Raw genomic sequence first — 57,671 nt, forward strand, 5'->3', positions numbered from 1 at the left:
CGCCGCTGCTGGCGATGCGCTCGCGCTTTGGCCCGACGCCGCGCGCCAAGCGGTCGCCGCCGCTTTGCCACGCGCACGGCTGGGTAATCCTTTGCAACTCGGAGACACCGCTGCGGCCGCTGACTTCGGCGCGGCGCTCGAAGCGCTCGCGCCGCACCGCGAGACCGGGACAGCGTTCGTGGTCCACGCACCAACGCACACCGCGCCCGTCGCCGAAGTCGCGCGCATGCTGATCGCACAGCAAAGCCACGCGTATCGTGGCTTGATGGCCTGTTTTTTCGGCTGCGTGGATCACGCCACGCGCGATGCGTTGCACGCCCATGGCATTCCCGTGCACACCACGCCTCAACGCCTGGCGCGGGGTTTCGCGCGGCTCGTGGATTATCGCCAGGGCCGAGAGTTGTTGATGCAGACGCCCGACGGGCCACGTCCTCAGACGGTGGTCGCGCTGGACAGCGCGCAGGCTCAGATCATGGCTGCATTGGCGGCGGGTGTTGCGGAACTGGACGGCGAGCGGGCATCGCGGGTCCTGGCGCAATTCGGCGTGATCGTGAAGCCAGGGTCGGCGGGGCCCCGCGGCGATGACACCATCGAAATCGATGTCCGCTTGCTGAATCATCGTGTGTTCGGGCCAGTGTTCGAGTTCAAGGCTGTTGGTGCGCTCGGATTGCCGGACGCGTTGCACGAATTCGCGTTGCCGCCGCTCAACCCGGTGTTGGCGCGCGACCTTGTGATGCATTCACCAAGGGCGCGCGAACTTCCGGCGGAGAGCTTGCTTGTTGCATTGACCGCCTTGTCGCAGGCGGTCTGCGAGATCGAGCAGATTGTCGCGTTGCGGTTGACGGTGTTGGTGACCCGGCAGGCCGTCGTGGTCTATGAGCCGCATCTGACGCTAGCCGCGCATCGCACGCCGCTCGCTATCCAGCCGTATCCGCGCCAACTGGAGGAGACGCTCGACTGGAACGGCTTGCGCATCACTGTGCGGCCAATACGTCCCGACGACGAAGCCGCCCACAGTGCCTTCGTCTCCGCGATGACGCCCGACGATTTACGCTTGCGATTCTTCAGTTCTGTGCGCAGTTTCGATCACTCGCAACTCGCGCGGATGACGCAGATCGACTACGACCGCGAGATGGCGTTCATCGCCGTCACCGGCGAAAACGACGCGATGAAGACCTTGGGCGTGGTGCGCGCTGTCGCCGATCCGGATAACGAGACAGCCGAGTTCGCGGTTGCGGTCCGCTCTGACCAGAAGGGCAAGCGGCTGGGGATGTTACTGGTGACGCGGATCATCGCGTACTGCCGGGCACGCCGGACGCGCTGGCTGGTCGGCGAGGCGTTGCGTGAGAACACCGGGATGATCGCACTCGCGCGCCGTTGCGGATTCCAGATCGCAGCGACGGAAGACCCCGGCGTGATCGGTTTCCGGATGCGGCTGGCGGAAGCCGACGCGGTGTTGCCGTGAAGACCGGGGAAGGGCGCTTACACCGGGCCGCCACGCCGGGCGGCCAGAGTGCGGATTGCGAAGTTGTCGTTCGCAACCCCTTCGAATCAAGCGGGCAGCTTTGCGAGCGCGTCGTCAACTTGCGCGCGCGATACGGCCAGTTCTTCCAGCCAGGCATCGGCATAAGTGCTGCCGGTTTCCCGCTCCAGACGCGCGATAGTCGCCGCGCAACGCGTGGCGTCCTTAGGCGTAGCAATAAACGCTTTCACCGACGCACCCGATGTGAACGCCTCGAACAGCGGAACGCGAATGTCGTCCGGCAGCGCGCGAGCGGTCCATTGATACGGCTTGCCGTTGAACGACAACTGCGGCGGCAGGACGCGTTCCTTCTTCGCCGCGGGAATCAGGCCGAAATTGCGTGCGGCATCGGCTATCTGGTCGGACGTGAAGAGTTCGTCCGCGCCAATATCGAATTGCTTGATAAACGTCTCGATGGACTGCATCGCGGCCGCGCGGTCGTCGCGCTTTTGCTGTGCGCGCGCGACGATATCGCGCAGCTCATCAGCTTCCTCGCTCGTGATCGTGAAACTGGACTGCTTTTGCTGAAGTTCGGAGAAGCGCTGGAATTCGGGATCGGAGAGGAGTTTCGCCATTGCCTTGCGTAGAAAAAGACGCGAAACAGCGCACGGGGCGACGTTCCGCTTTTTGAGAGGGTCGCCATTCTAACGCGTCGCGCGCGTCTGCAACTTGCCGAGTTTGCCAGCCGCGCCAGCCACTACGCTGCGCTCGAATCCCGCGACTCATCGAACCCCACATCCGGCTCACGGAACATCGACAGCGCCGCGGCCGCTTCGCCAAGCAGCGCACTCACCTCGCTAATGGAAGGCGCCACGTATTCGTCGATACGCCTGAGATACGGACACGTCAGCGTCGCAATCGCCTGGCCCGAAGGCCCAAGCAGCGGAAAACTCACGTCCATCACACCGAACGTCTGCTGACTTTCCTTATGCAGAAAACCGTCCGCTCGAATCGCCCGATACGCATTTTCCAACGCGAGCGGATCCAACGCGGACTCACCCTTGACACGTGTGTGTTCGGCGAGCATATGCGCACGCTGCTCCGCGCTCTGAAACGCGAGGATCACGCGGCCCGAACCGGTATCGATCAATCCAACCCGTGCGCCGAGCCGCACCGAAATCCCCCACGTTCCCGGTCCGTCGACCTGAGCGATCACGAGCAAGTTGCCGCGGTCATAGGCGGCGAGATGACACGACTGCTCCGCGCGATCGGCGAAACGCTGCATGACTGGCAAGGCTTCCGCGATCAGCCGGTTCATCGGCGGATGGCGGTGCGCGAGCGCGTATAGCTTCAGGCTCAGCGAATAGCGATCGCCCGCAGGTGAGCGCACCACGTACTGCCGCGCGACCAGCCGTTCGAGCATCCGGTACATCTCGCTTGCGTTGCGCCCGAGCGATTTCGTGATCTCGGCGCGTGTCAGTCCGTCCTTTTGCTCGGCGAGCAATTCGAGGATATCGAGACCTTTATCCAGCGCGGGCGCGCGGTAGCGGTCGGCGTCGGTGGGATCGTCTGCCTGCATGATGACCTTCGGTTAAGTCGCTTAAAAACAAGATGCTAAGGGAAAACACGGACCGCTCAGCGGCGCACTTAGCTTGACTTCAACTTGTGCGCATATGAATAATACGTTCACTGATAAATGATTGTACTGATGCAAACCCGCGGCATTGCTCGAACTACCGCCCGAATGACGCCCGATTTCAAGGAAGTTTCCGTGCAGCAAGCCCCTCACAAGCCCACCGACGCACGGCTCATTCTTCAAAGCCCGCAGGACAATTGCCTGATAGCGGGCGCGCGTCTGGAAGCGGGGGAGTGCGTGGAGATCGAGGGGGAGATGGTCACGCTTGCGAAGACTATCGACCTGGGGCACAAAGTCGCGCGACGCGCGCTGTGTACCGACGAAAAAGTGCTGCGTTATGGCGCGATCATTGGCCATGTGACGTCGGACGTTCAGCCCGGTGAACATCTGCATACGCACAATCTCGAGAGCGACTACCTCCCGACCTACACTCACGACGCCGGCCATGCGTTCGTGGATCACCGCGAACGTTAAGCCGATGACCGCAACCACCACTTCGCAACTTCAAGGTTTCCTGCGTGCCGATGGCCGCAAGGGCATCCGCAATGTGATCGCGGTCGCTTATCTCGTCGAGTGCGCGCATCACGTCGCGCGGGAAATCGTCGGGCAGTTTCGCCCGGCGTTCGACGCTTTCGACGATCCTGCTGTAGACCACGGACCGCCCGTGCACCTGATCGGCTTTCCGGGTTGCTACCCGAACGGCTATGCCGAAAAGATGATGGAGCGGCTGACCACGCACCCGAACGTGGGCGCGGTGTTGTTCGTGTCGCTCGGCTGCGAAAGCATGAACAAGCACTATCTCGTTGACGCCGTGCGTGCGAGCGGCCGTCCCGCCGAGGTGCTGACGATCCAGGAAAAAGGCGGCACGCGCAGCACGATCCAGAACGGCATTGACTGGATTCGCGACACACGTGCAATGCTCGCGCAGCAACGGAAGGTGCCGATGGCGCTTGATGAATTAATCGTCGGCACGATTTGCGGCGGCTCGGACGGCACGAGCGGCATCACCGCGAATCCCGCTGTGGGCCGCGCCTTCGATGCACTCATCGATGCCGGCGCCGCCTGCATCTTCGAGGAAACCGGCGAACTGGTCGGCTGCGAATTCCATATGCAAAGCCGGGCGGCGCGTCCCGAGTTGGGCCGTGAAATTGTCGCGTGCGTGGACAAGGCGGCGCGTTATTACTCCATCCTTGGACACGGCTCGTTCGCGGTCGGCAACGCGGACGGCGGCCTCACCACGCAGGAAGAAAAGTCACTCGGCGCGTATGCGAAAAGCGGCGCGTCGCCCATTGTGGGGATTGTGAAACCAGGCGACATTCCGCCCGTCGGCGGTCTGTATCTGCTCGATGTTGTGCCCGACGGCGAACCGCGTTTCGGTTTTCCGAACATCAGCGACAACGCGGAAATCGGCGAACTGATCGCATGCGGGGCGCACGTGATCCTGTTCACGACCGGCCGCGGTTCGGTGGTCGGCTCGGCCATTTCGCCCGTCATCAAGATTTGCGCGAATCCGGCGACGTATCGGAATCTTTCCGGCGATATGGACGTTGATGCGGGCCGCATTCTGGAAGGCCGCGCGACGCTCGATGAAGTCGGTCGCGAAGTATTCGATGCCACCGTGAGCGTTGCGGCAGGTGCAGCGTCGAAGTCGGAATCGCTCGGCCATCAGGAGTTTATCCTGACGTACAAAACCTTTGATCCCGTCGGTCCGGCGTGCCTGCCGGCGAGTGCGACGCCGCGGCATGCGGTATCGATTCCTTCGATTTGAATGTGACTCATTGGATCCAACACAATGAACCCAATCACTGGAAATCCCGTCGTGAAAAAGCGCAAGGTGGGCAAAACGTCGCTGGAAGTCACGGCGCTGTCGCTGGGCAGTGCGCCGCTGGGCGGCCTGTATCACGATCTTTCCGAGGCAGACGCGCAAGCGACGGTGGATGCGGCATGGCAAAGCGGCATCCGTTTTTTCGATACCGCGCCGCATTACGGCCACACGAAAGCCGAACACCGGATAGGCAATGCGTTGCGCCGATACCCGCGCGAAGACTATGTGCTGTCGACCAAAGTCGGCCGCCGTTTTGTCCCGCGCACCACGCCTTATGACGGCAGCGAAGGCTGGTCGGATCCGCTGCCGTTCCAGGCGATCTACGACTACACCTACGACGGCATTCTTCGATCGTTCGAGGACAGCCAGCAACGCATGGGTATCGTCGATATCGATATTGTGCTGATCCACGATATCGGCCGCGTCACACATGGCGAAAACAACGCGCGTTACTGGCGGCAACTGTCGAACGAGGGCGGCTTTCGGGCGCTCGATGAACTGCGCGCATCGCGCGGCGTAAAAGCTGTTGGACTCGGCGTGAACGAAGGTGCGGCCATTCAGGAAGTAATGGCGGAATACAACATCGATTGCGCGTTGCTGGCAGGACGCTACACCTTGCTGGAGCAAGCGGTACTCGACGACTTGCTGCCCGAATGCGAGAACCGCGGCGTCAGCATTGTGCTCGGTGGCGCGTTCAATTCAGGCATTCTCGCGCGGGGACTGAAGCCCGAGACAGCGCTAAAGGCGGACAACCAGAAGTTCAATTATGGCGATGCGCCGCCGTTGATTGTCGAACGCGTTGAAGCGCTTGAACGGGTGTGTCGCGACCATGGTGTTGCCTTGTCCAGCGCGGCTCTGCAGTTTCCTTATGCGCATAAAGTTGTGGCCACGGTGCTGATGGGCGCACGGAACCCCGAGGAAGTACGTCTGAACGCAGCTTCATTCGCGGATTCATTGCCGGATGAGTTGTGGGACGCGTTGCGAGCGGCGGGTTTGTTGCATCACTCCGCACCTGTACCGCAGCGTATCGATCACGCGGATTCAGGAAGACCATGAGCGCTGAACGTATTGACGCACATCAGCATTTCTGGGATCCATCCCGTGGCGACTACGGTTGGCTGACGCCGGAGTTGCCGACGTTGTACCGCGTGTTTGGTCCCGGTGACCTGAAGCCCCTTCGCGAAGCGGCCAACATCGCGCGGACGGTAGTGGTTCAGGCTGCGCCTACCGTCGATGAAACGCGTTATCTACTGGATCTCGCCCGCGACGATGCGTCTATCGCCGGTATTGTTGGCTGGGTTCCGCTTGACGCGCTGAACGCCGTCGAACGGATCGATGAACTCGCGCGGGAACCGAAATTCAAGGGTGTGCGTCCGATGCTGCAGGACCTGCCGGATGACCGCTGGATCGAGAATCCTCAACTGACTCCGGCAGTCCACGCGCTGATCAAACACGACCTCGCTTTCGATGCATTGATATTTTCGCGCCACGTGCCTTCTCTGAAGGTGTTTGCCGCGCGTTTTCCTGAGTTGCGAATCGTCGTCGATCATGGCGCGAAGCCGCAAATCAAGGAAGGCAAGGAAGGCGATATGGCCTGGCAAAGCTGGGCTGACGGCATAGCGGAATTGGCCGGGTTGCCACAACGACTGCACTGCAAACTTTCTGGCCTAGCGACTGAGGCTGCGCCCGGTTGGACTGTGTCAGCGCTCAAGCCCTACGTCGATCATCTTCTCGAACACTTTGGGCCTGAGCGCCTGATGTGGGGCAGCGACTGGCCGGTGTTGAACCTGAACGGCGATTACGCGCACTGGTTTGATGCAGCGCGACAATTGACGTCACGCCTTGACGCGCCTGCACAGGAAGCGATCTTCGGCGATACCGCGCGCGCGTTCTACCGGTTGTAAAAGCATGAAGAATGAGCGCGGTATACCCGGAATTGCTCAACAGCAATTGCAATGAAAGCGCACGATGGTAAAAAGATTGGCGACGAAGCCAGTCAATCCGAACATCTCGAAACCGAATCAAAACCTGAAAACTGAAGGATCACTCACAATGAAACTGCTGCGCTATGGGCCGAAGGGTCAGGAAAAACCGGGTTTGCTGGATCAGAACGGCAAGATTCGCGATTTGTCGAAGGTAGTCGACGATATCGCTGGCGAGGCGCTATCCGACGCCACCCTGGCCAAACTGCGCGCGCTCGATCCGGTCTCATTGCCTGAAGTGCCGGGCGAACCGCGCATTGGACCGTGCGTAGGAAGCGTGGGCAAGTTTGTCTGTATCGGGCTGAATTACGCCGATCACGCGGCCGAATCGAATCTGCCCGTGCCGACGGAGCCCGTGCTTTTCGGCAAATGGACGAGCGCCATTTGCGGTCCGAATGACGACGTCGAGATTCCGCGCAATTCGAAGAAAACAGATTGGGAAGTCGAACTCGGCGTGGTGATCGGCAAAGAGGCGAAGTACGTCAGCGAGGCGGACGCGCTGGATTACGTCGCGGGCTATTGCGTGATCAACGACGTCTCCGAGCGTGAATGGCAACTCGAGCACGGTACGCAATGGGACAAGGGCAAGGGTTTCGATACGTTTGGCCCGATCGGTCCATGGCTTGTCACGAAAGACGAGATCGCCGATCCGCAGCAACTCAGCATGTGGCTCGAAGTAGACGGACACCGCTACCAGAACGGCAGCACGAAGACGATGGTATTCGGTGTGGCAGAGCTGGTGTCGTATTTGTCGAAGGTGATGAGCCTGCAACCGGGCGATGTCATTTCCACCGGCACGCCACCGGGCGTAGGCATGGGCGTAAAGCCGGCGCCGGTCTACCTGAAGGTGGGGCAGACGATGCGGCTCGGAATCCAGGGTTTGGGCGAGCAGCAGCAACGCACGGTCGACGCGAAGTAAGCGGTTTATTGCGACGCAACTAAGCGAGCGAAGCTGGCGAGCGAATTGACGCCGCGTCGGCACGTTTAAGAAGAAGGCCGTTCCAACGCCAGTTGGAACGGCCTTATTTTTTACAGCAAGTTCAACGCGACGGACCAGCGGTCTTGACCAGGGGGAGCGCGTTGTGGCTTCCACCCAAAAATCGAATGTTTTAGCCGGCGTTAACCTTTAAGCGCATAAAGCCACGCCCAACCCCATCTCACTCGTTAAATACCGGCTCAAGCTCCGCAGCCATTTCGCTGATCCGATGAATGGTTCCCTGCGCCACTGCTACGAGCCGTTCGGCACCGCCATCGGTGACATACACGTCGCATTGGCAGGTCGCCTGCGTCATGCCGGCGTAGACCACGCGCGCGCGCGCCATCAACGTGCCGGAGACAGCGGGCCGCAAATAATTGATCTTGTATTCGCCCGTGACCACTTTCGGGCCTAGGCGCAGCGCGCCGGCGAAGGTCAGGGCGTTATCGACGAGATAACTCACTACACCGCCGTGCACGAAACCGTGTTGTTGCCGGAGTTCGTCGCGGATGGTAAGGCACAACGTGAGACTCGTGGAGTCGACCTGCATGAGCTTCGTACCCAGCAAGGCGCTAAACGGCTGCGCGTTCAACGCGCCCCGTGCGATATCGACAATTTCGGCCATTCGGACACTCCTACACTTGGTTTCGGTCCAGTCAGCGTGAGTCCCACAATCCGCACCGGGGCAGGAGCCTTCGTCGCGGTCCTGCACAAGACTGTAGGTAGCGCATGGTCACTCTGCAAGGACGATCTCAAAATTGCGGACAAATTATCGGGTTTGCATGGGCTTTATGAGTGATTTGAAACGAAAACGCGGAAAGCGTTCGGCGCCGCGCTAATTTTCCCAGCTGTAATAAAAAACGCCTCGCAGCATGGCGAGGCGTTCAATAGCGCAAAAACTCCGGGTATCAGGGCAACGCGGCGTACGCGGTCGCAAGGTGATAAGGCGTCGTCGACGGCAATTCCGGGCGCACGACCACGCCTTCAGCCGACTGGCTCTCGATCCACCCGTGCGGCCGCAGAAAACGTCCGGCAAAACGCGCGATCTGCGCCGGCAACTGTGCGCGCACGGTATCGCCCGCATGAGTCGCGAGTGCGCGCAGATATTCGGTCTGGGCCCAGATGCGCTGCGTCGAATCGATCACACCGCCCTGTTCGTTCAGCGATGCCGCCACGCCGCCGGTCACCGGATCGACTCCGGACTGCTGCACGAAATCGAATGCACGAAGCAGCGCGCGGTTCAGGCCCGCTGCATCGAAAGCCGCGTGCCGGCTGGCTTCGGCGAGAAAGAGCCACTCGAACTGATGGCCCGGTTCGAGCCAGTTATTGGCGCTGCCGATCGTCAACTCGGCGATGCAACCGGTTTCGTTATGCACGAAAGCCTGAGCGAACGCTGTCGCGAGCTTTTCCAGCCTGCGATCGAAGACGGGATCTGCAGTGGTTTCGCGGGCAGCGAGCCACGCCTCGGTCAGGTGCATCAGCGGGTTTTGCAGCGGCGGGCCGAGCACGGTGGAAAAATCTTCCGTCATCGCCGAACTGAACAAGTCGCCAGCGCCAACGCCATCGATCGACATCCGCCTCTCGATTACCGCCGACGTTTCTTCCAGTACCGCCAGCGCTTCTTTCGCAGCCGCCGCGCCGGCGCGTTTCGCGTACTCCGCGCACGCAAAAATCACGAACGCGTGTGTGTACAGGTCCTTGTGGCGCTCATGCGGCGTGCCGTTTGCATCGACGCTATAGAACCAGCCGCCGTTTTTCGTGTCCCGAAAATAGGTCCGAAGCGAAGCGAACAGTGTGTCAGCGTGAGCGATATCGCCTGCTAGCGAGAACACGAATAGCTGCCGGGCGCACGCCATGGCGCGATATCGCTGTGGCGGCAAGGGCGTGCTGCCGTCCTCGGCGACTGCCTCGAACGCCAGCCGCAAACCCGCGTTGAAGCCCGGCCCGCGCCAGATTGGCAGCACCACGCGTTCATAGTGCGCGCGAAGGGTGGCGGCGGTCGGGGGCGTAACGGCGGTCGGATCTGGGTCGTGCATACGGCTTTATCGATGGTGGTTGAGCGTGGCGGCGCGCCGAACGTGTCCGGCGCGCAACCCGATGCGGGGGCACCAAGGATAAATCAAAACGCTCGCGCTTCGGGACAACAGCGGTTTATCCGCGCGGCGCGCCGCGCCGCCTTCTGCGAGCGCCGCACCATCATCCCATCACAAAACACCTATAAGGAGCAAATCCACGCATGTTAAGCAACGTAGAACTCATCTCCCGCCTGGTGCTAGCCGAGGCGCTCGGCAGCGTGATCCGTTTCGAGCGCGAACGGCTTTCATGGGCCGCTGGAAACCGTACGGGAATTCAAGGAAGAGGGTCCGGCTTGAGAACGCGCCCGTCAGCAGCCCCGGCGCGCAAGCATGCGACAATGCGGCCTCGAAAACCCATGCAGCCGCTTTTCCGTTGCGAGGCGCCAAGCCGGGACGTGTCATCGGGCGTGTGTTTAGCCGCTCGGCGTCGCGTTTGGCCACGCTGTCAATCATCGACTTATGCCAGATTCCGCTGTAAATCCCGCTCGCCAATCCGTTGACGCGGCCGGCTCGCGTCGTGCCGATGCTGCTTCTGCGTCCGCGTCTGCTCGCCGCCCGGTCGAATCGGACGCCGATGCCAAGCTCGCCCGCGCCGCCCGCTCGGCTCAACGTCTCGCGTTGCTGAGCCGCGCGCCCTACGGTGCGCCCACGCTCGATCTGTTCGCCGAAGACGCCGAACGCGCCACGCTCCAGGTGTTGAATACCGATATCCGTCAATCCACGTTGCCCGGTTTCGAGTTGCCCGAGGCGTTTATGGCGGCCGTGTCGGCGACGGCTTCGGCGGATGAGGGTTCGTCTGCTTCGGTGCGGCCAGTGCGGAGCGGAGTCGTATCGGCGCGCTTTTCCGAGGCGGCGGATATCGCAGCGCCGCGCGATGCTGCTGCGGTGCAAACGGAAAACAAGATAGTCGACGCTGCCACGCTGGAGCTTATGTTCGATGATGTCGGTGCGCCTCATAGTGTGGTCGCCGGACCGGTGCAGCCCGAATCGCCGGACGATGGCGCGGGCAGTGCTCCGGTCGTGGCGGCGTTGGATGCGGCGAATGCGCAGGGTTCGAACAAGCGTGCGTCGGCGGCGCGTACCAGGGGCGCCGCCCGGAATGTGGCTGTGACTGAGCCGTCGTCGGTTGCTACGGCGCGTGACGTTGAGACCGCGTCGCGAGGCGTGGCTGACGCTGCAGGCGAGACGGGAGATGGCGTCACGGAAAATATGAATCGTTCACCGAATGCCGGTGACGCGCCGGGCGCGCGTAATGTGACGACTGCTGTGAGCGCACCGAGCGCTCCTAACGAGCCCAACGCTCCCGACGCCAGAAACGCCGCAATAAAACCTGCCGCGCCCCTGAACAACCACGATACTGCCCGAGCCACCGCAAACCCGCACCGCCACCCGCCGCAATCCCTGGCGGCGGCATTGATCGACGATGACCGCCGGACGCGCTCTAGCACCGCAAGCAGTCCTCCAGCCGCCTCGACGCCGGCCCGCGATGCTTCCGAACTCGATACCGCTCGCGCGACCGCGTACGCCGACACCATCGACGCCTTGTATGCCGTGATAGCGGATCAGCGTAGCGCGGCGGCGGCGTTATCGCGGCGGGTGAAAACGGTGTTGATGATCGTGATTTGCGTGTTGCTCGTGACCGTCGCGACGGGTGTGGCGCAGACCATCGCGCTGATTCGCCTGACGGGCGAGAACACGGCACAACAGCAGCGCATCGAGCAATTGATGTTGAATCAGCAGGCCACGCTGGCGTCTTTCTTCGATACCGATTCGTCTATCGTCGAGGTTCCGAGCCGGGGCAATGCGAACGCATCGACGGCCGATAAGAACCCAGGCACCGCTGCGCACAGCGCTGCCGCGAAGCGGGCGCACAGCAAGGCGCATTGAGAGCGGAATGCGTCTTCCGCGGGGCGCAAACGAAGCGGTCTAAAGAGAGGGCGAGGCGGCAACACCCAAATTGACTGCCGCCCCGCATTTGCAAACCCAATCACTCGACGAATTCAATAATCGTATTACCCGCTGCTTCGGGAGCGACGGCAACGCCGCGGGCGGTTTGCCCGTGCGTCACGCCGTTTTCCGACAGGATGCGCTCTACTGCCGCCAAGTCGCGAACCCGTACCTGCAGTGCAAATCCATGTGGTTTATCCGTGTAGCTCACCGGCAAACCGACGCAAGCAAAACGTTCGAGCGCCTGTGACCGTGTTAAAGCCACGACGCGTCCACAACCTGTGTCCGCTTCAACGTGCGCATCGATCCACGATGTGTTCTCCGCTCCAAACAACTTCGCCCACCGCGCCTCGAGCACCCCAAGCTCCTCTGCAACATAGATAACTTCATTGACCGCATTCGCGCCGTTGGGATGATCTTGCCAATCCTTTCTCCAGATGAACTCCGGCCGATGTTGCTGGCATAGGACGTTGGACGCATCGCCCAACTCGGCATCCATCACGATGCCGAGCGACACCACTGCTTCATCGGGCGTGCCGTTCGTCGTGACCAACTTGCGCCTGAAATCAACCCGCTGCTGCACGGGCAACCCGGTGGCTTTAACCGCCGCAAAATCGCCTTCGATGTCTTTGCTATGCAGAGCCAGCAATCCAAGGCCTTCAGAGCGATCGAGGAACTGGCCCAGCGTTCGTCCGTAACAGAAGCCATCGACAGCATTAATCCCGAACTTCGACGCGTCATCGATCCCAATCAGTTCGATGAAATTATTCTCGAACATCATCAGCGTCAGCACCGAACCCCAGGGATGGTACGAGAGAGGGCTAGGCGAAAAACCAAGCTTGATGTACTTCTGAACGGCTTCGGGATGGTTCCTCACGGAGACTATCGGATGGTCGATGCCCAGTCGATGCTGATTCGGTGGAATCATTTGGTTATCCTGGCTATTGGGTCAGAGGGAGCCGTGATGGCAGCATACGTGCCGGAGACCGCCTTGATGACTTTCGCGGGAACGCCTGCTGCGACCATACCGGCGGGAATCGAAGTGCGAACGACGCTGCCCGCCGCAATCACCGCACCTTCGCCAATCTCGATGTTGCCCAGGATGATTGCATGAGCGGCAAGCGTCGCGCCCCGACGCACTTTCGGATGACGGTCGCCGGCTTCGGCAAACGTGCTCCCGAGGGTGACGCCGTGCCACATGCTGACCTCATCTTCAACGACCGCCGTCTCGCCAATCACGATGCCCATCGCGTGATCGACAAACAGGCTCTTACCGATCCGGGCAGCAGGGTGGATATCGACGTTATAGGACTTCGCGCACCAGTTCTGCAGCAGAACGGCGAACGTCTTTTCACCCGCGAGCCAGTGAGCATGCGCAATGCGATGGGACTGAATGGCATGAATCCCTCGAAACGATAAAAACGCCGTCAGCGCATTCGGGCAGGCCGGGTTGGACGAGGCGATCTTGTGCACGTCGGCCGCGGCGCTTGCGTCGCTACCGCTCTGCTTGATGACGGCACTGAATTCGCTCGCCATGTCGGGCAAGGTCGCGTCCGCGCGCATCAGTTCGGCTGCAAGAAGCGACGCGAAGGCCCCGCCGAATGTCTCGTGCTTAAGCACATAGGCATCGAAGTATCGCTGCATCGCGGGTCGCGCCCGCGCTTCGTGCTCCGCTTCTGCGCGGATGATTTGCCAAAGCGTGGCGGGGTCCATGTTGATCAAGGTCTGTCTCCTGTCACGACAGTCTCCACCGCGAAAAATGAACAAGCGATGCCCGGCATAGGAAAATTTGTTCTAAAAATTAGATGCTGCGCGACGTGATTGCAATCGCATCTCCCTTATCGAAACGCCTGCATCTGCGACGACATCAATTGCAGCATCTTGTTCGACGCCACCGACAATTTTCGTCCGACACGCGTAACAAGATGAGCCTCGGCTTTCATCAGGATTGGATGATCGATCTCGATGGCGAGAAGGGTTCCCGCCCCCACCTCCGTCGTCACGGCGAACGCGGGCAGGACAGCCAGGCCGAGTCCTGACATGGCGAACTGCTTCAGGAGACTGATCGAGTTGGTCGTGACAACTGGCTCCAGCCGGATCTTCTCCGCAAACTCGACTGCCTGAAGCATCTGGCGAGTGCCATAGGTGGGATGCGTTGCAGCAAGCGGGTAGCTTGCCAGCTCCTGCACGCTCATGGATTTCGGTTTGCTCCCGCGCAGGAAGTTCGGTTTGACGATGGCCATCATCGGCTGCCGCTTGATCGCACGAGAAACAATTTTCGGGTCGCTTGGCGGGTTATAGACCAGTCCGATTTCGCCTTCGTCTTCGGAGACTCGCCGCATGACATCGTTCGTGCTGCCGAGGTCCAGATTGAGCTTGATGCCGGGGTACTGCTTGCAGAAATGCTGGATGGGCCCGGCCAGAACATCCGACACAAACCCTTCGCCAAGGATCACATTGACGTTCCCGGTTCGCAGCCCGCGCAGTTCTTGCAGCCGCGATATCAGGTCGTCTTTGTGCGCGAGTTGTTCCCGGAAGTATTCGATCAGGTACTGGCCTGCGTCCGTCGGCTTGACGCCGCGGGCGTGCCGCTCGATCAGCGCCACGTCGAGTTCCGTTTCGAGCAAGCCGATTTGCCGGCTGACGGCGGATGGCGCGACGTCGAGCCAGTCGGCGGCGGCGCGGATGGTCCCGCAACGCACGGCCTCGAAAAAATAGACGATTCTGCTTTCAGTCAGGTTGTCGGCCATTGCGCAGGGTTCCCAGTGTTCTCAGCGTTCCGAGCGTTCTAATAATTAGAACATTCTCAATATTGGCATTGATTGGTTATAGGGACCCCCCGGCCGAAGATGACAACTCCAAAACGCGCTTGATGACGGTTAGACCTAATCTGATCAGTCGGCGGCGTATTCGCTACGGAGTGGATTTATGAAGACGATTGGGGTCATCGGACTCGGAAACATGGGGCGAGGAATGGCCCTCTCGCTCAAGCGCGGCGGTTACACCGTGCTCGGTTTCGACACGGCGCCAGGAGTTGCCGGCAGGCTCGAAGCAGAAGGCGTGTCTGCCCGAGCGTCCATCGCCGAGATCACGCGCGAATCGGACGTCCTCATCCTGTCGCTGCCGACGTCGGCTGTCGTCGAAGAGGTGGTGTTGGGCGAAGGGGGCGTGGCGGCGAGCGCCAAACCGGGTCTTATCGTCGTCGATACCACCACGGCGGAGCCCAACAGCACGCGCAAGGTCGCCGCAGCGCTGAGTGAGGTGAAAGTCGGCTTCGTCGATGGTCCCGTCAGTGGCGGTCCGAAAGGCGCGGCGACCGCGACCATGACCATGGTCTTGGGCGGCTCCGACGAGGATGTTTCCGCCGTCGAGCCGATCCTCGCGGTCATGAGCGCGAAGCGCGTGCACGTTGGTCCCGTCGGTGCGGGACACGTCACGAAGATCATCAACAACCTGCTGACCGGCGTGCACCTGCTTGCCACCAGCGAAGCGGTCCGCGCGGCGCAAGCGGCCGGTGTCGATCCCGAGAAGCTGGTCGAAGCGCTCAACGGCGGCTCCGGGCGCAACAGCGCGACGCTCACGAACTACCCCACGTGGATCTTCACGGACAAGTTCGATTCCGGCTTCACGATGAAGCTGATGCGCAAGGACGTTCGCCTCGCGATGGACCTGCTGCGCAGCCAGAACATCAACGCTCCCATTGCGGCAGAAGCCGGGCGGTTGTGGGCAGCGAGCGCGGGAGCAATCGGCGATGCGGAAGACTTCAACCGCATCGTTGAATTCATCGAACAGAAATAAGCAGAGCAACCAGGACCTGGAGCCAGATATGGAAAACAACGCGGCAGAAAACCTGTTAGCCGCCTTCACGCATTTCTTCCCGAAAGCCAGGACAATTGGTTCGTTTGTCGGCGGCGAGCTGGTCGAAGGCACGGGCGAGCTCATCCAGTTATACGACGCTGCGACGGGCAAGTCGAGCCTCGCTTACAAGGATGGCGGTGCGGCAGTTGTTGAGCTGGCCGCGGACGCAGCGCAGCGCGCTCAGAAACAGTGGTGGGCATTGACGCACGCGGCGCGAGGACGCGTCATGTTCGAGATTGCGCGGGAACTGCGCAAGGACGCGGAGAGCATCGCTCGTCTCGAGTCGCTCGGGTCGGGCAAACCGATTCGCGACTGCCGGGGCGAAGTCGCGAAAGTCGCCGAGATGTTCGAGTACTACGGCGGTTGGGCGGACAAATTCTATGGCGACGTCATTCCGGTTCCGACCTCGCATCTGAACTACACGCGCCGCGAGCCGGCCGGAACAGTCCTGCAGATCACGCCCTGGAACGCGCCGGTCTTTACGTGCGGATGGCAGGTTGCACCGGCCATCTCGATGGGCAACGCCGTCTTGCTGAAGCCCTCTGAACTGACGCCGTTCACGTCGCTAGTAGTTGGGTTGCTGGCCGAAAAAGCGGGCGCGCCGAAGGGGCTCATCAACGTCCTTGCCGGACTTGGCCAGACCGTCGCGCAGGCCGCCATCGCGCACAAGGTTGTGAAGAAGGTGGTGTTCGTCGGCTCGCCTGCAACCGGCGTACGTATTGCAGAAGCCGCAGCGAAGCGGGTGCTTCCTTGCGTGCTGGAACTGGGCGGCAAGTCGGCCAACATCATCTTCGCCGATGCCGATCTCAAGCGCGCTGCGTTGACCGCCCAGGCCGCGATTTTCGCCGGTGCGGGTCAGAGTTGCGTGGCCGGTTCGCGCCTGCTCGTGCAACGTTCGATCTACGACGGGTTCGTCGGCATGGTTGCTACGGGTGCTAAAAAAATCAAGGTTGGCTCGCCGCTCGACGACGCAACCGAAGTCGGACCCATCAACAATCGCACGCAGTATGACCACATCATGAAGATGATCGCGAGCGGCGTTCAGGCAGGCGCGACCCTTGCGGCAGGATCGGCCGAGCGCTCGGCTGGCGGCTATTTCGTTGCGCCCACTGTGCTGTCGAACGTGACGAACGAGATGGACGTAGCGCGTACTGAAATCTTCGGTCCGGTTGTCGCTGCAATTCCTTTCGATACGGAAGAAGAAGCCCTTACTATCGCGAATGACACCGAGTTTGGATTGGCCGGTGCGGTATGGACGAACGACGTAGGCCGTGCGCATCGGGTAGCGGGGCAGGTCAACGCGGGTACGTTTTGGGTCAATGGCTACAAGACCATTAACGTCGCGTCCCCGTTCGGTGGTTATGGCTTAAGCGGGTACGGACGTTCCAGCGGTGTTGAAGCGCTGTACGAGTACACGCAGACCAAGAGCATCTGGGTAGAAACCGCCAGAGAGCCGGCGATGACGTTCGGCTATTTGTAGAGCAACGTGTCCTTTCGCTCCCGACATATCGCGAGAGGACAACCGGGAGATAACAATGGAAAATACGTTCGCTGTGCAGCAATGGGGTAGTGGTGGGCTGAGGAGCGCAAAGCTGTTTCTTTATGCGGCGATCATCCTGGTAATCGCTGAATTTATCGGCTCGTTCACGTTCAAGGTGGGTCCGGGCAAAGTGGTTTTGCTCCCCATGATCTGGGCGCTTCTTCTTGGCGCTGCCCTGGGGTTGGCTAGTGACCGGTGGAGCGGCGTTGCACGGCTCGATGTGAAGACCCAGTTCCTGGCCGCCGCCATCTTGCAGCCCGCCCTTTTGCTCTTTGTCGCCAAGCTGGGCCTGATGGTTGGCAGCGCGTTGCCGAAGCTTGCGGCCGCCGGCTGGGCGCTGGCGTTTCAGGAACTCGGTCACTTCGTTGGCACTATCTTGCTGGGACTTCCGCTCGCGTTGCTGCTCGGTATCAAGCGAGAAGCGATCGGGGCGACGTTCTCTGTAGGGCGTGAACCGAGCCTTGCGATCATCGGTGAGAAGTACGGCATGGACTCGCCCGAAGGACGGGGTGTTTTGGCTGAATATTTGACAGGTACCGTGTTTGGCGCGGTCTTCATCGCGATCCTGGCTGGCTTCGTGGCGAGCCTAAATATTTTTCATCCCCTGGCGCTTGCCATGGGTTCAGGCGTTGGCTCAGGCAGCATGATGGCTGCTGCGTCCGGTGCGATCGCTGCGCAGCAGACGCCCGAGATGGCGAAGACGGTGCTCACGTTTGCTGCTGCCAGCAACCTCATCACGACGACTATCGGAACGTACTTCACGCTGTTTATTTCGCTGCCGATGGCCGTGTGGGGATATCGCCTGCTCGAGCCGTTGATTGGTCGCAAGAGCCGGGCGTCGGACGCATCGGAGGCGATTGAACAATCCCGCCCGAAACTGGGTGATGTTGAAACAGCCGCGCCTCAATTGGGCTATCGCGGAAAGCTCGTCGCCTGGGGTGTCACTGCCGTGTTCGCGCTGGGCTGTGACTGGATTACCCACGGCACGACGCCGCTGATGGGACTTCCGGGCATGCTGATCATGGTGCTAGCGACGATTGTCGGCGATGCTGTTTATACGGCGACCGGGCGCAAGATCCCGGCGGTCTGCTGGGTGTCGATTGTCGCCATGTTCATGACGTCGCCGCTGTGTCCTTGGGCGTCGCAGATATCGGCGTATAGCGCGCAGAACGATTTCCTTGGTATTACAACGCCGATGCTCACCTTCGCGGGGCTCTCTATTGCCAAGGATATTCCGGCGTTTCGCCGCTTGGGCTGGAGGATCGTGCTGGTGTCGTTTGTTGCAAATGCCGGAACGTTTCTTGGCGCTACGCTCGTAGCGCAAATCTTTCACGTGTAGTGTTTTTTCGCTCGCGCCGACAGAATTCATAGTCCAACGGTGCGAGCGAAACCAAGCTCACCAGCCATGCCCCGGCTCCTACAATACCGTCTCCGGTCCACGTCCTGAACAGCGACAACCCCGGCTCTAAACCGAATCATGCGAGCAACCTGAAAATATTCTCTACGGTTAGCTATGCATATAAAAACGTGATATTGGTTAGAACTCTCAAGACGCTCCAAACGAAATAAAGAACGCTCTAAAACCTAGCCAGCCATGGTAACGCACGCGCTAGCGGACAATTCCAGCCCAGGAGCGCTTCTGGCGGCGGTGGAAGATTTCGGCGATGAAAGCTGCGAAAACGTGTCCGTGAGGCGGCCGGCCGCATGCTTATGCCCGTCCGCTCCCGGCGCGAAGACCGGAGTTCGTTGCGATTAGCGATCCGACCTATGCACGACCGCGCTTTCGACCCAGTAATTGCTACTGATTCAGCCAAAAATACCGGCTTTGCGTGTGGCGAAAACGCAATCATGTAGAAAAACTACGAAATAAATGTTGCGTTGCACTAGGAATAAGCTAGTGAAAACCCTATAATGACGTCTAAGGGATAACCCTTGACCAACCACCAGGAGTTTGACATGAGCTTCCTCTTCGCATTGCTGCAAAAGTTTGCATCGCTGTTCGAATCGCCGCATCTTCCGATGGACTCGGACTACTCGTACCAAGCCCGTCAACGTGAAGCAGAGCGGATCCGCAAGTCGCGCGGTACCATCATGGGTATTCGTCTGTGAGCTGCAGGGAAAGCAGTGCGGACTGCAGGGAAAACTGAAGTGTTGCCGGTTTTTGCTTGACAAGGTTTTTTCGTAGTGCAGTCCGCCTGTTTTCGTTGACGTAGATTATGTAGTTTTTCTAGCTGAATTTTCTTGCCGATTGCCACGTTTGTCCCAAGGCTATCGCGTCGCATTTTGAGCGACATTCCTCCCGACGCCGCTCGGCGCATGCCTTCCAGATCGTTCCCCGTTTTCACCCTCCGGCGCTCGCATCGGCCAATCGACCCTTTCATATTTTCGTTGCTTACACGCCGCGGAGAGAAACAGTTCCCGGATTCACTGCCTGCCTGACGTAAAGCCTAGTGAAATCAGCAGCTTAAAAGATTTCGACGCGCATCGAGCCCTGCCGCTCCAATGATACGAACACTTACAAGCGCTCACGTCGTGCAACCTGGCGCCCCGCTACAGTGGTTTCAACGACGCGGCATCTGACGGCACACCTGCACATCGTTCCGGCTGGCCGCGCGTCCTGAACACGAAATCAAGCTGAAAAGGAAGAATAGTCATGAACACCTCACGCTCGATCATTGCCACGGTGCTCGCCGGCGGCGCGCTTTTAGCCGGTACAACCGCTTTCGCTCAGGTCGATAACGGCATGATTCACGGCCCCGTGCCCCAGCAAAATTATGCGCAACCGCACATGGTGCAGGCCGATGTGGTTATAAACCTCGGCTGGCACGGAGACCGCTATTGGGACGGCCACCGTTATTGGCAGCGCGATGAATGGATGCGTCATCATCCGCACGACCAGGGCCCGCCGCATCGTCCGCCGCACGCGGATCGCCACGACGACCACGGTCCGAACCACGGCTGATCGCGTCAGTCTTAAAAAGACTTCGCTGCGAATGCCGGCTTCCCGCAAGGGAGCCGGTTTTTTTCGTGTGCGGCCACGGGTCTGCGGGCCTTCACCTGGCAATAACCCTCAAGTCATAGGCCATTTGCTGCCCCGCGCGATGGGAGGCGCTGCGCTATCCTAGTTGGCTCGGACTCGAAAGCTACGAACCAACTGCAATTGCGAGGAAAACTTGAATCAAATCACTATCGGCGTGGTGGGCAGCGGCTTGATGGGCGTCGGCATTGCGACGCAGGCAGCGTTGCACGGCTATCCGACCATCGTTCATGACATCGACGCCACGCGGCTTGCGTCGGTGGGCGCAAAAGCAGAGGCGATCCTCGACGAATTGATCGACGCCGGTGTATTCAACGCGGACGGGAAACGGGACGTCCTCGCGCGTATTGAAACCACAGACCAACTGGAGAGGGTGGCAACGGCGGGTTTTATCGTGGAAGCCATTCCCGAGGTGCTCGAACTGAAGAATCGCACGTATAGGGCGCTCGAACCGCTGCTGCGCGACGACGCTATTTTCGCCAGCAATACGAGCGGCTTTCCGCCAGATCTGCTCGCGCAAGTGCTGCAAAACAAGGCGCGTTTCGTGATCGCGCATTTCTGGAATCCGCCGCACACCATTCCGCTCGTGGAAGTCGTGCCTGGAACTGCGACCGATCCGGATGTCACGCGCCGCACGGCTGAACTGATGACGGCTATTGGCATGGAACCGGTCGTGCTGACGAAGGCGATCCCGGGTTTTGTCGGCAACCGGTTGCAGTTCGCGGTGTTGCGCGAGGCGCTCGCTATCGTGCGTTCGGGCGCAGCGACACCGCAAGTGGTCGACGCTGTGATGAAAGCATCGCTCGGACGGCGCTACGGCATGGTCGGACCGCTGGAAAGCGCGGATCTCGGCGGGCTGGATACGTTGCTGGATATCGGCTCGCACCTGATGCCGGAGTTGGCAAAGGACGAAGACGTGCTGCAACTGATGCGCGAACACGTGCAGAACGGGCGCGTCGGTGTGCGCAGCGGGCAAGGGTTTTATGAATGGGATGACGCGCAGCACGCGCGCGTGAAAGCAGGGCGCAAGCGCCTGATCCACCACACTGCAAAGAAGACCGGGAAGCACTCATGAGCGACAGCAACGCCGACCATTTCTACAACCCCGACGAGGGTCACGGGCTTCGCCACGATCCGTTCAAGGCGATCGTCGCGCCGCGGATGATCGGCTGGATTTCGAGCCGCGATCCGGACGGCCGCGTGAACCTCGCGCCGTACAGCTTTTTCGGCGCGTTTGCGACGTTCCCGTACATCATTGGATTCTCGAGCGAGGGTTTCAAGGACAGCATTGCGAACATCGAGGCGACCGGCGAATTCGTGTGGAATCTGGCGAGCAAGCCGCTTGCCGAGAAGATGAACCAGACGTCGGCGACGGTGCCTCGCGAAGTCGATGAATTCGAGCTGGCCGGACTCACGAAAGCGCCGGGCGTGAACGTGGCCGTGCCGCACGTGGCGGAGTCGCCGGCTGCGCTCGAATGCAAGTTGCTGCAGATCATCAGGCTGAAGTCTTTGGACGGCACGCCGATGAACAACTGGCTCGCGCTCGGGCAAGTTGTCGGCGTGCATATCCGGCGCGAATTCTTGAAGGACGGTATGTTCGATACGGCCGCGGCGCAGCCGATCATGCGTGCGGGTTATCGCGGGGATTATGCGGGTATCGGCGAAATGTTCGAGATGATCCGGCCAACGTCTTGAGGGGTTGAGAGGGATGGTGGGCGCGTTCCAGACGCGCGCCAAGCACGGTCCCCTCCTACCCCTACAGTCGAAACACGCTCACCGCGCGGCTCAACTGTTCGGCTTGCTCATGCAACCCGGCCGTCGATTGTTCCGCTTCACCGACCAGCGCCGCGTTCTGCTGGGTCGCTTCGCCAATCTGCGCCACGGCGAGATTTACCTGCTCGATGCCGCTCGATTGTTCGCGGGACGCCACACTGATCTCGCCGATGATCGCGTTCACCCGCGCGACACGTTCCACGATCCCGTCCATCGTGCCGCGGGCTTCTTCGGCGATCCGGTAACCATCGGCGACCCGGCCGACCGATTCCGCAACCAGCGCGTCGATCTCCTTGACCGCTGCCGCGCTGCGCTGAGCCAGTCCGCGCACCTCCGACGCCACCACGGCAAATCCTCTTCCATGTTCGCCAGCCCGCGCGGCTTCCACGGCCGCGTTCAACGCCAGGATGTTGGTCTGGAACGCGATGCCTTCGATCACCGACGTGATGTCCGAGATCTTGCGCGCGGAGGCATCGATTTCCCCCATCGTCGCGACCACCCGGCCCACTGCTTCGCCGCCGGCACGCGCTGCATCGGATGCGGATGCGACGAGTTGATCCGCCTGCGCCGTGTTGGCCGCGTTTTGTTGCACGGTCGACGTGATCTGCTCCATGCTCGCCGCGGTTTCTTCGAGGCTGCTGGCCTGCGTCGCAATCCGTAGCGAGATGTCGCTACTGCCCGCCGCAATCCGCCCCGTGCCGTCCGACATATCCGCCGACGCGCTGCGCACTTGCGTAACAATGCGCGCGAGACCGGTCGCGATACCATCGATGGCGATCATCAACCGGCCGACATCGTCCTCACGCGTGGTCGCGAGCCGCACGCTCAAATCGCCTGCCGCTATCCGTTCGGACGCATGCGTGAGTTCCGCGAGCGGCCGGCTCACCAACTTGGCGACAGCGAAGAGCAGCACCGCCACGAACGCGGAGATCACGAGCAGCCCGATCAACAGGAAGTGATTGCGCGTGGTCCGCACGTCTGCGAGCAACTCATCGCGATACGCAATCCCGCCAATCAGCCATTGCCATTCCGGCACCGTACGAAACACAATTTCCTTCGCTCCGCCGTGAACCTTGGGATCGGGGGCATCCGCGATGTCAGGGGCATCGAAGGAGAGACGGCCTTCCTTCGCATCCAGCATCTGCTTGAACGGCGCGATGCGTTCATCGGCGGCCTGAGTCGCTGCGCCACCCGCCCCACCCACGCCCGGATGCACGAGCAGCTTGCCGCGATTCGGTCCGTTCGATGCATCGACGACGAAGAAATAGCCGTTCTGGCCGACCGTCAGGTCGCGAATGTTTTGCTGCAGCGCTGCTATCTCCGGCGTGACATCCACACCCACAAACAGCGCGCCGATCACGCGCCCCGACGGATCGGTGACGGGTTTGTATTCGGTGATGTACTGCTTGCCGAACAGCGACGCCATGCCGATAAAACGCTTCCCGCCTAGCATCGGCGCGTAAGCCGGGCTCTTCCGGTCCAGCAGCGTGCCGATCGCGCGTTCGCCGTTCTGCTTTTTCAACGATGTCGTCACGCGCACGAAGTCGTCACCCGTGCGAGCAAACACCGTCGCAATCGCGCCGCTGCGTTCGAGGAACTGGTCGGGAATCGAGAAATCGAGGTTGATCGGTTTGTCGCCGGCCTTGAACGTTGGCGTCGCCAAACCGCCAATATCGACTTTTTGCGCATCATCGAGCGTGAAATCGGTGGGCAGGAAGCTCGAGAACAGCGTCATGTAGCGCTCGACTTCGGCGCTGACGGCTTTATCGTAGAGACGGATCATCGTGCCGATCGCACGGCCGTCGTCGTCCATGCGTTCGAGCGCCTGCGCGTCAATTTGCTGGCCGGCCAGATGGGTGACCGCGATGGTAAAGCCGGCGACGACCGTGGCCGCGAGCACACACGCGAGGATGGCGAATTTCGCGCCGACACTTGCCCGGCGGATGTTGAATAGCGACATAAATGAACTGGATAAACTAGATGAAGGGAATATGAATGGTTAACGGCTGTGGCGCGTCGTTCTTGATCGCCCGCTCCCGGCCGTATCCCGTTGGTCATCGGCCAAGCGCTGAAAAACCGTCAAAACACGACATGGCACGACATGGTTCGGCGAGCCGCATTCCTGGAATATGATTGACCGGACGGTAAAAGCGCCCCGCAACCCGGATGAATCGCCGATGAAAGCCGGAAAAACGTAAAGAAACGGCCGTCCACTTGCACTGGCGCGACACGGGAAAAAACGCCAAAAGCGGTTCCGTACTGCTCGCAAACCCTTGTCCCACAAGGCTCCGGCTTTCCACCCGTCAAAAAAAGAAAATCGAGGTGTCGTATTTCCACATGTGCCTGTCGGAAATAGTCGGCAACCCGCACTTTTTTCTGGCAACTATGTATGCATAGCGCGGACGCACGTCCGCCAACCAGGAGAGCGTTCGATGAATTCCCACAAGGTCGTGGTCGAGAACCTGTGCAAGGTGTTCGGCACGAGCCCAAAGCAGGCGATCGACATGCTTGCCGGCGGCGCAACGAAGGAAGAAGTTTTCTCCCGCACCGGACAGATTGTCGGCGTCCACAACGTGTCCTTCGAGGTGAAGGAAGGCGAGATCTTCGTGCTGATGGGCCTGTCGGGTTCGGGCAAATCGACGCTGATCCGCCTCATCAATCGGCTGGTCGAACCGACGGCCGGCAAGGTCCTGATCGATGGCCGCGATGTGGCTTCCGTGCCGCGTTCCGAACTCACGTCGCTGCGTCGCAAAGACATGAGCATGGTGTTCCAGTCGTTCGCACTGATGCCGCAGCGCACCGTGCTGTCGAATGCGGCGTTCGGGCTGGAAGTGGCGGGCATCGGGCGCAAGGAACGCGAAAAGCGCGCGATGGCCGTGCTCGAGCAAGTGGGTCTTGCGCCGTTCGCGCAGAAGTTGCCGGCGCAGTTGTCGGGCGGGATGCAGCAACGTGTGGGGCTCGCGCGGGCGCTGGCCGTGAACCCGTCGCTGATGATCATGGACGAGGCGTTCTCCGCACTCGATCCGCTCAAACGCAAGGAAATGCAGAACGTGCTGCTCGATCTGCAGCGCGAACAGCAGCGCACGATCATGTTCGTGTCGCACGATCTCGAGGAGGCGCTGCGCATTGGTACGCGCATCGCGATCATGGAAGGCGGCAAGGTGGTGCAGATCGGCACGCCGCAGGAAATCATCTCGAACCCCGCCGATGACTACGTGCGCGCGTTCTTCGAGGGTATTGACACAAGCCGTTACCTGACTGCCGGCGACCTGATGCAGACCGACGTCGTGCCGCTGATGAAACACGGTTCGCAGATCGATGCATCGAGCGTTTCGCAGGCGCTCAACGGCAGCGCCGACTACGCGTTCGTGATGGACCACGAGCGCAAGATTCGCGGTTTCGTGTGCCGCGATGCGATCGGCCAGGCGTCGCCGGAAATCAATCTTATCGAATGCATTCAACGCACCACGCCGCTCGACGTTGTCGTCAGCCGGGTGGTGGCGAGCCGTGCGCCGCTGCCGGTGGTCGAGGCGGACGGATCGTATTGCGGTTCGGTCAACAAGGCGAATGTTCTCAAGGCTCTGACTCGACATCGAGGTTCCCATGTCTGAAATTATCCCGCTCGGCAGTTGGGTCGATCACGGCGTCAAATACCTGCTCGACCACGACGCAAGCACCTTCGACGCGATCGGCAGAGTTATCGAAAGCTTCGCGGCGCTGATTGAACACGGCCTGCAGTCCATTCCGATGTGGCTGATGATGGCGATCTTCGTCGGCATCGGCTTGTGGCGCGTTGGCTGGCGGTTCGCGCTATTCACGCTGCTGTCGTTGTTGCTGATCTACGCGACCGGCTTCTGGGACGAGATGGTGATCACGCTCGGCCTGACGCTGTCCGCCACCTTGATTAGTTTGTTGCTCGGTATTCCGCTCGGCATCTGGACGGCCAAGAGCAAAACCGTTGAGACGATGGTGCGTCCGGTGCTCGACCTGATGCAGACCATGCCCGCCTTCGTGTACCTGATTCCGGCGGCCATGCTGTTCGGTCTCGGCCGCGTTCCGGGCATCTTGTCGACGGTTATTTTCGCGATGCCGCCTGCCGTACGTCTTACGTCGCTGGGCATTAAACATGTGAACCGCGAGATCGTGGAGGCGGGTCAGGCCTTCGGCTGCACGCCGTGGCAACTACTTTACAAGGTGCAGTTTCCGAACGCGCTGCCGTCCATCATGACCGGCGTCAACCAGACCATCATGATGGCGCTGTCCATGGTGATCATCGCTTCGATGGTCGGCGCAGGCGGCCTCGGCAACGACGTGCTGGCGAGTATTCAGCGGCTGGATATCGGGCTGGGATTTGAAAGCGGCTTGTCGGTGGTGCTGCTCGCGATCATTCTCGACCGCATCACGGAAAGCTTCGGCCGGTCGCCGGGCATGGCGCGTGCGCCGCTGTTGTCGGGGATTCGCAGCGTGATGCGCGTGCGCCGCACACCGGCGGCACAGCAAGGTTAAGCATCAGTGTGAGTGGTTAAATCAGGCAGCGAAGCTAAGCTAAGCCCAAGGATAAAAACCCGATGAAACGCGACGCGATGGTGCCGGACAGGATTCATCCTGACAATTCACCGTTATCGAAGCTGGCGCACTTCGGGTTCCTGACGCTGCCGAATTTTTCGATGATCGCGTTCACCAGCGCGATCGAAGTGCTGCGCATGGCGAACTATGTCGGCCGCGCGGAGCACTACACGTGGTCGGTGATCACGCCGGACGGCGAACCGGCGCGCGCGAGCAACGGCATTACCGTGAAGCCGACCAGGACGCTCGCCGAAGCGGGCGTGCCGGACGTGCTGATCGTGTGCGCGGGCTGGCATGTACGCGATTACGTCGATGAAAAGGTGATTGCGTTGTTGCATCACGTGGCAGAGCAAGGCGTGCCGCTTGGCGGCATATGTACCGGCGCTTACGCGTTGCTGGCGGCGAACTTGCTCGATGGGTATCGCTGCACTGTGCATTGGGAGGACATGTCGCCCTTGCATAAGCGCTTCCCGCACGTGCGATTCGCCGATGAACTGTTTGTGATCGACCGTGATCGCGTGACTTGCACGGGTGGGACCGCGCCGCTCGACCTGATGCTGAACCTGGTCGGCCAGCGGCTTGGACAGGCGCACGCGGCGCAGGTGTCCGAGCAGTTCATTGTGGAGCGGATTCGCGGCACGACCGATTACCAGCACATTCCCGTCGATGCGCGCGTGGGGTTCTCGCGTGCCGAGCTGATCGAGGTGGTGCGGCTGATGGAGGCGAACATTGAAGAGCCGTTGTCGCTGGAAGAACTCGCGCGGCTCGTGAAGCTTTCGCAGCGTCACTTGCAGCGCATGTTCAAGATGTTCCTGAGTGTTTCGCCGACGCATTATTACCTCACGCTGCGGCTGCGGCGAGCGCGTGAGCTGCTGCGTAATACCGATGCATCGATCTCGCGCGTGACAGCCATTTGCGGCTTTCATTCGCCGTGTCATTTCAGCAAGGCGTACCGCGCGCAATTTGGCCACGCGCCGAGTATTGAGCGCAGGCAGTCGGCTTGATGATCCATTTTTAGGCGTGTTGCGCCGATTGAGGCGCGGCATCGTCGTGTCTGGCAGTTTCCAAAACAGGGAGAAAACATGAAATTTCACGGAATTGCGTCGTCGTGCGCGCTGGCTGTCTTGCTGAATATCACGATGTCCGGCGGCGCGTTTGCGGCCGAACCGGCCACGTGCCAGAACGTCCGTTTTGCCGATGTGGGCTGGACCGATATTGCCGCGACCACGGGTCTTGCGACCACGGTGCTGCAGGGCTTGGGGTATAAGCCGACGAAGACCATCGCGTCCGTGCCGATTACGTTTGCCGGTATCAAGAGCAAGCAGATCGACGTGTTCCTTGGCTACTGGTCGCCGACGATGGACCCGATTGTCGAGCCGTTCCAGAAAGCCGGCCAGGTCAAGGTGCTGACTGCGCCTAATTTGACTGGCGCGAAATACACGCTGGCCGTGCCCGACTATGCATATAACGGCGGCCTGAAGTCATTCGCCGATATCGCCAAGAATTACGACAAGCTCGACGGCAAGATCTACGGCATCGAGCCGGGTAACGACGGTAACGCGTTGATCAAGAAGATGATCGATTCGAATCAGTTCGGGCTCGGCAAGTTCAAGATGGTGGAGTCTAGCGAGGCGGGCATGCTGGTGGAGGTGGGCCGCGCGATTCGCGAGAAGAAGTGGATTGTGTTCCTTGGCTGGGAACCGCATCCGATGAACGTGACGATGAAGATTGACTATCTGAGCGGCGGCGACGATGTATTCGGCCCGAACTATGGTGAAGCGAAGGTGTTGACGGTGACGCCGCCGGATTATGCTGCGCGATGCCCGAACGTGGCGAAGCTGGTCGATAATTTGCGGTTTTCCACGGACATCGAGAATCACGTGATGACGCCGATCATGAACAAGACCGATCCGAATCTGGCGGCGCGTCAGTGGTTGAAGGCCAATCCGGCGGTGTTGGATAAGTGGCTGGCCGGGGTCAAGACGTTTGATGGAAAGGATGGTCTGCCGGCGGTTAAGGCTTATGTAGCGGCCCAGTAATCTTGTTTGCGCCGGTGGATGGTTTCGAGTTCCACCGGCGTGAACGAAAAACTAGATTGCCTGCGCGCGCCCCGGAAACGTCTCGTCGAAATCCGCGGCAAGCTCCAGCGTCTCAACCCCTGGCGCTGCCGTACCACGTTGCTCGCGATACATCATCGGCGGAAGCCCGAACTGTTTCCTGAACTCACGCCCCAGGTGCGACGCATCCGAGAAACCACAGCTCGATGCAATGTCAGCCACCGTCTTGTCCGAACTCGTCAGCAACCACGCGGCCGTCCGCAACCTGACCTGCTTCGCGTAGGCTTGCGGCGCCTTGCCGGTCTCCGCCTTGAACAGGCGCTCCAATTGCCGCGTCGACAGATCCAGCTTGTGCGCAAGCTCGTCAAGCGTCAGCGAACGCCCCACATGCTGCTCCATCAGCAAAATCGCTCGCTTCACCTTCGGATGCGTCGCCGGCGCCAGCCCCGGGGGATGCGGCTGCGGCGCGTTGCCCTTTTGCATGTCGTCCACCAGCAAAATGCGCAATGCCTTCTGCACGGTGGCGGCTTCGAAATGGCGCAACAGAATTGCTGCCGCAACGTCGATCGATGCGCGTCCGCCCGAACATGTAATGCGCCGGTGATCCATCACGAACAACCGGTCCGCCACCAGCATCTCTTCATTCACACCAGGAAAACGTTCGACGAAATCCCAGTAGTGGAACCAGCTCACACAGATGCGATAACCGTCCAGCACGCCCGCGCGCATCAGGGAGAACACGCCCGTGCAAATGCCGACAAGCGTGGCGTCCGTCGTCGCGGCGCGGCGGATGAATTGCAGCGTGGCGTCACTCGCGCCCGCGCCGGAATGCAGCAAACCGCCAACGACCACCACGTAATCGAAGGGCTCAGCCTTCTCGAAGGTTTCCCACGGCGTGATCTGGATGCCGCAACTCGCGCGCACCGGCGCAAGCGTCTCCCCAATCACGCTCCACGAGCAGCGCACCGGCTTGCTGAAATCGCCTTCGTCGGCAGACAGGCGCAACAAATCGACGAAGCCGGAAAACGCCGTCAGCGTGAAATTCGGCAACAACACAATGCCAAACCGAATGCGCTGTTTGGACGCCGTGTCGGGCGATTGAGCGGGAAGAAGGTCAGCGGGATTCATGCGCTTGCCGTTGATGTACAGCCTTAAATCGGGGCAGTGGTGATGGGCGATGTGACGGCCCGGTAACTAGTCAGCATATCACTGCCATTAAGCGGTTTGAAATACGGGATTCACGCGGCAGTCATGTCTATTCGGATTTAAATTTTGTATGCGGGTCAGAACGGGAAACGGCTTGCCCCATTCAGGGCAAGCCGTTTCCCATAGCCGGCTGGCCGCCCGGCTATTCCTTAAAGCATTAAAAGCGGGCTTGGTAAGCGCCTTGAAACCAACTTAATGAGCGACGTGTTTGACGTGCTTGGCTTTCGTGTAGTGATGATGATGCGGTTTTGCAAACGACACGGCCGGTGCAGCAACCGCAGCGACGATAAGGACCGCGAGGACTTTCTTCAGAACATTGTTCATGGGACGAACCTGATGGGCGAGAGTTTGATGGCGAGTTGTTTCGGGCGCATTTTAAAATGCCGGCACAGTGTATCGCAGCGTTTCTTCAACCTGGAATGGGTAAATAGGACCTGCGTCGAAAGTGTTGCGAAAGTGTTGTATAGCCGCCGAACCCCCAAAATTCGCGCACTTTGCGAAGTACCGCGGTGTCGCACCGTCGTGTCAGTTCCCGTCTCTGCTTCATACCCGATTCGTGGCCCGGTCACATGCGTGACGCGCCATCACCATTCCATTCACCGGGCCACTTGCCAGTTTCCGCCGCCGATCGTCGCTAATGCGCCTCGCCACCAACGCGCCTTGTCGTGCTGACGCCGCCATCCCACGTGCATGCCGTTTTTGTTCTATCGGCGGAAATTGGCGTGCGGTGCAATGGCTACCTAGTGAAATCTTATGCAGTCCACCGACAAGGCATCCCATGAACGTCAGCGTTTTCGATCTGTTCAAGATCGGCATCGGCCCGTCGAGTTCGCATACGGTCGGCCCGATGATCGCAGCGTGCCGCTTCGCCTCGCATATTGAAGACGCAAACCTGCTCGCGTTCGTGCGCCGCGTGCGGGTGGATTTGTTCGGCTCGCTGGGCGCGACCGGCAAAGGTCACGGTACCGATAAAGCCGTGCTGCTTGGACTCGAAGGCAATCTCCCCGACTCGATCGATCCGGATGCGATCGAACCGCGTCTGCGGGAGATCCGCGAGTGCAAGACGTTGAATCTGCTCGGCAAGCACGCGGTGAAATTCGACGAGCGTGAGCACCTCGGTTTTTTCCGCAAGCTGATGCCGGGTGCGCCGGGGTCTAGCGTCGTGCATCCGAACGGCATGCGCTTCCAGGCCTTCGATGAAAACGGCCAGCTCGTCGTCGAAAAAGAGTACTACTCGGTCGGTGGCGGTTTCGTGATCAATAGTGAGGGCACGCGCGTGAACGGCGTGCAATCGGGCGGTGGCGTGCCGCATCCGTTTCGCACCGGCGATGACCTGATGCGGGTGTGCCGCGAGACGGGTTTATCGATTGCCGAAGTCACGATGGCGAACGAATGCGCATCGCGTCCGGAACGTGAAGTGCGTGAGGGCTTGCTCGCGATCTGGCGCGTCATGGCGGCGTGTGTGGAACGCGGCTGCAAGGTAAGAGGCGAATTGCCCGGCCCGATGCATGTGAAGCGTCGCGCGGCCGATCTCTCCACGCAATTGCGCCAGCACTCGGAAGCGTCCTTGCGCGATCCGCTCTCCATGCTCGACTGGGTCAACCTCTACGCCATGGCCGTGAACGAGGAGAACGCAGCGGGCGGCCGCGTGGTCACGGCACCCACGAACGGCGCTGCCGGCGTGATCCCCGCGGTGCTGCATTACTACGTGAAGTTCATGCACAACGCGACCGACGAGGGCATTGTCACGTTCCTGCTGACGGCCGCTGCGATCGGGATAATCTACAAGGAGACGGCGTCGATTTCCGGTGCGGAAGTCGGCTGCCAGGGCGAAGTCGGCGTGGCCTGTTCCATGGCCGCCGCCGCGCTCGCCGCCGTCATGGGCGGCACGCCGACGCAAGTGGAAAACGCCGCCGAGATCGGCATGGAACATAACCTCGGCATGACCTGCGATCCCGTTGGCGGCCTTGTGCAGATTCCGTGCATTGAACGCAACGCAATGGGAGCGATCAAGGCCCTCAATGCTGCACGCATGGCGATGAAAGGCGACGGTACGCACTACGTGTCGCTCGACAACGTGATCAAGACGATGCGCGAAACCGGCGCGGACATGAAGACGAAATACAAGGAGACGTCGCGCGGCGGGTTGGCCGTGAACGTCATCGAGTGCTGATTTTTTAGCTTTGCAAGCGAGTTTGCAAGCGAGTCTGAGAGATTAACAAGGGTAAGGAAACACCATGAGCCGCTATTCGATATTCAGCCTGCTGCGCAACGGCATGTCGTATCACGAGAACTGGGAACGCCAGTGGAAAAGCCCGGAGCCGAAGCAGGAATACGACGTGGTCATCGTCGGCGGTGGTGGGCATGGTCTGGCCACGGCGTACTACCTCGCCAAGGAACATGGCGTGCGTAACGTCGCCGTGCTCGAGAAGGGCTGGATCGGCGGCGGTAATACGGCGCGCAATACGACTATCGTGCGTTCGAACTATCTGTGGGACGAATCGGCAGCGCTGTATGAGAAAGCGATGCAGCTGTGGGAAGGGCTGTCGCAAGACCTGAACTACAACGTGATGTTCAGCCAGCGCGGCGTGATGAATCTTGCGCATACGCTGCAAGACGTTCGGGATACTGAACGTCGTGTTAACGCGAACCGCCTGAATGGCGTCGACGCGGAATTTCTCACGCCCGAACAGATCAAGCAGATCGAGCCGACCATCAATCTGAATAGCCGCTATCCGGTGCTCGGTGCGTCCATCCAGCGTCGCGGCGGCGTGGCTCGTCACGACGCCGTTGCGTGGGGTTTTGCACGCGGCGCGGATCAGGCCGGCGTCGATATCGTGCAGAACTGTCAGGTGACGGGCATTCGCCGTAACGGCAGTCAAGTGATTGGCGTGGATACGACCAAGGGTTTCATCAAGGCCAAGAAGGTCGCGGTAGTCGCGGCGGGCAACACCTCCACGCTCGCCGATATGGCCGGCATCCGCCTTCCTCTGGAAAGCCATCCGTTACAAGCGCTCGTCTCTGAACCGATCAAGCCAGTGGTCAACACGGTAGTGATGTCGAACGCGGTCCACGCGTACATCAGCCAGTCCGACAAGGGCGATCTCGTGATCGGCGCGGGTGTCGATCAGTACACGGGCTTTGGTCAGCGCGGCAGTTTTCACATTATCGAAGGGACGCTGGAGGCGATTGTCGAGATGTTCCCGGTGTTCTCGCGCGTGCGCATGAATCGTCAATGGGGCGGGATTGTGGATGTGTCGCCGGATGCGTGCCCGATCATCAGCAAGACCGATGTAAAGGGTTTGTATTTCAACTGCGGCTGGGGGACGGGTGGCTTCAAGGCGACGCCGGGTTCGGGTTGGGCATACGCCCATACCATCGCGAAGGATGAACCGCATGCGTTGAACGCACCGTTTTCCATCGACCGGTTCTATACGGGTCATCTGATCGACGAGCACGGCGCTGCGGCCGTCGCCCACTAACGCCCACGCATTGCAACGAGTTGCATGGGACCAGAATAAGTCGCTAAAGCGCCAACTCTGGTCGACACAAGGAGAGAAGAGATGTTGCTGATTGAATGCCCCTGGTGCGGGCCGCGTGCCGAGACCGAATTCTCGTGCGGCGGCGAAGCTGATATCGCGCGACCGCTCGACACCGAAAAGCTCACGGACAAAGAATGGGGCGACTATCTGTTCATGCGCAAGAACCCGCGCGGCGTGCACCGCGAGCAATGGATGCATGCGCAAGGCTGCCGCCGCTGGTTCATGGCGCAACGCGATACCGTGAGCTACGCATTTCAGGGCTATGACACGTTCGCCCGGCCGCTCGCCGTGATGGAATCGAAAGAAGAAGGACAATCGAAATGAGCCAGAAAGACCGACTCGCGACAGGCGGGCGCATCAACCGCGCCATCTCGCTCACGTTCACGTTCAACGGCAAAACGTATCAGGGCCATCAGGGCGATACGCTCGCGTCCGCGCTGCTCGCGAACGGCGTGCATTTCGTTGCACGTAGCTGGAAATATCACCGGCCGCGCGGCATCGTGACGGCCGATGTGGCTGAACCGAATGCAGTGGTTCAGCTCGAAACCGGCGCTTATACGGTGCCGAATGCGCGCGCTACCGAGATCGAGTTGTACCAGGGACTGGTTGCAACGAGCGTGAACGCGAAGCCGAGCATCGAGAACGATCGCATGGCGGTGAATCAGAAGATCGCGCGGTTTATTCCGGCGGGCTTTTACTACAAGACCTTCATGTGGCCGCGCAAGTTCTGGCCGAAATACGAAGAAGTGATCCGCGATGCAGCCGGTCTTGGCAAGGCGCCGGAACACGTGGACGCGGATCGCTACGACAAGTGTTTTGCGCACTGCGATGTGCTCGTGGTCGGAGCGGGGCCGTCGGGTCTTGCTGCGGCGCATGCGGCGGGCTTGTCGGGCGCGCGCGTGATTCTCGTCGATGACCAGCCGGAACTCGGCGGCTCGCTGCTGTCGTATCGTGCGGAGATCGATGGTGCGCCGGGCTTGAAATGGGCGCAGAAGATAGAAGCCGAACTGCGCAAGATGCCCGATGTAAAGATCCTGTGCCGCAGCACGGCCTTCGGTTATCAGGATCACAACCTGATAACCATCACGCAGCGTTTGACCGAGCATTTGCCGGTATCGATGCGCAATGGCACGCGGGAACTGCTGTGGAAAGTGCGCGCCAAGCGGGTCATTCTGGCGACGGGCGCGCAGGAACGTCCCATCGTATTCGGCAACAACGATCTGCCGGGCGTGATGCTGGCGTCGGCGGTGTCGTCGTATTTGCATCGTTATGCGGTGCTGCCGGGCCGCAACGCGGTGGTGTTTACAAACAACGACAGCGGCTATCAATGTGCGCTGGATCTGAAGGCGGCAGGTGCGCAAGTGACGGTCGTCGACCCCCGTCTCGCCGATGACAAAGGCGCCTTGCAGGGCCAGGCGAAACGCTATGGCGTGAAGGTCTTGAACGGCTCGGTTGTTACCGTGGCGCATGGCAAGTTGCGCGTGGCATCGATTGAAGTCAGCGCTTATTCGAACGGCACGGTTGGTGTGAAGCAAGCGGATCTGTCATGCGACCTGCTTGCTGTGTCCGGCGGTTGGAGCCCGATCCTACACTTGTTCGCGCAGTCAGGCGGCAAGGCTCACTGGCACGACGAAAAACTCTGCTTCGTACCGGGCAAAGCGATGCAGGCCGAGAGCAGCGTAGGCGCATGTGCAGGCGAATTCACGCTGGCACGTGCGATCCGTTTCGCCGTAGATGCGGGTGTCGACGCCGCGCGAGCAGCGGGCTTGATCGTCGCGCGTCCGACGCCCGTGCAAGTAGCCGAGATCAGCGAAGCACCGGTGATGCCGCTGTGGCTGGTTGGCGGCCGCGAGATGGCAACGCGCGGTCCCAAGCAATTCATCGATTATCAAAATGACGTATCCGCCGCCGATATCTTCCTCGCCGCACGTGAGGGTTTCGAGTCGGTCGAGCACGTGAAGCGTTACACCGCGATGGGCTTCGGCACGGATCAGGGCAAGCTCGGCAACATCAATGGTATGGCGATTCTCGCTCAGGCGTTGAACAAGACCATCCCTGAAACGGGCACCACGACGTTCCGTCCGAACTACACGCCGGTCACGTTCGGTACGTTCGCCGGCCGCGAGCTGGGCGAGTTCCTCGACCCGGTTCGCAAGACCGCTGTACACGAATGGCACGTGGAAAACGGTGCGACGTTCGAGGACGTCGGCAACTGGAAGCGGCCGTGGTACTACCCGAAGAATGGCGAAGACATGCATGCGGCGGTCGCGCGCGAGTCGCTGGCGACACGTACGAGCGTCGGTATCCTCGATGCATCGACGCTCGGCAAGATCGACATTCAAGGTCCAGATGCCGCGAAGCTGCTCAACTGGGTCTACACGAACCCGTGGAGCAAGCTGGAAGTGGGTAAGTGCCGCTACGGCCTGATGCTCGACGAAAACGGCATGATCTTCGACGACGGTGTGACCGTACGCCTCGCCGACCAGCACTACATGATGACGACCACGACCGGCGGCGCGGCGCGCGTGCTGACATGGCTCGAGCGCTGGCTGCAGACCGAGTGGCCCGACATGCGCGTGCGGTTGGCATCGGTGACGGACCACTGGGCGACGTTCGCCGTGGTCGGCCCGAACAGCCGCAAGGTCCTGCAAAAGGTCTGCCGCGATATCGACTTCGCCAACGCCGCATTCCCGTTCATGAGCTATCGCGAAGGGACGGTGGCGGGCGCTGCATCGCGCGTGATGCGGATCAGCTTCTCCGGCGAACTCGCGTACGAAGTCAACGTGCCGGCGAACGTGGGGCGTGCTGTGTGGGAAGCACTGATGGCCGCGGGTGCCGAGTTCGACATCACGCCCTACGGCACGGAAACCATGCACGTGCTGCGTGCCGAGAAGGGTTACATCATCGTCGGGCAGGATACCGATGGTTCGATGACACCGTACGACCTCGGCATGGGTGGACTGGTCGCGAAGTCAAAGGACTTCCTCGGTAAGCGTTCGCTGACTCGCTCGGATACGGCGAAGGCCGGACGCAAGCAGCTTGTCGGCTTGCTTGCTGAAGATGCGTCGTTTGTGATCCCCGAAGGCTCGCAGATCGTGTCGGGTCCGTTCACCGGTGACACAGCGCCTATGCTCGGCCATGTCACATCCAGCTATTTCAGCCCTATCTTAAAGCGCTCGATCGCGATGGCCGTCATCAAGGGCGGTCTCGAGAAGATCGGCGAGTCGGTGATGATCCCGCTCGCTGGCGGCAAGCAGATGCCGGCAAAAATCACCAGCTCGGTGTTCTACGACAGCGAAGGAGCACGTCAACATGTGGAATGAAAACAGAAGCAATCAGACGGTCGTGGATCGCGCAATCGGGCAGGGCGTGTGGCAGGAGTCCCCGCTAGTGGGCGCCGATGATTTGCTGAAAAAACATCACGCGAGTGCGTCGAAAGCGTTTCGCCTGGTCGAGCGGCCTTTCCTTGAACTTGTCAATCTGCGCGGCGATCTGCGCGATGCCGCCTTTGTTGCCGCGGTGGAAAAGGTGATTGGCTGCAAGCCGCCGGAGAAACCGAATACGACGGCGGCCGGCAACGGTTACGACCTGATGTGGCTCGGTCCCGACGAGTGGCTCGTGCGCTCGGCCGCCTCTCATTCTGCAACGCAACCGGCGCCGCTGGAAGCGAAACTGCGTGAGGCGTTCAAGGGTTTGTTCGCTGCTGCGGTAGATATTGGCAGCGGTTATACCGTGCTCGAAATCAGCGGCACGCGTACGCGCGATGTCCTCGCTCGCGGATGTCCGCTCGATCTGCATCCGCGGTTGTTCGGCGTCGGCCAGTGCGCGCAGAGCCATTACTTCAAGGCGTCGGTGACGATTGTGCCGACCGGCGAGGACAATTTCGAGCTCGTGATCCGTCGTAGTTTCGCGGACTACTTCGTGAAGATCATGCTCGACGCGGCCGAGCCGCTGATGTCATGAAACTGTACGAACCGATGAGCCCGGGCGGACGCGGCTGGCGCATTGTTGTCGATGAGCTCGTGGTGCCCACGCGCATCGGTTTATATGCGCGGGAGCATCTCGCGCCGCAGCCGGTCGCTATCGACGCGAGCCTGCATTATCGGGGCGTACCGACTGAGGACAACGCGCACGAGTTGATCGATTACGAGGCTTGGTGCGCGGGAGTATCGGCCTATCTTGAGAGCAAGCCGCATACTCGTTTGCTCGAAACATTGGCGGCTGAAATTGCGGCGCTGTCGTTCACCGAATGGCCCGCGCTCGATGCGCTGACGCTGCTGTTGTACAAGCCGAAGATTCGCGAAGGCACGCGGCGCGTAGGTGTCGAGCTCGATTGGCATCGTGCCGATTTCGATGCATGGCGAGCGTCGATCGGGTTACATACGGCGGTCGCGCGCTGATACGGTCATGACGTCGACGCGCGTTGAAACCGCCGGACTCTCGCAGCTTGCGTGCGAGCGACACGATCCCCATGCGGCGCTCGCATTGCTCGACCGCAGCCTTGTGCTGGGCCATCGACGAATCGCGTTGATCCGATATCTGCATGCGCAATATCTTGGCGCGCCGCTCGAGCCGCGCCATCATGAGTATGTTCACAAGGTTGCCGCGAGGTTGAGCATAGAGACAATCGCTCGCATAGCGACCGCTGCGCGCGCCCGGCTTGAAGGGTGACTTAGCGCAGGGTGTCGACGCTGAACGATCGCCTCACGACCATCAGCGATGAAACCAGCACGAATCACGAGCAAGCTGCAGATCGGCGTAGCGAACCAGACGAACAAAATGTGTCCGGCAAGGCTTTTCAGTGACCTTGCGGGCCTCGCCCGATATACGCCAAGCGCCGGAAACAACGCGAGCGAGACAGCCGCTGAGAAGCCTGCTGATGAAGCAATGATCGCGGTCGAGCCCGTCGGCGCGAATCCACCGAAGCGGACGTGGTAGGCTAGCGCTGCGCCGGCGAGAATCAGCACGACGTCCAGCAGGCGGTTGAGTAATCCGTTGAATGTCAGCATGGTTGCCCCAGAGCAATTCGGCGCGCGCTGATGGCGTCATGACAGGACGATGCAATAGACCTCGTCACCAGAGCGAGGCAAGCGCCCAGCGTGACGCACATTCTTTTTCGTTCTGTATGTCGGAAAGTCATTGCGATCAATTTAATTGAATCGGATAAAGGGTTTATTGGGTATTGAATTTCCGCTGTTTCGAAATGAGATTGTTCTCGATTCGAATAGACGAACGTGCCTAAGCTCAGCGCGAAGCAATGAAGTTTTCGTCGTTGAATACAGTGAAAGACAGGGAAGCTTTATATAGCGGTCTGTGCCTGGATTGGAGCGAACACCATTGGGAGATTCAGTCGTCTCTTGAGTGGCCGCATTGTCACTTAAGGCGTACGGCGTAATGATCGGAGGAGTCTTAAAGGATGTGAGCGTTCATTAAGACGCAGCATTTACGGTGTATTGATTTTAATGACTCGGGATAATTTGATAGCGCGCTGGATAGAATAATAAATAATGCGCAAGACTGTAAGGATGTAGAAATCGGACCCTTCTTAATTAATGGAATTTCAGATGGTTATATTAAGCGAAACGTATTGTGAGATTGATTCTTTGACAGAAACAAAAAAGGCATCGCGGCCGCTAAGCCGGGATGCCCAAAGATAAAAACTGAAATTGCAATAAGCGCTGCCAATCAGACGGCGGCGATTGTCTCCGCCTTTCGCGCCTTTGCGCCATGCGCAACGAAATACGGTGTATCGACGCGAGCCAACGATTCACGCCCCCGAATCATGTCCGCGATTTTTTCGGCCAGCATGATTGTCGGTGCATTCAGATTGCCGGTCACGATCTGCGGCATGATCGACGCATCCACCACGCGCAGCGACTCGAGCCCATGCACGCGGCCTTCATTGTCGACTACAGCCATATCGTCGTAACCCATCTTGCACGAACACGAAGGATGGTAAGCCGTCTCCGCGCGCTGCCGCACGAACGCATCGAGTTGATCGTCCGTTGTGAGATCGGCACCGGGATGCAGCTCGCGTCCACGATATTTCTCAAGCGCCGGCTGATGCATGATCTCGCGCGTGATGCGGATAGCGTCGCTGAATTCGCGCCAGTCGAGCGGGTCCGACATGTAGTTGAACAAGATGCTCGGGTGCGCGTTCGGATCGCGTGACTTCAGCTTCACGCGGCCGCGGCTAGGTGATCGCATTGAACCCACGTGCGCCTGGAAGCCATGCATCTTGATCGGATTCGAGCCGTTGTAATTGATCGCGACGGGCAGGAAGTGATACTGAATGTTCGGCCAGGGATCGTCGTCGCGGGTACGGATAAAACCGCCCGCCTCGAACTGATTGCTCGCGCCGATCCCCGTACCCTTGAACATCCATTCAATCCCGATCTGCGGCTGATTCCACCACTGCAGCGCGGGATACAGCGACACGGGCTCAAGGCATTCGTACTGCATGTACATCTCCAGATGATCCTGAAGATTCTCTCCGACACCGGGCAGATCATGCACCAAAGGCACGTCGAGCTCACGTAGCCACGTCGATCGGCCGACGCCCGAACGCTGCAGTAATTGCGGCGAGGCAATCGCGCCGCCGCACACCAGCACCTCGCGGCGAACGTGCGCGGTGATACGTTCGCCGCCATGAAGATACGCCACGCCTATGGCTTTTTTCCCCGAGAACAATACGCGATCGGTGACCGCATGAGTGACGATCGTGAGATTTGGCCGGCCTTTCGCGTGATCGAGATATCCGCGCGCCGTGCTCGAGCGGCGGCCGCTCGGCGTCACGGTACGATCCATCGGGCCGAAACCTTCCTGGCGATAACCGTTGAGGTCGTCGGTACGGGGATAGCCTGCTTGCACGCCTGCTTCGACCATTGCGGCGAACAAAGGGTTGTTGCCGGGTTTCGATGTCGTCACGTGCACCGGACCGTCACCGCCGTGATACGCGTTCGGTCCGACATCGCGCGTCTCGGCCTTGCGAAAATACGGCAGGCAATCGGAATAGGTCCAGTTTTCAAGGCCCTTTCGTTCGGCCCAGCCGTCGTAGTCGAGCGCATTGCCGCGGATGTAGCACATGCCGTTGATCAGCGACGATCCGCCTAGTCCCTTGCCGCGGCCGCATTCCATGCGGCGATTGTTCATGTGCGGCTCAGGATCGGTTTCGTAGGCCCAGTTGTAGCGGCGGCCTTGCAACGGAAACGCCAGGGCTGCGGGCATTTGCGTGCGGAAATCGAAACGGTAATCCGGGCCGCCTGCCTCAAGCAGCAGCACACTCACACCAGCGTCCTCAGTCAGACGTGACGCCAGGACGTTACCCGCCGAACCCGCGCCCACGACGATGTAGTCGAACTCCTTCGCGCTCATCGTTCAGCTCCTTAGAACACGGGTTGGTAGGTACCCATCTCGACCTGCACGGACTTGATGCTCGTGTAATGTTCAAGCGTGGTGATGCCGTTCTCGCGGCCGACACCCGATTGCTTGTAACCGCCCACGGGCATTTCAGCGGGCGATTCGCCCCAGGTATTGATCCAGCAGATACCGGCTTCCAGTGCATGAATGACGCGATGCGCCCGCGCCAGGTTTTCAGTGACCACGCCAGCAGCAAGCCCATACGAGGTTGCATTCGCTCGCGCGATCACTTCGTCTTCTTCATCGAAGACGAGAATGCTCATGACTGGTCCGAAGATCTCTTCGCGCACGATGCGCATGTCGTCGCGGCAATCGGTGAAGACGGTCGGTTCAACGTATTGCCCTTGAGCGAACTCGCCGCGCTCGATCCGCGATCCTCCCGCAATCAACCGCGCGCCTTCCTGCTTACCACTTTCGATGAAACCTAAAACCTTCTGCAATTGCGCGGCGCTGACGAGCGGGCCGAAGTTGGTGTTTGCGTCCGTGGGCGAGCCCACTCGAATACGCTTGACGCGTTCAAGCACGAGCGCTTCGAAACGCTCGTACACCGGGCGCTGGACAAACACGCGCGTGCCGTTCGTGCACACCTGGCCTGAGCTGAAGAAGTTGGCGCTCATGGCGATGTCGGCGGCGCGTTCGAGATCGGCGTCGTCGAAAATGACGAGGGGCGATTTACCGCCCAGTTCCATGGTGACTTCCTTCAACGACGACCCGCCTGCCATTGACATCACTTTCTTGCCCGTCTCCACCCCACCGGTAAACGATACCTTCGCGATGTCCGGATGCGCGGCGAGCATGGCGCCGACGCGGCCGTCGCCTTGCACGACGTTGAACACGCCTGCGGGAACGCCGGCTTCCGTAAAGATTTCCGCCAGCTTCAGCGTGCTCAAAGGTGTGATTTCGCTGGGCTTGAAGATCATCGCGTTGCCGGCGGCGAGCGCGGGCGCCGACTTCCAGCAGGCGATCTGGATTGGATAATTCCATGCACCGATGCCGGCGCAAACGCCGAGCGGTTCACGTCGCGTGTAGACGAACGAAGTGGGCCGCAGCGGGATCTGCTGGCCTTCTATTGCCATGGCGAGCCCTGCGTAATACTCGATCACATCGGCGCCGGTGACAATATCGACGGCGCGTGTTTCCGCTATCGGCTTGCCCGTATCGCGCGTCTCGAGCGCGGCAAGTTCGTCGTTGCGTTCACGCAGGAGATCCACTGCACGGCGCAGAATGCGCGAGCGTTGCATCGCGGTCATGGCGGCCCATTCGCGCTGGCCTTCGCGCGCCGAGCGCACGGCGCGATCGATATCCGCAGCGCTGGCCTGCTGCACGCTCGCGAGCGTTTCGCCGGTCGCAGGATCGAGTGTGTCGAAGGTTTCGCCGCTGGTGGCGTCGACGTAGGCGCCGCCGATGTACAAGCGCTGCAATTCGAATGTGGGCATCGCGTAGTCCTTTAGGTGAGAGTCCGGCCGCGTGTGTCGAGCACGAGGTCGATGTAGTCGTTGGCCAGGCGCACGGCAGCCTTGGTGTCGAACGGTTCGCCCGACAGCGCGCCGCGCAACCACAAGCCGTCGATCAATGCAGCGAGTCCGCTTGCCGCGCGACGGGCGGCGACACGCGGCAGCGCCTTCGAAAAATCGGCGCACAAATTGGAATACAGCCGGCGCGTGTTGACGTTTTGCAGCCGCCGCAATTGCGGCTTGTGCATGCTCTCCGACCAGAACGCGAGCCACGTCTTCATCACCGGATTGCTGACTTGCGCGGCATCGAAGTTCGCCGCCACCACCGCACGCAAGCGTGCTCGCGGTTCGTCCTTCGCGACCCGCCGTCTGCGTGACGTGGCGTTCCACAGGTCTCGCAGCACGTGGCGCATGGTGGCTTCGAGCAGGCTGTCCTTATCGCCGAAATAATGACTGACGATACCTGTGGAAATGCTCGCGCGCTGCGCAACCGACGCCAGCGTCGTGCCGGCGAGACCGGCATGGTCGATGGTGAGCAGCGTGGCGTCGATCAGCTGCGCCCGGCGGATTTCGCGCATTCCGAGCTTGGGCATGGGCCTTGTCTTTCTATATAGCGGTTAGCAAAAGCATCATCTGAATGCTAGTTATTTTATATTGATTGGTCAATCAATAAAAACCGCCGATGTCGGTTTCAGCCAAACCCATGTCGCGTTGGAGGCGCGTCTCTGGTGCAGGACGGGACTACGCTCGTTAGGCGGTGCATGGCGCTGTTTTGCCATGCAGATCGTCCACGAGACTAAGGAGACAGGCAATGAGCAGTAATCGCGGCGTTGTGTATCTGGGGCAGGGCAAGGTGGAAGTGCAATCCATCGACTATCCGAAGATGGTCGATCCAGGCGGCCGGCAGATCGGCCATGGCGTCATTCTTAAAGTCGTCACCACGAATATTTGCGGGTCAGACCAGCATATGGTGCGCGGCCGCACGACCGCCCAGGTCGGCCTCGTGCTCGGGCACGAGATCACCGGCGAGGTGATCGAGATCGGGCGCGACGTGGAGACGCTCAGGATTGGCGATCTGGTTTCCGTGCCGTTCAACGTGGCGTGCGGCCGCTGTCCGACCTGCAAGGCGCAGAACACGGGCGTGTGCCTGAACGTCAATCCGTCGCGTGCGGGCGGCGCCTATGGTTACGTGGACATGGGCGGATGGATTGGCGGCCAGGCTGAATACGTGATGGTCCCGTATGCCGACTTCAATCTCCTGAAGTTTCCCGACCGCGACCAGGCGATGGCGAAGATCCGCGATCTCACCTGCCTCTCCGACATCTTGCCGACGGGCTATCACGGTGCCGTGATGGCGGGCGTGAAGCCGGGTGCAACCGTGTATATCGCAGGCGCGGGGCCGGTCGGAATGGCCGCGGCGGCATCGGCACGCTTGCTGGGCGCGGCTTGTACGATCGTTGGCGACATGAACGAAGAGCGCCTTGCCCACGCGCGCAAGGTGGGCTTCGAAACAGTGGATCTATCGAAGGATGCAACGCTCGGCGAGCAGATCGCGGCGATTCTCGGAACACCGGAAGTGGATTGCGCGGTCGATTGCGTCGGCTTCGAAGCGCATGGTCACGGCAGCAGCGGACACCATGAAGAAGCGCCCGCCACGGTACTGAATTCGCTGATGGAAATCACGCGGGTAGCGGGTGCGATCGGAATTCCGGGCCTCTATGTTACTGACGATCCAGGCGCCGCTGACGCAGCCGCGAAGAAGGGTGCACTGAGTATTCGCTTTGGCCTGGGCTGGGCGAAGTCGCATTCGTTCTTCACCGGGCAGACGCCGGTCATGAAGTACAACCAGAACCTGATGCAGGCCATCTTGTGGGATCGCCTGCCGATTGCGGACATTGTGAATGTATCTGTGGTGACGCTTGATCAGGCGCCGGATGGATATCGGCAATTCGATGGCGGTGCGCCGCGCAAGTTCGTGATCGACCCGCACGGGATGTTGAAGGCGGCTTAAGCGGCTCTGTCCAGGACGTCGCTTTAGCTTTTAAGCGGCGTTCTGTGCAACCGCCATCGAAGGAACGACGGAGAGTGAAGGCAACTGACGCCGGCGTTCCCGCGTAGGCGCCGTGCCGAATGCATCGCGATAGCTCTTGCTGAAATGGCACGCCGACTGAAAACCACAAGCCATCGTGATGTGCATGATGGACATGTCGGTCTGCAGCAGCAATTCCCGCGCACGGCGCAGCCGTAGCGTGAGGTAATAATGCGTGGGCGTCATGCCAAGATGCTCGCGGAACAGCCGCTGCAATTGCCGCTGCGACATCCCCGCCAGCCGCGCGAGTTCTTCGCGCGACAACGGCTCCTCAATGTTGTTCTCCATCAGCGAAATGACTTCAAACAGCGACTTGTTCGCCGAGCCCAAGCGCGCGACGAGCGGCATGCGTTGCTGCGCGCTCGTATCGCGGACATGCTCCACGATGAACTGTTCTGCAATCTGCGTGACCTTCGCCGTACCCACGCGCGTAGCGATCAGGTTCAGCATCATGTCGAGCGGCGCGACGCCGCCGGTACAGGTCACGCGGTCCCGGTCGATCACAAAAAGCTCTTTGAGAAAGCGCGTTTCCGGGAATTCCTCTTTCAGCGCCGACATGTTTTCCCAATGGATCGCGCAGGCGTATCCGGCGAGCAGGCCGGCGCGCGCGAGCGCATAGGTGCCGGTGCAGAGACTGCCGAGTACGCTGCCGAGCCGCGCAAAACGGCGCAGCGCTGACAGATGGGCAGCCGTGGTTTCGCGCTGGACGTCGATGCCGCCAACCACGAACACAATGTCCGGCTGTCCCACGCACTCGACCGGGCCGGTATCGACGGAGAGGCCGTTGCTCGCCGCCACGGGGCCACCGTCCGGGCTCACGATCGACCAGCGATACAGCGTTTGCCCGGTCAGGTAGTTCGCCATGCGCAGCACTTCGATGGCGTTGGTGAACGCGATCATCGTGAAATTAGGCAGCGGCATGAACGCGAAATGCGCGAGCGACGCGGTTCGGTCGGGGGACATTGAGGAGTGATTCCTTCGAATCTAGGGTGTGGCTGTGTCGTGGGGGCACGACTACGGACATTTTGTAGATGTTTGCAACATGCATGCCATCAGGCTAAACCCTATTGGCGCTGAAGCTTACGGCCCCGTAAGCGCTTAAGGGCGCACCTCGACGGGGATAGAAGTCATGCCGCGCACCGCCCGGGAGCGTGAAGCGTCCGCCGCAGTGCAACATGGAATGAGGGATCCGCACCGCTTGCCGACGACTTGTGTAAAACGGACGCGCATGTCGGAAAAGGCCAAGAACACGTCTAAATTCATAAATTGGCGCGTTGGGTGAAAGTCAAGAATAGACGCATCGGAAAGCAGTCTGAGCGCGGTTTTAGCGTGCCTCGCGGCTTTTCAAAAAACGACTTGTCCCCGAACCCACGGATGCTTCAATGTCAAATTCCTCGACCCGCCCCGCCGCCCCGTTCTTCGAAGAACCGCTTGCCACTCGCGACGCGCCTGTGCGCAGCGCCATCCTGAAAGAGCTGGAACGCCAGCAGTCCCAGATCGAATTGATCGCGTCGGAAAACATCGTGTCGCGCGCTGTGCTCGAAGCGCAGGGCTCGGTGTTGACCAATAAGTACGCGGAAGGGTATCCGGGCAAGCGTTATTACGGCGGTTGCGAATTCGTCGATGAAATCGAAACGCTCGCGATCGATCGCGTAAAGCAACTCTTCAACGCGCAGTTCGCGAACGTCCAGCCGCACTCGGGCGCTCAGGCGAACGGCGCCGTGATGCTGGCGCTGACGAAACCGGGCGATACGGTGCTCGGCATGTCGCTCGACGCAGGCGGTCACCTCACGCACGGCGCGAAGCCGGCGCTGTCCGGCAAGTGGTTCAACGCGATCCAGTACGGCGTGAATCGCGAGACGATGCTGATCGATTACGAGCAGATCGAAGAACTCGCGATGCAACACAAGCCGACGCTGCTGATTGCAGGCTTCTCCGCTTATCCGCGTGAACTGGACTTCGCACGGCTGCGCGCCATCGCCGACAAAGCCGGTTCAAAGCTGATGGTCGACATGGCGCACATTGCCGGCGTGATCGCAGCCGGGCGGCATCAGAACCCGGTCGAGCATGCGCATGTTGTGACGTCGACCACGCACAAGACGTTGCGCGGTCCGCGCGGCGGATTTGTCCTGACCAATGACGAGGATATCGCCAAGAAGATCAATTCGGCGGTGTTCCCGGGCCTCCAGGGCGGTCCGCTGATGCATGTAATAGCAGCCAAGGCCGTGGCGTTCGGCGAGGCGCTGCAGCCCGGTTTCAAGACCTATATCGACAATGTGCTGGCTAACGCGCAGGCGCTGGGCGAAGTGCTGAAGGCCGGCGGCGTCGATCTGGTCACCGGCGGCACCGACAACCATTTGCTGCTCGTCGATCTGCGTCCGAAGGGCCTGAAGGGCAACCAGGTCGAGCACGCGCTGGAGCGCGCCGGCATCACCTGCAACAAGAACGGCATCCCGTTCGACCCGGAAAAGCCCACCGTCACGTCGGGCGTGCGCCTCGGCACGCCGGCCGGCACCACGCGCGGTTTTGGCGTGGCAGAGTTCCGTGATATCGGCCGCCTGATCGTGGAAGTGTTCGACGCACTGCGCGACCACCCTGACGGTCACGCTGAGACCGAACATAGCGTGCGCCGCGAAATCTTCGCGCTGTGCGAACGCTTCCCCATTTATTGATTACGTCCTCCCTTTCTGGAGCATGAGATGAGCACACTGCACGACAACAGCATCATCATCGACGGCCTGAACATTTCGAAGTTCGAGCATTCGGTGTTCGAGGACATGAGAAAGGGCGGCGTGACCGCGGTGAACTGCACGGTATCGGTCTGGGAGAGCTTCCAGAAGACCGTCGACAACATCGCCGAAATGCGTCAGCAGATTCGTGAGCACAGCGACATTCTCACGCTCGTGCGCACGACCGACGACATCCGCCGCGCGAAAAAAGAGAACAAGACCGGCATCATTTTCGGTTTTCAGAACGCGCATGCGTTCGAGGACAACCTGGGTTACATCGAAACGTTCAAGCAGCTTGGCGTGAACGTGGTGCAGCTTTGCTACAACACGCAGAACCTGGTTGGCACGGGGTGTTATGAGCGCGATGGCGGCCTCTCCGGTTTTGGCCGTGAAGTGATTCAGGAAATGAATCGCGTGGGCATCATGGTCGATCTGTCGCACGTGGGCGGCAACACGTCTTCTGAAGCGATCTCCGCTTCCAGGAAGCCGGTGTGTTATTCGCATTGCTGTCCTTCGGGCTTGAAAGAGCACCCGCGCAACAAGACCGATGAGCAGCTCAAGGAAATCGCCGATGCAGGCGGTTTTGTCGGCGTAACGATGTTCGCGCCGTTCCTGAAGCGTGGCCCGGACGCGACGGTGGAGGATTACATTGAAGCAATCGAATACGTGGTCGATCTGATCGGCGAAGACAACGTGGGTATTGGCACGGACTTCACGCAAGGCTACAGCACGGAATTCTTCGACTGGATCACGCACGACAAGGGCCGTTATCGTCAGCTGACGAACTTCGGCAAGGTCGTGAATCCTGAAGGTATCCGAACGATCGGCGAATTCCCGAACCTAACGGCTGCCATGGAACGCGCAGGCTGGAGCGAGTCACGCATCAAGAAGATTATGGGCGAGAACTGGGTACGTGTGTTCGACAGCGTCTGGAACGTCTGAGCCGACCCCCCCACATACAAAGGAAACCCACGATGCAACCGCAACTGCCTATCGACGTCGATCCGGAAACCGGCGTATGGACGACTGACTCGCTGCCCATGCTTTATGTGCCGCGCCATTTCTTCACGAACAACCATCTGGCCGTTGAAGATGCGCTCGGCCGTGAAGTGTATGCGAAGAGCCTTTATACAGCGGGTCACAAGTCGGCGTATCACTGGTGCGACAAGGAAGCGAAGCAACACGGCATCAGCGGCATGGCGGTGTTCGAACATTATCTGAAGCGCTTGTCGCAGCGCGGCTGGGGTCTGTTCTCGATCGTGAAAAGCGATCCGGCTGCATCAACGGCGACTGTGCATCTGCATAACTCGTCGTTCGTGCTTGCTCAACCGGGCAAGGAAGGCAAGCTTTGCTACATGTTCGCCGGCTGGTTCGCCGGCGCGATGGACTGGGTCAACGACACCGCGCCGGAAGGCACGAAGAAAGGCCCGAAGTCGTTTTCAGTCGAAACGCAATGCGCAGCGGAAGGTCAATCGCATTGCGTGTTCGAAGTGTCGCCGCTGGCAGCGTGAACGAGTAATACAAGATTAAACCCCGAGGTCGACCGCGATGCGTTACCCCAACCTTTTCAAGCCTCTCACGCTAAACAAGCTAACCGTGCGTAACCGCATCGTCAGCACTGCGCACGCGGAGGTCTATGCGGAACCGGGTGGTTTGCCTGGCGACCGGTACATCCGTTATTACGAGGAAAAGGCCAAGGGCGGTGTGGGCCTGGCCGTCTGCGGCGGCTCAAGCCCGGTGTCCATCGACAGTCCGCAAGGCTGGTGGAAGTCAGTCAACCTTTCGACCGACAAAGTCATCGACCCGCTCTCGCGCCTAGCCGAAGCCATGCACAAGCACGGCGCGAAGATCATGATCCAGGCGACCCACATGGGCCGTCGTACCGCGTATCACGGTGAACACTGGCCGCACTTGATGTCGCCGTCAGGCGTGCGTGAGCCGGTGCATCGTGGGAACGCGAAGATCATCGAAGTAGAAGAAATCAAACGCATTATTTCCGACTTCGCGGCGGCGGCGAAGCGTGTGAAAGATGCTGGCATGGATGGCGTGGAAATCTCGGCAGCACACCAGCATTTGATCGATCAGTTCTGGAGCCCGCGCACGAATTTTCGCACCGATGAATGGGGTGGTTCGCTCGAGAACCGCCTGCGTTTCGGCAACGAAGTGCTCAAGGCCGTGCGTGAAGCAGTGGGTCCGGATTTCTGTGTCGGCCTGCGCATGTGCGGCGACGAATTCCACGAAGACGGCCTCGATCACACACAGTTGAAAGAGATCGCGCAGTCGATGTCGGAGTCAGGTCTGATCGATTACATCGGCGTGATTGGTTCCGGTGCGGACACGCATAACACGCTCGCGAACTGCATGCCGCCGATGGCGTTGCCGCCGGAGCCTTTCGTGCATCTTGCAGCCGGTATCAAGTCGGTGGTGAAGCTGCCGGTGATGCATGCGCAAAGTATCCGCGATGCGGGGCAAGCTGAACGTCTGCTTGAAAGCGGCATGATCGATCTGGTCGGCATGACGCGTGCGCAGATCGCCGATCCGCATATGGTCATCAAGATTCGCGATGGCCGAGAGGACGAGATCAAGCAATGCGTAGGCGCGAACTATTGCATCGACCGGCAGTACAACGGCCTCGATGTGCTGTGCGTGCAGAACGCGGCGACGTCGCGTGAAGAGACCATGCCGCACGTGATCGAAAAGTCGCGTGGGCCGAAGCGCAAGGTCGTGGTCGTCGGCGCCGGTCCTGCTGGGTTGGAAGCCGCGCGCGTCGCGAAGTCGCGTGGCCATGACGTGGTGTTGTTCGAGAAGAACGATTACGTGGGCGGGCAGATCATGCTGGCGGCAAAAGCGCCGCAACGCGAGCAGATGGCGGGCATCGTGCGCTGGTTCGATATGGAAACGAAGCGCCTCGGCGTGGATCGCCGGCTGGGCGTGGCAGCCGACGAGAAGATGATCATGGCTGAGAAGCCGGATATCGTCGTGCTGGCTACGGGCGGTTCGTCGTTCACGCAGCAGGTTCCGGCGTGGGGTGTGGAACAAGGTCTGGCTGTGAGTTCATGGGACATCCTCTCAGGCAAGGTCGAGCCAGGCAAGAACGTACTGGTCTACGACGGCGTGAGCACGCACGCAGGCGCAGGCGTGGCCGACTTCATCGCGAGCCGTGGATCTAACGTCGAGATTGTGACGCCGGACGTCAAGGTCTCGGACGATGTCGGCGGCACGACGTTCCCGATTTTCTATCGGCGTCTGTATGCGCAAGGCGTGATCTCCACGCCCAACTACTGGCTCGACAAAGTGTATGAGGAAGACGGCAAGAAGATCGCCGTGATTCGCAACGAGTACACGGAGGAGCAGGAAGAGCGCGCGGTCGATCAGGTGGTGATCGAGAACGGGATTACGCCTAATGACGAGCTCTACTGGAAGCTCAAACCGGAGTCGCTGAATCGCGGACAGATCGATGTGCACAAGCTCTTCGCTTCCGAGCCCCAACCGTCGTTGAGTGAAGAACTGGGCAACGGCCGCTTCCTGCTGTTCCGCGTAGGCGACTGCATCTCCATGCACAACATCCACGGCGCGATCTACGACGCGCTGCGCCTCGTCAAGGATTTCTGATAATGAGCCCGGTGTTTGTCATTACCGCGTTGTTGTGGTTATCGGTGGCGGGTCTGGCATTCGCATTGTATAAACGTGCGGCGTATTGGTGTGAGGGTCGCGCGACTGCGGCGGGTGCGTATGGCTGGGGCAATTTGCTGTCCATTCCGAAGCGCTATTTCGTCGATCTGCATCATGTGGTCGCGCGCGATCCGTACATCGCCAAGACGCACGTGGCGACGGCCGGTGGCGCTATCGCCGCGATGGCGCTCGTGTTCCTCAACTACGGGCTGGCCATCTATTCGCCGTGGATCGACAAGCTGATCTTTCTTGCCGCGTTGGTCATGCTGGTGGGCGCCGTGTTCGTGTGGCGGCGCAGGCATGGAACGAAGGCGGTGCCGGCGCGTCTGTCGCGCGGGCCGTGGGACAGCTTGCCGTTGCTGCTCGGTTCGTTTGCGCTTGGGCTTGTCCTGTTCATCGTATTGCCTGCAGCGGCGATGTCCGGCGCATTGGCGATCATCGTTGCGTTGCTGATCGCTGTGGGTGCCTTCACGATGACTTTCGGCGCCGCGCGCGGCGGCCCGATGAAACACGCGCTCGCGGGCTTGCTGCATCTTGCGTTTCATCCGCGGCAGGAGCGTTTTACGGGACGCAGCCACGAGCATGACGCGGTGCCGCCGACCGCGCTCAAGATGCCCGTGCTTGACGCGAAGGAATACGGCGTCGGCAAGCCGGTGGAATTCCGCTGGAATCAATTACTGAGCTTCGATGCCTGCGTGCAATGCGGCAAGTGCGAAGCCGCATGTCCGGCATTCGCAGCAGGCCAGCCGCTGAACCCGAAGAAGCTGATCCAGGACCTGGTGACCGGAATGGTCGGTGGCACGGACGCCGCGTATGCCGGCAGCCCGACGCCTGGCATTCCGCTTGGCAAACATTCGGGTGCACCGCTTAAGCCGCTGGTATCGACGCTGATCGAAGCGGACACGCTCTGGTCCTGCACGACATGTCGCGCGTGCGTTCAAGAGTGCCCGATGCTGATCGAGCACGTAGACGCTATTGTGGATATGCGGCGTAATCAGACACTCGTTGAAGGCATCGTGCCGGGCAAGGGTCCCGAAACGCTCGCCAACTTGCGCGAGACGGGTAGCGCGAACGGCTTCGATATCGGCGCGCGTTACGACTGGGCCGTCGATCTGCAAGTCCAGGTCGCGCAACCGGGCCGTCCGGTGGACGTGCTGCTGATCGCAGGCGAAGGTGCGTTCGATATGCGCTACCAACGCTCGCTGCGCGCGCTCGTGAAAGTGCTGAACAAAGCCGGCGTGGACTACGCAGTGCTTGGCGGTGTGGAAACGGATACAGGCGACACCGCGCGCCGTCTCGGCGACGAAGCCACGTTCCAGCAACTCGCGACGCAACTCATCGCGACGCTCTCGCGGTATTCGTTCAAGAAGATCGTCACCGCCGATCCTCACGTGATGCATAGCTTGCGTAACGAATATCGCGCGCTTGGCGGGTTGTACGAAGTGCAGCATCACACGGCGTTGATCGCGGAACTCGTCGAAAGCGGCAAGCTCACGCCGGCCGCCGAAAGCGCGCTTGCCGCGGGCAAGAACGTCACGTACCACGATCCGTGCTATCTCGGCCGCTATAACGGCGAAACGCAAGCGCCGCGCAAGTTGCTGAAATCGATCGGCATCAAGGTGGTCGAGATGGAACGCAACGGCATGCGCGGCCGATGCTGCGGCGGTGGCGGCGGCGCGCCGCTTACGGACATTCCCGGCAAGCAACGCATTCCCGATATCCGCATCAACGACGCACGCGCGATCAACGCGGAAATCGTCGCAGTCGGATGCCCGAACTGCACGGCGATGCTGGAAGGCGTCGTTGGTGCGCGGCCGGAAGTGCTGGACGTGGCTGAACTCGTTGCAGCGGCGCTGGAGTAAGCGATGCACACTATCAAACGAATCGATCCGCGCCGACCGTTTTCCATCACGGCGGAAGGGCTCAAGCGCATTACGCTGGGTGCTTTAGGCGTTGCGGGGGAAACCAGCGGCACCGTGCTCGGCGGACATCGTGAACAGGCTAAGCCACGCCGCACGACTTCTGCCGCGCAACGTTCATTGCTCGTGGCCGCGCATAGCGACCGCGGTTCGCTTGACGACCACGCTCGCCAGACGCTTGCGGCTGCAGCATTGCTTGCGGACACGGCGACGCAAGTCGTGCTGCTTGTCCTGGGCGAATGGAAGGACGACGCCGCTGCACTCGGCGCGGACAAGGTTGTCGAGATGCCCGCGTTCGATCGACGCGCATTCGCGCCCGATGCCGCTCTGGACGCGCTCGCCGCATGTGTTGCGGCCTACTCGCCCGCACATGTTTTCCTCCCCGACAATGCAACCGGTGACGGCGACCTCGGCCGCCGATACGCGGCGCAGGCGAAGGCGTCAGTGGCGACCCAAGTGGTCGAGATCGACGCCACGCACGTTGCGGTTTATACGCAGGCGCGCAAGGCGTTCGCGTTGCGCTCGCTGCCCGATGTGATCCTGTTGGCGGCGAATGCCGTCGATGCAAGGTTGCCGTTCGTAGGCGCAGGCGAGCGGGTGGCGGCGGAGCAATTTATCGTTGAAAACCCGCAGACAACAAGCCCGTACAAAGACCTCGGCATTGAGGAAATCGACGCCGCGCAAGTCGCGCTCGAAGAAGCGGATTTCATCGTATCGGCGGGCAATGGCGTCACCGACGTGCCTGCGTTCGAACGTCTTGCAAGCATGGTAGGCGCGGCAATAGGCGCGAGCCGTGTAGCTGTCGACGACGGCAAGTTCCCGCGCGACAAGCAGATCGGTGCAACGGGCAAGACCGTCGATGCGAGCATCTATATTGCGTTCGGTATTTCGGGCGCGGTGCAGCACTTGCAGGGCATCAAGGATTGCCGCCATGTGATCGCGGTGAACCTGGATGCGAGCGCGCCGATTGCGAAACGCGCGAACTTGACGATCATCGGCGACGCGGCGGAAACGATCGCTGCCTTGACCGACGCCGCCGCGGCCGCGCGTAACGCGCGTGCCAATCCGGGCGCGATGACAACGCCGGGGGGCAATGCATCGAGCACAGCGAAGCTGGAAGGAGCGCTCGCATGAATCTGGGCAACTATCCGATCAAGCACGCTCGGGGAGCTTTCAATTGAGCAATGCATCGACCACTAGCCGCCTGAGCAAGATCGCCGTGCTCGTTTCGATCGGCCGTCATCCGGTAAGCGGCACCGCACGCTACAGCCGCAACGACGCAGCCGCACTGACGCTGGCGACGAAACTCGCGACACAACATCAGGCGACGCTCGACGTATTGCACGCAGGCGATCCGACTAGTCCTGCGCTGCGCGAATACCTCGCATTGGGCGCGGCAAGAGTAGAAGTGCTGGCCGTGGCAACCGGCGATGAAATCGCGCCCGCGTTGAACGCCCGGTTAAAGGGCTACGACCTTATCCTGACCGGCACGCGTGCGGAAGGCACGCAAGACAGTGGCATGCTGCCGTACCAGCTCGCCGACGCGATGAACATTCCGTTGCTTGCATCGGCGGTCGATATCGATGTTGAAGCGGCGCAAGTGACCGTGCGGCAATTCCTGCCGAAAGGTTTACGTCGCCGGGTGCAGGCAAGCTTGCCCGCGTTGGTCGCCGTCCACCCAATGGCAAATGCTACGCCGCGCTACGCTTACGCGAAGCTTCGCGAAGGGACCATCGAAAAGGTGCTCGTAAGCGCCGCAAACGCATCGGACGCTGCCGCCTGGTCGGCCAAACCCGCAACGGCGAAACCCATCCGCCTGGCCGCCGCCGAAAAGCGTTCGGGCCATGCGCGCATGCTCTCTGCCACGACCACGGAAAGCCGGGGCGGCAGCGTCGTAATTGAAGGGACTTCCGTCGAAAAAGCACAAGTGATCCTGGCGTATTTGCGCGAGCATCAACTCGTGGATTACTGATTTGCGACACCAAAATTCCCGCGCGTTCAAGGTCGGGCGGGGCACCAAAACACGGAGTACACGATGAAAGTTTCCGCAGACGTTCGCGCAATGATCGAACGCCGCAAGAAGGGCCACACGCTCGAAGCGCCGTTCTATGCGAGCGAGGAAATCCACGCGCTCGACATGGACGTGATCTTCCGCAAGCACTGGATCCAGGTCGCGGTCGAGCCGGACGTGCCGGAAGCGGGCGACTACATGACGGTGGAACTCGGCAACGATTCCATCCTGATCGTGCGCGACGACGACATGCAGATCCGCGCATTCCACAATGTCTGCCGGCATCGCGGTGCACGCCTGTGCAGCTCGGAGAAGGGTTCGCTCGGCAATATCGTGTGCCCGTATCACAGCTGGACCTACAACCTGAACGGCGACCTGATGTTCGCCGAACACATGGGCGAGCAGTTCGACAAGTGCAAGCACAGTCTCAAGAAGGTGCACCTCGAGAATCTCGCGGGGCTGATTTTTATCTGTCTCGCTGATACGCCGCCGGCCGATTTCGCCGTATTGCGCGCTTCGATGGAACCGTATCTTCTGCCGCACGGCCTTGCCGATTGCAAAGTGGCCGCGTCCATCGACATCATCGAAAAGGGCAACTGGAAGCTCACGATGGAGAACAATCGCGAGTGCTATCACTGCGTGGCGAACCATCCTGAACTGACCATCTCGCTCTACGAATACGGCTTTGGTTATCAGCGTTCCGCCGACAACGAAGAAGCCATGGCCGCGTTCGACAGGACGGTTGAAGAGCGCACGAAGCAATGGGAAGCGATGAACCTGCCGTCGAAGGAAATCGACCGGCTAGCGGATCTCGTCAGCGGCTTTCGCACGCAGCGATTGCCGCTCGATCGCAGCGGCGAGTCGCAGACGATGGACGCCAAGGTGGCATCGAAGAAATTGCTGGGCGGCTTTCAACAAGCCGATCTCGGCGGTCTCTCGTTCTGGACGCAGCCGAATTCGTGGCATCATTTCATGAGCGATCACATTGTGAGCTTCTCGGTGATTCCGCTGTCGGCCGGCGAAACGCTCGTGCGCACCAAGTGGCTCGTGCACAAGGACGCGAAGGAAGGCGTCGACTACAACGTCGATAACCTCACCGCCGTCTGGCGCGCGACCAACGACCAGGACCGTGCATTGGTTGAATTCTCGCAACTCGGCGTGACGAGCAGCGCGTACGAACCGGGTCCGTATTCGCCGTTCACGGAAGGCCTCGTGGAGAAGTTCTGCGAGTGGTACATCGGGCGTCTCGAGGACTACGCGAATACGCCGGATGAAGCGAGCGTGACCTCGCACGGCGAAAAAGTCGTGTCGTTCAAGCGTTAAGCGTAGCCAACATTCAACGGCGCACTCAAAGCACCAGCGGAGAAACAGATGATGCGCGATCAGGCGACGTTCGAGGCCGCCCCGAACCGAGTCACCCAGCCCGAGTTCTGGGGCACGCTTCCCGCCCGTTGGGATAGCGACACCGACGACACGCTCGTCTGTTGCCACGTTCGTCAGGAAACGCACGACGTAAAGAGTTTTTTCTTTCGTGCGCCGGTTGAACGGACTTTTGCTTTCGAGCCGGGCCAGTTCATCACGCTGGAACTGGAGATAGACGGCGAATCGATTAACCGCTGCTACACCATCTCGTCGCCGCCTACGCGTCCGCACACCATCTCCATCACGGTGAAGCGCGTGCCGGGCGGCAAGGTGTCGAACTGGCTGCACGATAATCTCCAGGCAGGCGGCAAAGTTCGTGTGCTCGGTCCAGCCGGCGAATTCACCTGCGCCCGGCATCCGGCGCGCAAGTTCCTGTTTTTATCGGCGGGATCGGGTGTGACGCCGTTGATGTCCATGAGCCGTGCGCACCACGAGCTTGGCGAGGATCGCGACATCGTGTTCGTGCATAGCGCACGCACTCCCGACGACATCATCTTCGCGCGCGAACTCGATCTGATTGCGTCGAACCAGGCGAATTTCCGTACGGCGTTCGTATGCGAACGAGTCGGCGAGCGCACCAACTGGCCGGGTGTGACGGGCTTTCTTACGCTGCCCTTGCTCAAACTGATCGCACCGGATTTCCTCGAACGGGAAATCTTTACCTGCGGTCCGGCGCCCTACATGAAAGCGGTGCGCGATCTGCTCGCGGAAGGCGGTTTCGACGCCACGCACTATCACGAAGAAAGCTTCTCCTTCGAGACGATTGCGGAAGTCGCGGCGCAACTGACGACCGCTCACGTGGCCGATGCGCTGCAGTCCGGCGAATCGTTCAGCGAGGCGCGCGAGAATGCGATCGGCTTCGATCCGGCGCCGGCTTCCGAATCGGTGGAAACCTCCTTCAAGGTCAGCTTTGCCAAGAGCAATCGCGAGATCGAATGCGGCAGCGCGCAGCATGTGCTGGATGCGGCCAAGAAATCGGGCGTGCGCTTGCCGGCGTCGTGTACGCAAGGCATGTGCGGCACCTGCAAGGTCAAGCTGCTGTCCGGTGAAGTCGAGATGAAACATAACGGCGGCATTCGCCAGCGCGAGATCGATCAGGGCATGGTGCTGCTGTGTTGCAGCAAGCCGCTGACGGATCTTGTCGTCGATAAGTAGGGTATTCAGCAGGGCCGGCGCCGCAGCCGGATAAAACGAGGTCGCATCCAGACAACTGGGTGTCGAAAAACAACCAGTCGGCGCATTTCTGGCCGGTGATTCTAAAGCCTCGATGGTTTGAACCGCATAGGGGAGTACGACAATGAGACTGATCAAAAAACTGCTTGTTTTAAGCACTTTAAGCGCTGCGCTGGCTGTAACCAGCACAGCGGTATTCGCCGCCGACGCGAAACCGACCATCAAGATCGGCTACGTGGAAGGCTGGGACGATAGCGTGGCGACAACGAACGTGGCGGCGCAAATCATCGAGAAGAAGCTG

General features: G+C 60.4%; 51 protein-coding genes and 1 pseudogene (1 of these 52 running past the window's edge). 37 read left to right on the plus strand and 15 right to left on the minus strand.

All coding sequences use genetic code 11. From position 1 onward, the window contains the following. A partial coding sequence (locus tag EOS_RS14625) for a GNAT family N-acetyltransferase (RefSeq protein ID WP_047847378.1) occupies nt 1–1,465 on the plus strand: 1,465 nt, incomplete at its 5' end. Nucleotides 1,466–1,551: 86 nt separating this feature from the next. Here EOS_RS14625 and EOS_RS14630 read toward each other — a convergent pair. After that, entirely contained in the window at nt 1,552–2,097 is a 546-nt protein-coding gene (locus EOS_RS14630; RefSeq protein WP_047847379.1) for a hypothetical protein, read from the minus strand. A gap of 122 nt (nt 2,098–2,219) precedes the next feature. Beyond that, nucleotides 2,220–3,041: an IclR family transcriptional regulator gene (locus EOS_RS14635; RefSeq protein WP_047847380.1), complete on the minus strand. Its 822-nt coding sequence runs from the start codon at nt 3,039–3,041 to the stop codon at nt 2,220–2,222. A 192-nt stretch (nt 3,042–3,233) separates the two neighbouring features. On the opposite strand from EOS_RS14635, the gene EOS_RS14640 reads away from it, so the two are divergent. From EOS_RS14640 to EOS_RS14660, 5 genes are all read left to right on the plus strand, one after another. Next, nucleotides 3,234–3,572, plus strand: coding sequence for a UxaA family hydrolase (locus tag EOS_RS14640; protein ID WP_235442817.1), 339 nt, complete (start codon nt 3,234–3,236; stop codon nt 3,570–3,572). Between the two features lie 4 nt (nt 3,573–3,576). Continuing rightward, nucleotides 3,577–4,866 (plus strand): UxaA family hydrolase, encoded by a 1,290-nt coding sequence (locus EOS_RS14645; RefSeq protein WP_047847447.1) that lies wholly within the window; start codon nt 3,577–3,579, stop codon nt 4,864–4,866. 24 nt (nt 4,867–4,890) lie between these two features. Further along, complete coding sequence (locus EOS_RS14650) at nt 4,891–5,979, plus strand: aldo/keto reductase (RefSeq protein WP_047847382.1); 1,089 nt, start codon at nt 4,891–4,893, stop codon at nt 5,977–5,979. After that, nucleotides 5,976–6,827, plus strand: a complete 852-nt coding sequence (locus tag EOS_RS14655) for an amidohydrolase family protein (RefSeq protein ID WP_047847383.1) — start codon at nt 5,976–5,978, stop codon at nt 6,825–6,827. Before EOS_RS14650 ends, EOS_RS14655 begins: the two co-directional genes overlap by 4 nt. Nucleotides 6,828–6,975: 148 nt before the next feature. After that, nucleotides 6,976–7,824: an ureidoglycolate lyase gene (locus tag EOS_RS14660; RefSeq protein WP_047847448.1), complete on the plus strand. Its 849-nt coding sequence runs from the start codon at nt 6,976–6,978 to the stop codon at nt 7,822–7,824. A gap of 238 nt (nt 7,825–8,062) precedes the next feature. Here EOS_RS14660 and EOS_RS14665 read toward each other — a convergent pair whose 3' ends face one another. Both EOS_RS14665 and EOS_RS14670 read right to left on the minus strand, forming a co-directional pair. Continuing rightward, nucleotides 8,063–8,506, minus strand: a complete 444-nt coding sequence (locus EOS_RS14665; protein ID WP_047847384.1) for a PaaI family thioesterase — start codon at nt 8,504–8,506, stop codon at nt 8,063–8,065. A gap of 283 nt (nt 8,507–8,789) precedes the next feature. After that, on the minus strand, nt 8,790–9,917 hold the full coding sequence (locus EOS_RS14670; RefSeq protein WP_047847385.1) for an AGE family epimerase/isomerase: 1,128 nt from the start codon (nt 9,915–9,917) through the stop codon (nt 8,790–8,792). 200 nt (nt 9,918–10,117) lie between these two features. On the opposite strand from EOS_RS14670, the pseudogene EOS_RS46255 reads away from it, so the two are divergent. Together EOS_RS46255 and EOS_RS14680 are read left to right on the plus strand one after the other, a co-directional pair. Next, nucleotides 10,118–10,225, plus strand: a pseudogene (locus EOS_RS46255) (MgtC/SapB family protein); the annotation flags it as partial. A gap of 190 nt (nt 10,226–10,415) precedes the next feature. Continuing rightward, nucleotides 10,416–11,843, plus strand: a complete 1,428-nt coding sequence (locus EOS_RS14680; RefSeq protein WP_047847387.1) for a hypothetical protein — start codon at nt 10,416–10,418, stop codon at nt 11,841–11,843. A gap of 100 nt (nt 11,844–11,943) precedes the next feature. Here EOS_RS14680 and EOS_RS14685 read toward each other — a convergent pair whose 3' ends face one another. From EOS_RS14685 to EOS_RS14695, 3 genes are all read right to left on the minus strand, one after another. Further along, nucleotides 11,944–12,831 (minus strand): VOC family protein, encoded by an 888-nt coding sequence (locus EOS_RS14685; RefSeq protein WP_047847388.1) that lies wholly within the window; start codon nt 12,829–12,831, stop codon nt 11,944–11,946. Next, complete coding sequence (gene epsC, locus EOS_RS14690) at nt 12,828–13,616, minus strand: serine O-acetyltransferase EpsC (RefSeq protein WP_047847449.1); 789 nt, start codon at nt 13,614–13,616, stop codon at nt 12,828–12,830. The genes EOS_RS14685 and epsC overlap by 4 nt, the downstream gene beginning before the upstream one ends. A 125-nt stretch (nt 13,617–13,741) precedes the next feature. After that, on the minus strand, nt 13,742–14,653 hold the full coding sequence (locus EOS_RS14695) for a LysR family transcriptional regulator (protein WP_047847389.1): 912 nt from the start codon (nt 14,651–14,653) through the stop codon (nt 13,742–13,744). Nucleotides 14,654–14,831: 178 nt separating this feature from the next. Between EOS_RS14695 and EOS_RS14700 the strand changes: the two genes are divergently transcribed. The 7 genes from EOS_RS14700 to EOS_RS14725 all read left to right on the plus strand — a co-directional run bounded on the left by EOS_RS14700 (nt 14,832) and on the right by EOS_RS14725 (nt 22,033). Beyond that, the gene (locus tag EOS_RS14700) at nt 14,832–15,701 is read left to right on the plus strand and encodes an NAD(P)-dependent oxidoreductase (RefSeq protein WP_047847390.1); all 870 of its coding nucleotides are present in this window, start codon (nt 14,832–14,834) and stop codon (nt 15,699–15,701) included. Between the two features lie 28 nt (nt 15,702–15,729). Continuing rightward, a complete protein-coding gene (locus EOS_RS14705) occupies nt 15,730–17,241 on the plus strand; it encodes an aldehyde dehydrogenase family protein (RefSeq protein ID WP_047847391.1) in 1,512 nt (503 codons plus the stop codon). Nucleotides 17,242–17,296: 55 nt separating this feature from the next. After that, nucleotides 17,297–18,640, plus strand: a complete 1,344-nt coding sequence (locus tag EOS_RS14710) for a DUF3100 domain-containing protein (protein ID WP_047847392.1) — start codon at nt 17,297–17,299, stop codon at nt 18,638–18,640. Between the two features lie 617 nt (nt 18,641–19,257). Beyond that, complete coding sequence (locus tag EOS_RS47520; RefSeq protein ID WP_167348958.1) at nt 19,258–19,410, plus strand: hypothetical protein; 153 nt, start codon at nt 19,258–19,260, stop codon at nt 19,408–19,410. A 544-nt stretch (nt 19,411–19,954) separates the two neighbouring features. Further along, nucleotides 19,955–20,263: a hypothetical protein gene (locus EOS_RS14715; RefSeq protein ID WP_047847393.1), complete on the plus strand. Its 309-nt coding sequence runs from the start codon at nt 19,955–19,957 to the stop codon at nt 20,261–20,263. 211 nt (nt 20,264–20,474) lie between these two features. Further along, nucleotides 20,475–21,413, plus strand: coding sequence for a 3-hydroxyacyl-CoA dehydrogenase family protein (locus EOS_RS14720; protein WP_047847394.1), 939 nt, complete (start codon nt 20,475–20,477; stop codon nt 21,411–21,413). Beyond that, nucleotides 21,410–22,033, plus strand: coding sequence for a flavin reductase family protein (locus EOS_RS14725; protein ID WP_047847395.1), 624 nt, complete (start codon nt 21,410–21,412; stop codon nt 22,031–22,033). The genes EOS_RS14720 and EOS_RS14725 overlap by 4 nt, the downstream gene beginning before the upstream one ends. A 61-nt stretch (nt 22,034–22,094) precedes the next feature. Here the strand turns inward: EOS_RS14725 and EOS_RS14730 are convergent, their stop codons facing one another. Further along, on the minus strand, nt 22,095–24,071 hold the full coding sequence (locus EOS_RS14730; protein ID WP_047847396.1) for a methyl-accepting chemotaxis protein: 1,977 nt from the start codon (nt 24,069–24,071) through the stop codon (nt 22,095–22,097). 472 nt (nt 24,072–24,543) lie between these two features. Here EOS_RS14730 and EOS_RS14735 point away from each other — a divergent pair, with 472 nt between their 5' ends. The 4 genes from EOS_RS14735 to EOS_RS14750 all read left to right on the plus strand — a co-directional run bounded on the left by EOS_RS14735 (nt 24,544) and on the right by EOS_RS14750 (nt 28,716). After that, nucleotides 24,544–25,722, plus strand: coding sequence for a quaternary amine ABC transporter ATP-binding protein (locus tag EOS_RS14735; protein WP_047847397.1), 1,179 nt, complete (start codon nt 24,544–24,546; stop codon nt 25,720–25,722). Then, nucleotides 25,715–26,617, plus strand: a complete 903-nt coding sequence (gene choW, locus EOS_RS14740; RefSeq protein WP_047847398.1) for a choline ABC transporter permease subunit — start codon at nt 25,715–25,717, stop codon at nt 26,615–26,617. Before EOS_RS14735 ends, choW begins: the two co-directional genes overlap by 8 nt. Before the next feature lie 62 nt (nt 26,618–26,679). Beyond that, the gene (locus EOS_RS14745; protein ID WP_047847399.1) at nt 26,680–27,681 is read left to right on the plus strand and encodes a GlxA family transcriptional regulator; all 1,002 of its coding nucleotides are present in this window, start codon (nt 26,680–26,682) and stop codon (nt 27,679–27,681) included. Nucleotides 27,682–27,816: 135 nt separating this feature from the next. Further along, the gene (locus tag EOS_RS14750; RefSeq protein ID WP_407639139.1) at nt 27,817–28,716 is read left to right on the plus strand and encodes a choline ABC transporter substrate-binding protein; all 900 of its coding nucleotides are present in this window, start codon (nt 27,817–27,819) and stop codon (nt 28,714–28,716) included. A 51-nt stretch (nt 28,717–28,767) separates the two neighbouring features. Here the strand turns inward: EOS_RS14750 and EOS_RS14755 are convergent, their stop codons facing one another. Both EOS_RS14755 and EOS_RS48755 read right to left on the minus strand, forming a co-directional pair. Continuing rightward, nucleotides 28,768–29,862, minus strand: a complete 1,095-nt coding sequence (locus EOS_RS14755; RefSeq protein ID WP_047847401.1) for a GlxA family transcriptional regulator — start codon at nt 29,860–29,862, stop codon at nt 28,768–28,770. Between the two features lie 270 nt (nt 29,863–30,132). Next, on the minus strand, nt 30,133–30,264 hold the full coding sequence (locus EOS_RS48755) for a hypothetical protein (protein WP_268760323.1): 132 nt from the start codon (nt 30,262–30,264) through the stop codon (nt 30,133–30,135). Nucleotides 30,265–30,718: 454 nt separating this feature from the next. Here EOS_RS48755 and EOS_RS14760 point away from each other — a divergent pair, with 454 nt between their 5' ends. The 7 genes from EOS_RS14760 (at nt 30,719) to EOS_RS48095 (ending at nt 38,153) form a co-directional block, all read left to right on the plus strand. Next, complete coding sequence (locus EOS_RS14760) at nt 30,719–32,113, plus strand: L-serine ammonia-lyase (protein ID WP_047847402.1); 1,395 nt, start codon at nt 30,719–30,721, stop codon at nt 32,111–32,113. Between the two features lie 64 nt (nt 32,114–32,177). Continuing rightward, the gene (locus EOS_RS14765; protein ID WP_047847403.1) at nt 32,178–33,422 is read left to right on the plus strand and encodes a sarcosine oxidase subunit beta family protein; all 1,245 of its coding nucleotides are present in this window, start codon (nt 32,178–32,180) and stop codon (nt 33,420–33,422) included. An 81-nt stretch (nt 33,423–33,503) separates the two neighbouring features. Further along, nucleotides 33,504–33,806, plus strand: a complete 303-nt coding sequence (locus tag EOS_RS14770; protein ID WP_047847404.1) for a sarcosine oxidase subunit delta — start codon at nt 33,504–33,506, stop codon at nt 33,804–33,806. Further along, the gene (locus tag EOS_RS14775; RefSeq protein ID WP_047847405.1) at nt 33,803–36,805 is read left to right on the plus strand and encodes a sarcosine oxidase subunit alpha family protein; all 3,003 of its coding nucleotides are present in this window, start codon (nt 33,803–33,805) and stop codon (nt 36,803–36,805) included. The genes EOS_RS14770 and EOS_RS14775 overlap by 4 nt, the downstream gene beginning before the upstream one ends. Continuing rightward, nucleotides 36,795–37,445 carry a sarcosine oxidase subunit gamma gene (locus EOS_RS14780; RefSeq protein WP_047847406.1) on the plus strand — a complete coding sequence of 217 codons (651 nt, stop codon included), beginning with the start codon at nt 36,795–36,797 and terminating at the stop codon, nt 37,443–37,445. Before EOS_RS14775 ends, EOS_RS14780 begins: the two co-directional genes overlap by 11 nt. Continuing rightward, complete coding sequence (locus tag EOS_RS14785) at nt 37,442–37,882, plus strand: dihydroneopterin aldolase (RefSeq protein WP_047847407.1); 441 nt, start codon at nt 37,442–37,444, stop codon at nt 37,880–37,882. The genes EOS_RS14780 and EOS_RS14785 overlap by 4 nt, the downstream gene beginning before the upstream one ends. A 7-nt stretch (nt 37,883–37,889) precedes the next feature. Next, entirely contained in the window at nt 37,890–38,153 is a 264-nt protein-coding gene (locus tag EOS_RS48095; protein ID WP_047847408.1) for a hypothetical protein, read from the plus strand. Here the strand turns inward: EOS_RS48095 and EOS_RS47070 are convergent. From EOS_RS47070 to betI, 4 genes are all read right to left on the minus strand, one after another. Next, nucleotides 38,075–38,491: a hypothetical protein gene (locus EOS_RS47070; protein WP_160312498.1), complete on the minus strand. Its 417-nt coding sequence runs from the start codon at nt 38,489–38,491 to the stop codon at nt 38,075–38,077. The genes EOS_RS48095 and EOS_RS47070 overlap by 79 nt on opposite strands. Before the next feature lie 676 nt (nt 38,492–39,167). Next, nucleotides 39,168–40,856, minus strand: a complete 1,689-nt coding sequence (gene betA, locus EOS_RS14800) for a choline dehydrogenase (RefSeq protein WP_047847410.1) — start codon at nt 40,854–40,856, stop codon at nt 39,168–39,170. A gap of 11 nt (nt 40,857–40,867) precedes the next feature. After that, nucleotides 40,868–42,337, minus strand: coding sequence for a betaine-aldehyde dehydrogenase (betB, locus tag EOS_RS14805; protein ID WP_047847411.1), 1,470 nt, complete (start codon nt 42,335–42,337; stop codon nt 40,868–40,870). Between the two features lie 11 nt (nt 42,338–42,348). Further along, entirely contained in the window at nt 42,349–42,948 is a 600-nt protein-coding gene (betI, locus tag EOS_RS14810; protein ID WP_047847412.1) for a transcriptional regulator BetI, read from the minus strand. A 218-nt stretch (nt 42,949–43,166) separates the two neighbouring features. Between betI and fdhA the strand changes: the two genes are divergently transcribed. Further along, the gene (fdhA, locus tag EOS_RS14815) at nt 43,167–44,366 is read left to right on the plus strand and encodes a formaldehyde dehydrogenase, glutathione-independent (protein WP_047847413.1); all 1,200 of its coding nucleotides are present in this window, start codon (nt 43,167–43,169) and stop codon (nt 44,364–44,366) included. A 30-nt stretch (nt 44,367–44,396) separates the two neighbouring features. Here fdhA and EOS_RS14820 read toward each other — a convergent pair whose 3' ends face one another. Beyond that, a complete protein-coding gene (locus EOS_RS14820; RefSeq protein ID WP_047847414.1) occupies nt 44,397–45,407 on the minus strand; it encodes a GlxA family transcriptional regulator in 1,011 nt (336 codons plus the stop codon). A gap of 419 nt (nt 45,408–45,826) precedes the next feature. Here EOS_RS14820 and EOS_RS14825 point away from each other — a divergent pair, with 419 nt between their 5' ends. The 10 genes from EOS_RS14825 to EOS_RS14870 all read left to right on the plus strand — a co-directional run. After that, nucleotides 45,827–47,116, plus strand: a complete 1,290-nt coding sequence (locus EOS_RS14825) for a serine hydroxymethyltransferase (RefSeq protein WP_047847415.1) — start codon at nt 45,827–45,829, stop codon at nt 47,114–47,116. Nucleotides 47,117–47,143: 27 nt separating this feature from the next. Continuing rightward, on the plus strand, nt 47,144–48,115 hold the full coding sequence (locus EOS_RS14830; RefSeq protein WP_047847416.1) for a dipeptidase: 972 nt from the start codon (nt 47,144–47,146) through the stop codon (nt 48,113–48,115). Between the two features lie 32 nt (nt 48,116–48,147). Beyond that, complete coding sequence (locus EOS_RS14835) at nt 48,148–48,684, plus strand: DUF5943 domain-containing protein (protein WP_047847417.1); 537 nt, start codon at nt 48,148–48,150, stop codon at nt 48,682–48,684. Between the two features lie 37 nt (nt 48,685–48,721). Then, nucleotides 48,722–50,785, plus strand: a complete 2,064-nt coding sequence (locus EOS_RS14840; protein ID WP_047847418.1) for an NADH:flavin oxidoreductase — start codon at nt 48,722–48,724, stop codon at nt 50,783–50,785. A 2-nt stretch (nt 50,786–50,787) separates the two neighbouring features. After that, entirely contained in the window at nt 50,788–52,707 is a 1,920-nt protein-coding gene (locus EOS_RS14845; protein ID WP_047847419.1) for a (Fe-S)-binding protein, read from the plus strand. 3 nt (nt 52,708–52,710) lie between these two features. Next, nucleotides 52,711–53,898: an electron transfer flavoprotein subunit alpha/FixB family protein gene (locus EOS_RS14850; RefSeq protein WP_047847420.1), complete on the plus strand. Its 1,188-nt coding sequence runs from the start codon at nt 52,711–52,713 to the stop codon at nt 53,896–53,898. 43 nt (nt 53,899–53,941) lie between these two features. After that, on the plus strand, nt 53,942–54,736 hold the full coding sequence (locus EOS_RS14855; protein WP_235442818.1) for an electron transfer flavoprotein subunit beta/FixA family protein: 795 nt from the start codon (nt 53,942–53,944) through the stop codon (nt 54,734–54,736). Between the two features lie 63 nt (nt 54,737–54,799). Beyond that, complete coding sequence (locus EOS_RS14860; RefSeq protein ID WP_047847421.1) at nt 54,800–56,098, plus strand: aromatic ring-hydroxylating oxygenase subunit alpha; 1,299 nt, start codon at nt 54,800–54,802, stop codon at nt 56,096–56,098. Nucleotides 56,099–56,146: 48 nt separating this feature from the next. Then, nucleotides 56,147–57,352 carry a hybrid-cluster NAD(P)-dependent oxidoreductase gene (locus EOS_RS14865; protein ID WP_047847422.1) on the plus strand — a complete coding sequence of 402 codons (1,206 nt, stop codon included), beginning with the start codon at nt 56,147–56,149 and terminating at the stop codon, nt 57,350–57,352. Nucleotides 57,353–57,494: 142 nt separating this feature from the next. Next, nucleotides 57,495–57,671, plus strand: partial view of a glycine betaine ABC transporter substrate-binding protein gene (locus EOS_RS14870; protein WP_047847423.1) — the start only. 684 nt of this gene lie beyond the right edge of the window; only the first 177 of its 861 coding nucleotides appear in the window; its start codon is at nt 57,495–57,497; the stop codon falls past the right edge of the window.

Origin of the sequence: Caballeronia mineralivorans PML1(12) (assembly GCF_001028175.1) — a bacterium.
Taxonomy (GTDB): domain Bacteria; phylum Pseudomonadota; class Gammaproteobacteria; order Burkholderiales; family Burkholderiaceae; genus Caballeronia; species Caballeronia mineralivorans.

Excerpts from the sequence above, each read along its gene's own strand:
- EOS_RS14630 (WP_047847379.1), bottom strand. The coding sequence starts at position 2,097 with ATGGCGAAACTCCTCTCCGATCCCGAATTCCAGCGCTTCTCCGAACTT.
- EOS_RS14635 (WP_047847380.1), bottom strand. The coding sequence starts at position 3,041 with ATGCAGGCAGACGATCCCACCGACGCCGACCGCTACCGCGCGCCCGCG.
- EOS_RS14645 (WP_047847447.1), top strand. The coding sequence starts at position 3,577 with ATGACCGCAACCACCACTTCGCAACTTCAAGGTTTCCTGCGTGCCGAT.
- EOS_RS14650 (WP_047847382.1), top strand. The coding sequence starts at position 4,891 with ATGAACCCAATCACTGGAAATCCCGTCGTGAAAAAGCGCAAGGTGGGC.
- EOS_RS14655 (WP_047847383.1), top strand. The coding sequence starts at position 5,976 with ATGAGCGCTGAACGTATTGACGCACATCAGCATTTCTGGGATCCATCC.
- EOS_RS14660 (WP_047847448.1), top strand. The coding sequence starts at position 6,976 with ATGAAACTGCTGCGCTATGGGCCGAAGGGTCAGGAAAAACCGGGTTTG.
- EOS_RS14665 (WP_047847384.1), bottom strand. The coding sequence starts at position 8,506 with ATGGCCGAAATTGTCGATATCGCACGGGGCGCGTTGAACGCGCAGCCG.
- EOS_RS14670 (WP_047847385.1), bottom strand. The coding sequence starts at position 9,917 with ATGCACGACCCAGATCCGACCGCCGTTACGCCCCCGACCGCCGCCACC.
- EOS_RS14680 (WP_047847387.1), top strand. The coding sequence starts at position 10,416 with ATGCCAGATTCCGCTGTAAATCCCGCTCGCCAATCCGTTGACGCGGCC.
- EOS_RS14685 (WP_047847388.1), bottom strand. The coding sequence starts at position 12,831 with ATGATTCCACCGAATCAGCATCGACTGGGCATCGACCATCCGATAGTC.
- epsC (WP_047847449.1), bottom strand. The coding sequence starts at position 13,616 with ATGGACCCCGCCACGCTTTGGCAAATCATCCGCGCAGAAGCGGAGCAC.
- EOS_RS14695 (WP_047847389.1), bottom strand. The coding sequence starts at position 14,653 with ATGGCCGACAACCTGACTGAAAGCAGAATCGTCTATTTTTTCGAGGCC.
- EOS_RS14700 (WP_047847390.1), top strand. The coding sequence starts at position 14,832 with ATGAAGACGATTGGGGTCATCGGACTCGGAAACATGGGGCGAGGAATG.
- EOS_RS14705 (WP_047847391.1), top strand. The coding sequence starts at position 15,730 with ATGGAAAACAACGCGGCAGAAAACCTGTTAGCCGCCTTCACGCATTTC.
- EOS_RS14710 (WP_047847392.1), top strand. The coding sequence starts at position 17,297 with ATGGAAAATACGTTCGCTGTGCAGCAATGGGGTAGTGGTGGGCTGAGG.
- EOS_RS47520 (WP_167348958.1), top strand. The coding sequence starts at position 19,258 with ATGAGCTTCCTCTTCGCATTGCTGCAAAAGTTTGCATCGCTGTTCGAA.
- EOS_RS14715 (WP_047847393.1), top strand. The coding sequence starts at position 19,955 with ATGAACACCTCACGCTCGATCATTGCCACGGTGCTCGCCGGCGGCGCG.
- EOS_RS14725 (WP_047847395.1), top strand. The coding sequence starts at position 21,410 with ATGAGCGACAGCAACGCCGACCATTTCTACAACCCCGACGAGGGTCAC.
- EOS_RS14730 (WP_047847396.1), bottom strand. The coding sequence starts at position 24,071 with ATGTCGCTATTCAACATCCGCCGGGCAAGTGTCGGCGCGAAATTCGCC.
- EOS_RS14735 (WP_047847397.1), top strand. The coding sequence starts at position 24,544 with ATGAATTCCCACAAGGTCGTGGTCGAGAACCTGTGCAAGGTGTTCGGC.
- choW (WP_047847398.1), top strand. The coding sequence starts at position 25,715 with ATGTCTGAAATTATCCCGCTCGGCAGTTGGGTCGATCACGGCGTCAAA.
- EOS_RS14745 (WP_047847399.1), top strand. The coding sequence starts at position 26,680 with ATGAAACGCGACGCGATGGTGCCGGACAGGATTCATCCTGACAATTCA.
- EOS_RS14750 (WP_407639139.1), top strand. The coding sequence starts at position 27,817 with ATGTCCGGCGGCGCGTTTGCGGCCGAACCGGCCACGTGCCAGAACGTC.
- EOS_RS14755 (WP_047847401.1), bottom strand. The coding sequence starts at position 29,862 with ATGAATCCCGCTGACCTTCTTCCCGCTCAATCGCCCGACACGGCGTCC.
- EOS_RS48755 (WP_268760323.1), bottom strand. The coding sequence starts at position 30,264 with ATGAACAATGTTCTGAAGAAAGTCCTCGCGGTCCTTATCGTCGCTGCG.
- EOS_RS14760 (WP_047847402.1), top strand. The coding sequence starts at position 30,719 with ATGAACGTCAGCGTTTTCGATCTGTTCAAGATCGGCATCGGCCCGTCG.
- EOS_RS14765 (WP_047847403.1), top strand. The coding sequence starts at position 32,178 with ATGAGCCGCTATTCGATATTCAGCCTGCTGCGCAACGGCATGTCGTAT.
- EOS_RS14770 (WP_047847404.1), top strand. The coding sequence starts at position 33,504 with ATGTTGCTGATTGAATGCCCCTGGTGCGGGCCGCGTGCCGAGACCGAA.
- EOS_RS14775 (WP_047847405.1), top strand. The coding sequence starts at position 33,803 with ATGAGCCAGAAAGACCGACTCGCGACAGGCGGGCGCATCAACCGCGCC.
- EOS_RS14780 (WP_047847406.1), top strand. The coding sequence starts at position 36,795 with ATGTGGAATGAAAACAGAAGCAATCAGACGGTCGTGGATCGCGCAATC.
- EOS_RS14785 (WP_047847407.1), top strand. The coding sequence starts at position 37,442 with ATGAAACTGTACGAACCGATGAGCCCGGGCGGACGCGGCTGGCGCATT.
- EOS_RS48095 (WP_047847408.1), top strand. The coding sequence starts at position 37,890 with ATGACGTCGACGCGCGTTGAAACCGCCGGACTCTCGCAGCTTGCGTGC.
- EOS_RS47070 (WP_160312498.1), bottom strand. The coding sequence starts at position 38,491 with ATGCTGACATTCAACGGATTACTCAACCGCCTGCTGGACGTCGTGCTG.
- betA (WP_047847410.1), bottom strand. The coding sequence starts at position 40,856 with ATGAGCGCGAAGGAGTTCGACTACATCGTCGTGGGCGCGGGTTCGGCG.
- betB (WP_047847411.1), bottom strand. The coding sequence starts at position 42,337 with ATGCCCACATTCGAATTGCAGCGCTTGTACATCGGCGGCGCCTACGTC.
- betI (WP_047847412.1), bottom strand. The coding sequence starts at position 42,948 with ATGCCCAAGCTCGGAATGCGCGAAATCCGCCGGGCGCAGCTGATCGAC.
- fdhA (WP_047847413.1), top strand. The coding sequence starts at position 43,167 with ATGAGCAGTAATCGCGGCGTTGTGTATCTGGGGCAGGGCAAGGTGGAA.
- EOS_RS14820 (WP_047847414.1), bottom strand. The coding sequence starts at position 45,407 with ATGTCCCCCGACCGAACCGCGTCGCTCGCGCATTTCGCGTTCATGCCG.
- EOS_RS14825 (WP_047847415.1), top strand. The coding sequence starts at position 45,827 with ATGTCAAATTCCTCGACCCGCCCCGCCGCCCCGTTCTTCGAAGAACCG.
- EOS_RS14830 (WP_047847416.1), top strand. The coding sequence starts at position 47,144 with ATGAGCACACTGCACGACAACAGCATCATCATCGACGGCCTGAACATT.
- EOS_RS14835 (WP_047847417.1), top strand. The coding sequence starts at position 48,148 with ATGCAACCGCAACTGCCTATCGACGTCGATCCGGAAACCGGCGTATGG.
- EOS_RS14840 (WP_047847418.1), top strand. The coding sequence starts at position 48,722 with ATGCGTTACCCCAACCTTTTCAAGCCTCTCACGCTAAACAAGCTAACC.
- EOS_RS14845 (WP_047847419.1), top strand. The coding sequence starts at position 50,788 with ATGAGCCCGGTGTTTGTCATTACCGCGTTGTTGTGGTTATCGGTGGCG.
- EOS_RS14850 (WP_047847420.1), top strand. The coding sequence starts at position 52,711 with ATGCACACTATCAAACGAATCGATCCGCGCCGACCGTTTTCCATCACG.
- EOS_RS14860 (WP_047847421.1), top strand. The coding sequence starts at position 54,800 with ATGAAAGTTTCCGCAGACGTTCGCGCAATGATCGAACGCCGCAAGAAG.
- EOS_RS14865 (WP_047847422.1), top strand. The coding sequence starts at position 56,147 with ATGATGCGCGATCAGGCGACGTTCGAGGCCGCCCCGAACCGAGTCACC.